The sequence below is a fragment of the Pseudomonas guariconensis genome (assembly GCF_900102675.1).
Lineage (GTDB): Bacteria > Pseudomonadota > Gammaproteobacteria > Pseudomonadales > Pseudomonadaceae > Aquipseudomonas > Aquipseudomonas guariconensis.
Genome location: NZ_FMYX01000008.1, coordinates 108,965 through 166,635, shown reverse-complemented (window position 1 = coordinate 166,635; position 57,671 = coordinate 108,965). Strand labels below are relative to the sequence as shown.

50 protein-coding genes and 2 tRNA genes (1 of these 52 cut by a window edge) are annotated in these 57,671 nt (G+C 61.5%); 10 read left to right on the top strand and 42 right to left on the bottom strand.

Translation table 11 applies throughout. The features are described 5' to 3' along the window. The 26 genes from BLS27_RS15105 to BLS27_RS14980 form a co-directional block, all read right to left on the bottom strand. A protein-coding gene (locus BLS27_RS15105; RefSeq protein WP_090345458.1) for a Gfo/Idh/MocA family protein crosses the window boundary here: on the bottom strand, window positions 1-116 show its beginning. Its footprint begins 943 nt before the window's first position; 116 of the gene's 1,059 nt are visible here — the first part of the coding sequence; its start codon is at window positions 114-116; its stop codon lies off the left edge, out of view. Between the two features lie 14 nt (window positions 117-130). Continuing rightward, a complete protein-coding gene (locus BLS27_RS15100) occupies window positions 131-1,000 on the bottom strand; it encodes a sugar phosphate isomerase/epimerase family protein (RefSeq protein WP_090345456.1) in 870 nt (289 codons plus the stop codon). Window positions 1,001-1,002: 2 nt separating this feature from the next. Next, window positions 1,003-2,793, bottom strand: a complete 1,791-nt coding sequence (locus BLS27_RS15095; protein ID WP_090345454.1) for a thiamine pyrophosphate-binding protein — start codon at window positions 2,791-2,793, stop codon at window positions 1,003-1,005. Window positions 2,794-2,797: 4 nt separating this feature from the next. Beyond that, window positions 2,798-4,006, bottom strand: coding sequence for an FkbM family methyltransferase (locus tag BLS27_RS15090; protein WP_090345452.1), 1,209 nt, complete (start codon window positions 4,004-4,006; stop codon window positions 2,798-2,800). Further along, window positions 3,999-5,915 (bottom strand): N-acetylneuraminate synthase family protein, encoded by a 1,917-nt coding sequence (locus BLS27_RS15085; protein WP_090345450.1) that lies wholly within the window; start codon window positions 5,913-5,915, stop codon window positions 3,999-4,001. The genes BLS27_RS15090 and BLS27_RS15085 overlap by 8 nt, the downstream gene beginning before the upstream one ends. Beyond that, window positions 5,912-7,276 (bottom strand): GHMP family kinase ATP-binding protein, encoded by a 1,365-nt coding sequence (locus BLS27_RS15080; RefSeq protein WP_090345448.1) that lies wholly within the window; start codon window positions 7,274-7,276, stop codon window positions 5,912-5,914. The genes BLS27_RS15085 and BLS27_RS15080 overlap by 4 nt, the downstream gene beginning before the upstream one ends. Further along, window positions 7,273-7,968 (bottom strand): sugar phosphate nucleotidyltransferase, encoded by a 696-nt coding sequence (locus BLS27_RS15075; protein ID WP_090345446.1) that lies wholly within the window; start codon window positions 7,966-7,968, stop codon window positions 7,273-7,275. Before BLS27_RS15075 ends, BLS27_RS15080 begins: the two co-directional genes overlap by 4 nt. Further along, window positions 7,968-9,290, bottom strand: a complete 1,323-nt coding sequence (rfbH, locus tag BLS27_RS15070) for a lipopolysaccharide biosynthesis protein RfbH (RefSeq protein ID WP_070092454.1) — start codon at window positions 9,288-9,290, stop codon at window positions 7,968-7,970. The genes BLS27_RS15075 and rfbH overlap by 1 nt, the downstream gene beginning before the upstream one ends. Beyond that, a complete protein-coding gene (rfbG, locus tag BLS27_RS15065) occupies window positions 9,287-10,360 on the bottom strand; it encodes a CDP-glucose 4,6-dehydratase (RefSeq protein WP_208599413.1) in 1,074 nt (357 codons plus the stop codon). The genes rfbH and rfbG overlap by 4 nt, the downstream gene beginning before the upstream one ends. Continuing rightward, a complete protein-coding gene (gene rfbF / locus BLS27_RS15060) occupies window positions 10,342-11,112 on the bottom strand; it encodes a glucose-1-phosphate cytidylyltransferase (protein ID WP_090345441.1) in 771 nt (256 codons plus the stop codon). Before rfbF ends, rfbG begins: the two co-directional genes overlap by 19 nt. A 175-nt stretch (window positions 11,113-11,287) precedes the next feature. Further along, the gene (locus BLS27_RS15055; protein WP_244155247.1) at window positions 11,288-14,029 is read right to left on the bottom strand and encodes a glycosyltransferase family 2 protein; all 2,742 of its coding nucleotides are present in this window, start codon (window positions 14,027-14,029) and stop codon (window positions 11,288-11,290) included. A 114-nt stretch (window positions 14,030-14,143) separates the two neighbouring features. Further along, window positions 14,144-17,722, bottom strand: coding sequence for a glycosyltransferase (locus BLS27_RS15050; RefSeq protein WP_090345437.1), 3,579 nt, complete (start codon window positions 17,720-17,722; stop codon window positions 14,144-14,146). 73 nt (window positions 17,723-17,795) lie between these two features. Next, on the bottom strand, window positions 17,796-19,364 hold the full coding sequence (locus tag BLS27_RS15045; RefSeq protein ID WP_090345435.1) for a flagellar hook-associated protein 3: 1,569 nt from the start codon (window positions 19,362-19,364) through the stop codon (window positions 17,796-17,798). A gap of 13 nt (window positions 19,365-19,377) precedes the next feature. After that, on the bottom strand, window positions 19,378-21,423 hold the full coding sequence (gene flgK / locus BLS27_RS15040) for a flagellar hook-associated protein FlgK (RefSeq protein WP_090345432.1): 2,046 nt from the start codon (window positions 21,421-21,423) through the stop codon (window positions 19,378-19,380). 12 nt (window positions 21,424-21,435) lie between these two features. Further along, window positions 21,436-22,596 carry a flagellar assembly peptidoglycan hydrolase FlgJ gene (gene flgJ, locus BLS27_RS15035; RefSeq protein WP_090345430.1) on the bottom strand — a complete coding sequence of 387 codons (1,161 nt, stop codon included), beginning with the start codon at window positions 22,594-22,596 and terminating at the stop codon, window positions 21,436-21,438. Between the two features lie 12 nt (window positions 22,597-22,608). Then, window positions 22,609-23,718 (bottom strand): flagellar basal body P-ring protein FlgI, encoded by a 1,110-nt coding sequence (locus BLS27_RS15030; protein WP_090345531.1) that lies wholly within the window; start codon window positions 23,716-23,718, stop codon window positions 22,609-22,611. 11 nt (window positions 23,719-23,729) lie between these two features. Next, entirely contained in the window at window positions 23,730-24,425 is a 696-nt protein-coding gene (gene flgH, locus BLS27_RS15025) for a flagellar basal body L-ring protein FlgH (RefSeq protein WP_090345428.1), read from the bottom strand. 32 nt (window positions 24,426-24,457) lie between these two features. Further along, entirely contained in the window at window positions 24,458-25,243 is a 786-nt protein-coding gene (gene flgG / locus BLS27_RS15020) for a flagellar basal-body rod protein FlgG (RefSeq protein WP_090345426.1), read from the bottom strand. 48 nt (window positions 25,244-25,291) lie between these two features. Continuing rightward, window positions 25,292-26,032, bottom strand: coding sequence for a flagellar basal-body rod protein FlgF (flgF, locus tag BLS27_RS15015; RefSeq protein ID WP_043210915.1), 741 nt, complete (start codon window positions 26,030-26,032; stop codon window positions 25,292-25,294). A gap of 179 nt (window positions 26,033-26,211) precedes the next feature. Next, window positions 26,212-26,397 (bottom strand): hypothetical protein, encoded by a 186-nt coding sequence (locus BLS27_RS15010; RefSeq protein WP_043210917.1) that lies wholly within the window; start codon window positions 26,395-26,397, stop codon window positions 26,212-26,214. Between the two features lie 73 nt (window positions 26,398-26,470). After that, the gene (gene flgE, locus BLS27_RS15005) at window positions 26,471-27,826 is read right to left on the bottom strand and encodes a flagellar hook protein FlgE (RefSeq protein ID WP_043210920.1); all 1,356 of its coding nucleotides are present in this window, start codon (window positions 27,824-27,826) and stop codon (window positions 26,471-26,473) included. Between the two features lie 31 nt (window positions 27,827-27,857). Continuing rightward, entirely contained in the window at window positions 27,858-28,562 is a 705-nt protein-coding gene (flgD, locus tag BLS27_RS15000) for a flagellar hook assembly protein FlgD (RefSeq protein WP_043210921.1), read from the bottom strand. 15 nt (window positions 28,563-28,577) lie between these two features. Continuing rightward, entirely contained in the window at window positions 28,578-29,021 is a 444-nt protein-coding gene (flgC, locus tag BLS27_RS14995) for a flagellar basal body rod protein FlgC (protein ID WP_043210925.1), read from the bottom strand. Between the two features lie 2 nt (window positions 29,022-29,023). Further along, window positions 29,024-29,431, bottom strand: a complete 408-nt coding sequence (gene flgB / locus BLS27_RS14990) for a flagellar basal body rod protein FlgB (RefSeq protein ID WP_043210926.1) — start codon at window positions 29,429-29,431, stop codon at window positions 29,024-29,026. A gap of 212 nt (window positions 29,432-29,643) precedes the next feature. Continuing rightward, entirely contained in the window at window positions 29,644-30,471 is an 828-nt protein-coding gene (gene cheR, locus BLS27_RS14985; RefSeq protein WP_043210928.1) for a protein-glutamate O-methyltransferase CheR, read from the bottom strand. Between the two features lie 51 nt (window positions 30,472-30,522). Beyond that, window positions 30,523-31,452 (bottom strand): chemotaxis protein CheV, encoded by a 930-nt coding sequence (locus BLS27_RS14980; protein ID WP_043210931.1) that lies wholly within the window; start codon window positions 31,450-31,452, stop codon window positions 30,523-30,525. 63 nt (window positions 31,453-31,515) lie between these two features. Between BLS27_RS14980 and flgA the strand changes: the two genes are divergently transcribed. The 4 genes from flgA (at window position 31,516) to BLS27_RS14960 (ending at window position 34,100) form a co-directional block, all read left to right on the top strand. Continuing rightward, window positions 31,516-32,268: a flagellar basal body P-ring formation chaperone FlgA gene (flgA, locus tag BLS27_RS14975; RefSeq protein WP_043210934.1), complete on the top strand. Its 753-nt coding sequence runs from the start codon at window positions 31,516-31,518 to the stop codon at window positions 32,266-32,268. A 185-nt stretch (window positions 32,269-32,453) separates the two neighbouring features. After that, window positions 32,454-32,762 (top strand): flagellar biosynthesis anti-sigma factor FlgM, encoded by a 309-nt coding sequence (gene flgM / locus BLS27_RS14970; RefSeq protein WP_043210935.1) that lies wholly within the window; start codon window positions 32,454-32,456, stop codon window positions 32,760-32,762. A gap of 46 nt (window positions 32,763-32,808) precedes the next feature. Beyond that, on the top strand, window positions 32,809-33,276 hold the full coding sequence (locus BLS27_RS14965; RefSeq protein ID WP_043210937.1) for a flagella synthesis protein FlgN: 468 nt from the start codon (window positions 32,809-32,811) through the stop codon (window positions 33,274-33,276). An 80-nt stretch (window positions 33,277-33,356) separates the two neighbouring features. Next, complete coding sequence (locus BLS27_RS14960) at window positions 33,357-34,100, top strand: flagellar brake protein (protein ID WP_090345424.1); 744 nt, start codon at window positions 33,357-33,359, stop codon at window positions 34,098-34,100. Between the two features lie 76 nt (window positions 34,101-34,176). On the opposite strand, the gene BLS27_RS14955 is transcribed toward BLS27_RS14960, so the two are convergent. The 3 genes from BLS27_RS14955 to bkdR all read right to left on the bottom strand — a co-directional run bounded on the left by BLS27_RS14955 (window position 34,177) and on the right by bkdR (window position 37,664). Further along, on the bottom strand, window positions 34,177-35,520 hold the full coding sequence (locus tag BLS27_RS14955) for an MFS transporter (protein WP_043210941.1): 1,344 nt from the start codon (window positions 35,518-35,520) through the stop codon (window positions 34,177-34,179). Between the two features lie 131 nt (window positions 35,521-35,651). After that, window positions 35,652-36,893 carry a glutamine synthetase family protein gene (locus tag BLS27_RS14950; RefSeq protein WP_180962691.1) on the bottom strand — a complete coding sequence of 414 codons (1,242 nt, stop codon included), beginning with the start codon at window positions 36,891-36,893 and terminating at the stop codon, window positions 35,652-35,654. A 285-nt stretch (window positions 36,894-37,178) separates the two neighbouring features. Further along, window positions 37,179-37,664, bottom strand: a complete 486-nt coding sequence (gene bkdR / locus BLS27_RS14945; protein WP_043210945.1) for a Bkd operon transcriptional regulator BkdR — start codon at window positions 37,662-37,664, stop codon at window positions 37,179-37,181. A 197-nt stretch (window positions 37,665-37,861) separates the two neighbouring features. Between bkdR and BLS27_RS14940 the strand changes: the two genes are divergently transcribed. From BLS27_RS14940 to lpdA, 4 genes are read left to right on the top strand one after another with little or no spacing between them, the layout of a single operon-like run. Beyond that, a complete protein-coding gene (locus BLS27_RS14940) occupies window positions 37,862-39,094 on the top strand; it encodes a 3-methyl-2-oxobutanoate dehydrogenase (2-methylpropanoyl-transferring) subunit alpha (protein ID WP_043210948.1) in 1,233 nt (410 codons plus the stop codon). A 1-nt stretch (window position 39,095) separates the two neighbouring features. After that, entirely contained in the window at window positions 39,096-40,154 is a 1,059-nt protein-coding gene (locus tag BLS27_RS14935; protein WP_043210951.1) for an alpha-ketoacid dehydrogenase subunit beta, read from the top strand. Then, on the top strand, window positions 40,155-41,432 hold the full coding sequence (locus tag BLS27_RS14930; RefSeq protein WP_090345420.1) for a dihydrolipoamide acetyltransferase family protein: 1,278 nt from the start codon (window positions 40,155-40,157) through the stop codon (window positions 41,430-41,432). 2 nt (window positions 41,433-41,434) lie between these two features. Then, entirely contained in the window at window positions 41,435-42,814 is a 1,380-nt protein-coding gene (gene lpdA / locus BLS27_RS14925) for a dihydrolipoyl dehydrogenase (protein WP_043210956.1), read from the top strand. A gap of 196 nt (window positions 42,815-43,010) precedes the next feature. Here the strand turns inward: lpdA and BLS27_RS14920 are convergent, their stop codons facing one another. Further along, entirely contained in the window at window positions 43,011-44,009 is a 999-nt protein-coding gene (locus tag BLS27_RS14920; RefSeq protein WP_043210958.1) for a diguanylate cyclase, read from the bottom strand. Between the two features lie 218 nt (window positions 44,010-44,227). Between BLS27_RS14920 and BLS27_RS14915 the strand changes: the two genes are divergently transcribed. Beyond that, window positions 44,228-44,713, top strand: a complete 486-nt coding sequence (locus BLS27_RS14915; RefSeq protein ID WP_232092049.1) for a hypothetical protein — start codon at window positions 44,228-44,230, stop codon at window positions 44,711-44,713. Window positions 44,714-44,800: 87 nt separating this feature from the next. Here BLS27_RS14915 and BLS27_RS14910 read toward each other — a convergent pair whose 3' ends face one another. The 10 genes from BLS27_RS14910 to phnN all read right to left on the bottom strand — a co-directional run bounded on the left by BLS27_RS14910 (window position 44,801) and on the right by phnN (window position 55,005). Next, window positions 44,801-46,114 carry a cytochrome c gene (locus BLS27_RS14910; RefSeq protein WP_090345418.1) on the bottom strand — a complete coding sequence of 438 codons (1,314 nt, stop codon included), beginning with the start codon at window positions 46,112-46,114 and terminating at the stop codon, window positions 44,801-44,803. 10 nt (window positions 46,115-46,124) lie between these two features. Beyond that, window positions 46,125-47,912: a GMC family oxidoreductase gene (locus BLS27_RS14905; protein WP_043210963.1), complete on the bottom strand. Its 1,788-nt coding sequence runs from the start codon at window positions 47,910-47,912 to the stop codon at window positions 46,125-46,127. A gap of 1 nt (window position 47,913) precedes the next feature. Further along, complete coding sequence (locus BLS27_RS14900; protein ID WP_043210965.1) at window positions 47,914-48,669, bottom strand: gluconate 2-dehydrogenase subunit 3 family protein; 756 nt, start codon at window positions 48,667-48,669, stop codon at window positions 47,914-47,916. Window positions 48,670-48,812: 143 nt separating this feature from the next. Continuing rightward, complete coding sequence (locus BLS27_RS14895; protein ID WP_090345416.1) at window positions 48,813-49,799, bottom strand: 2-hydroxyacid dehydrogenase; 987 nt, start codon at window positions 49,797-49,799, stop codon at window positions 48,813-48,815. A gap of 9 nt (window positions 49,800-49,808) precedes the next feature. Continuing rightward, window positions 49,809-51,086, bottom strand: a complete 1,278-nt coding sequence (locus tag BLS27_RS14890) for an MFS transporter (protein WP_043210970.1) — start codon at window positions 51,084-51,086, stop codon at window positions 49,809-49,811. A 65-nt stretch (window positions 51,087-51,151) separates the two neighbouring features. Beyond that, window positions 51,152-52,105, bottom strand: a complete 954-nt coding sequence (locus BLS27_RS14885; protein WP_090345415.1) for a sugar kinase — start codon at window positions 52,103-52,105, stop codon at window positions 51,152-51,154. Next, window positions 52,098-52,868, bottom strand: coding sequence for an AP endonuclease (locus tag BLS27_RS14880; protein ID WP_043210974.1), 771 nt, complete (start codon window positions 52,866-52,868; stop codon window positions 52,098-52,100). The genes BLS27_RS14885 and BLS27_RS14880 overlap by 8 nt, the downstream gene beginning before the upstream one ends. An 82-nt stretch (window positions 52,869-52,950) precedes the next feature. Continuing rightward, window positions 52,951-53,964, bottom strand: a complete 1,014-nt coding sequence (locus tag BLS27_RS14875) for a LacI family DNA-binding transcriptional regulator (RefSeq protein WP_043210991.1) — start codon at window positions 53,962-53,964, stop codon at window positions 52,951-52,953. Window positions 53,965-54,136: 172 nt separating this feature from the next. Next, window positions 54,137-54,211 (bottom strand) — tRNA-Arg (locus tag BLS27_RS14870). A 194-nt stretch (window positions 54,212-54,405) separates the two neighbouring features. Continuing rightward, window positions 54,406-55,005, bottom strand: coding sequence for a phosphonate metabolism protein/1,5-bisphosphokinase (PRPP-forming) PhnN (gene phnN, locus BLS27_RS14865; protein ID WP_043210976.1), 600 nt, complete (start codon window positions 55,003-55,005; stop codon window positions 54,406-54,408). Window positions 55,006-55,351: 346 nt separating this feature from the next. On the opposite strand from phnN, the gene BLS27_RS14855 reads away from it, so the two are divergent. After that, complete coding sequence (locus tag BLS27_RS14855) at window positions 55,352-55,678, top strand: Arc family DNA-binding protein (protein ID WP_003254499.1); 327 nt, start codon at window positions 55,352-55,354, stop codon at window positions 55,676-55,678. A 67-nt stretch (window positions 55,679-55,745) separates the two neighbouring features. Here the strand turns inward: BLS27_RS14855 and mgtE are convergent, their stop codons facing one another. Both mgtE and BLS27_RS14845 read right to left on the bottom strand, forming a co-directional pair. After that, a complete protein-coding gene (mgtE, locus tag BLS27_RS14850) occupies window positions 55,746-57,188 on the bottom strand; it encodes a magnesium transporter (RefSeq protein ID WP_043210979.1) in 1,443 nt (480 codons plus the stop codon). A gap of 401 nt (window positions 57,189-57,589) precedes the next feature. Continuing rightward, a tRNA-Arg gene (locus tag BLS27_RS14845) sits at window positions 57,590-57,666 on the bottom strand. Between the last annotated feature and the right edge of the window lie 5 nt (window positions 57,667-57,671).

Below are 57,671 nucleotides of genomic sequence, written 5' to 3'. Positions count from 1 at the left end.
CGCTGCCGACGCACGCGAAATGCATGAACTTCCAGTTCCTCGCCGAGCACACTACGCAAGTTACGTAGATGGCGTTGCCCAATACCACCCAGCCCACAAAAAAGAATTCGCACCATGCCCTTGCACTCACTTAAACCAGACGGTTACCACGCAACCACTCGGCTGCCAGCTCACTCATTTCCCGTAACCAGGCGGACTCCTCTCCCGCCACGCCCCGCGCAACCTGCAGCACAAAATCGCCGCGGTAATCGAAGCGAATCAACTGCTCCCGTAAGCTGGCAAAATCGGTATCGCCTTGTCCCAACGGCACGGTGCTGCTGCCCAAGCGCCGATCCTTGATATGAAAACTGCCAACCCGCTCACCGTAGGCTGCAAATTCATCAGCCGGTGCATAACCCAACGAAGCGCTGTTCCCGGCGTCATAGTTAACCTTGACCAACGGATGATCCAGATCTTGCAGCAGCTGGCGGAAGGACTCGGGAGCCAAGTCGGTTTCCAGATGCAATTCCACCGCGCAGTCTTGCGCCAACGGCAAGAGGTGACGCAGGTAGTCAATGACCTGCGTCTGCTCCTGAGCAGAGGTGATTCGCGAATGGTCCACAAAGGGCAGCACAATGCGCCCTACCCCCATCTGCGGACAGATGCCAATCAACCAGCGCAGTTTCTCAAGACGTTCCTGTAGTTCTTGCTCAGTGCAGCGCAGCAAAGGGAGGTCCATGAAATAATCGGCGCAGATCGACACAACCGATACTCCCCGGGCAGCCAAGCACCCCATCAACTCATGACGACCTTCAGGGGTTTCCAAGGGGTTGTCGCCCACGCCATACACATCGAAGATCCATTCGATGCCTCGCAGACCGATGGCCGCCGCCTGCTCGATTTCCTCGCGCCACTGACCGCGCGGAAATGACTGGAAGCGCCCGTCCTGCGGTGCGACCAAGCGCCCCTGCATGGTGTAGAGGCCCGCTTGCGCGTACTGCTTAAGGTAGTCTTCGGACATGCTCATTCATCCACCAGTGGAATCAACATATTGGCTTTGAGTTCTTCACGATCCAAGAATGGGAACAGGTCTTCCAACGGGCTGGAAACCATCTTTCCGTTTTCGCCAATACGAGAGGTGACTCGCGGCCCAATCGCTTGATCAGGCTCAACCATGACTTCACACAGCACTGGACCTGGTGTATCCAGGGCTTGTCGGATGACATTGGCCAGATCCGACTGCTCGCTGACACGCAATACAGGCAAGCCAAAGACTTCAGCCAAAGCGCCGATATCCGGCAACGTCAAGCCAGAGACCGGATCACAGCCAATGGTCTGCTTGAAGTAACCCGACTGGGACGCGCGGATAGACGCATATCCATTGTTATTGAGAATGAAATACTTGATCGGGAGTTGCAGGCGCCGAACCACTTCCAGCTCCTGGATATTCATGACGAAGCCACCATCGCCGTCCACGGAAATCGTGCGGCGCTTGCCCCCGCCAATGCAGCCGCCAATCGAGGCTGGCAACCCATAGCCCATAGCCCCCAAACCACCTGTGGCCACCGCTCTTTGTCCACGTTTGAGCTTGGCCGAGATCCAGAACGTATCTATCGACGCCCCAGAACTGCCAGGAATGATCATGTCATTCTCGTCCAAGGCCTCGCAGAGCATGTCAGTGAAGACATAGCTGTTCACAAAGCCCTGCTTTTTGCGGTACTCATCCAGTACTACCGGATAGCGGGTTTTCCACTCGGTACAGCGCTCGCGCCAAGCATTAAAGTCATAACGATGTGCCCGAGTCAGCTCAAGCAAGCCGACGATGAAATCCTTGGCGTCGCACACGAAGGATTGATCGGGCATATCCCCGAGCTTAGCGATTTCCGCCGGATCAATGTCCACCACGACGACTGTTGCAGCGCGTGCGAACTGACTACGGTCGAAGCCAGTAATGGAGAAGTCCATACGACAACCAATTGCAATTACCACGTCGGCATTCTGGACTGTGAAGTTGGCGCCGCGGGACGCCACGGTGCCGCAGCGACCAAAGTACAGCGGGTGATCGTACTCAAGCAGATCAGCTCCGATCCAGGTCGTCATCGTTGGTATGCCCAGGTGCTCGATCAGCTCGCGCATCGAGGCCTGCGCACCGGCACCATGTATACCGTTGCCGACCAACAGTACTGGACGCTGGGCGCCCTGCAGACGTTGAGCCAACTTTTCCAACGCCGAAGCCTGTGGCAATGCCGGCAGTACATGGTCGTCGGGGACATAGCCTTGCAACTGCTCTGGGTCGATTTCCGTCGCCTGGACATCCAGCGGGATATCGATCCAGACTGGCCCCTTACGGCCGTTGAGCATCAAGTACAGGGCTTTTTCCAGTTCATAGCGGACCTGCTGAGGATCCGACAGGCACACGGCATACTTGGTGACCGAAGAAACCATGCTGACGATGTCGAGCTCCTGGGTGCCGAGTTGACGTAACCCGGTCTCACCTTTCAGGTCCGCGCGCTTTACCTGGCCGGAGACAACCATCATCGGCGTCGACTCGAACCAGGCACCGGCCAAACCGGTAATGGCATTGGTGGCGCCAGGGCCGGAGGTCACCAGGCAGGCGCCAAAGCGTCCACTGGTACGCGCATATCCTTCAGCCGCAATGGCGGCTCCCTGTTCATGCAACATGCTCACCGCTTGCAGACGCGGTTGGCGCAACAGGGCATTGTTCAGATGCATGGCCCCGCCACCCGGCAGGAAGAACACGTGCTCAACACCCTGACGGGCAATGAACTCAAAAACGAAGTCGGCTACGCGCATGTGATTAGACCGTCTGAAGATTCAACGAATGGTGGGCGACACGATCAGCAGGTACGGCATAGAGCACCAAATCCCAACCCTCGGCCAAGTGCTGGCATAGACCGAAGCGATAGCCGTCGTAATAACTGTGCAGTTGCAGAAGGATGCTCCACAGGTGCGTCTGCTCGTGATAGACGCAAACGGCCAATACAGGGTGCCGCTGAGCGATCAACTGGCGCCCGCCTTCCAGGCACAGGGGTTCGAAGCCTTCGATATCGATCTTGATGAATGTCGCGGGCGCGATCTGCTTGCTCAGTTCGTCAATCGTGCTCATGCGCACAACTTCCTTACCTGCCCCTACCCGAGCAGCCGCACCGCAGTCTGACTCGACCAAGATCTCTCCAATTTGATCGCCCACGGCCAGCGCATGGGCGTAGAAACCTGCGGTCTGCCCTCCCAACTGGGCGAGTGTGGTCTCAAGCGCGCTGAAGTTCCGCCTGGCAGGTTCGAAGGAATGGATTTCCCGGTGTTTACGACCGCTTTGGATGTAGCCATGAATCGAATCGCCATTGAAGGCACCGATGTCGTAGAGCACCTCGTCATCCCGGCGATTGGCATAATGCTCGTTGAAATAGATCGCTCGGGACGAAGCCAAAGGCAACAAGTCATAATTGAGAAACAGCCGACACTCCACGTGATCGACGAACAAACGCTTGGATTCTTCATCCGTCAGCAGCTCGAACGCCTTTCGTACATCGACCGCCGCCTGAATAACGTGCTCCGGCAAGTCCAGGCTGTAGTAAGGGAGAAACTTTTCTGGCATGAGCCATGCCAGATGCCCGAACAAGGCAATGCGCTCAAAGCCTAAAGCCCGCAGAGGAGCCAAACGATCAGCCATGCGGTCACTGGCCTCACCACACCAGATGGTGGTGATAACGGCAGGCAAGCTGAAATGATCCCGCCTAGCCAATTGTGCAGGGCTCATCACCTCGATGCCCATGATCGATGTGCCCCACAGTGCAGGGTTGTTGTCGATGAACGCTACCGGTGCCTGCCCCAACTCCAGCAACACCGAAACGACCCTGCGCCCCAGATGGCCGGCGCCAAACAGGACAAACGGCTGATCGAAATCACCGATGATATCCAAGAGCGTCTGCTGCTGACGCTTGCGAACCGACTCCAGCGGCTCACTCAACAACCGCCCCAGCCGTTCGGATAACGAATGATCACCCATGGGACGCCTCCTTACTCAAAGCGCTCAAGAACTTCAGCGCCGACCAGAAACCTGCGCCATGATCCTTGTGGCCTTGCCATACCTCAGGAATGAAGCTCACCTGCGGATGGGCCTTGATCTTTGCCCACGCTTGCGGCCAGTCGATGTCTCCAGTGCCCATCAGCACGCCCTCGCCATTGGTACCCTTGGCATCGGCCACATGCAGATGTGCCGAGTACGGCAACAGCAGCGCCAACGCCTCCTGGAAGTCGAGGCCGAAGTGGAAACAGGTCATCTGCAGGTGTGAAAGGTCCAGGCACAAGCGCAGACCATGCTCACGGGCCTGGGCCGCCAATTCCTCGGGCATCATGAAGATGTTCTGATGGCGTTGACCGCCAAAGTGCCAAGGGAAAGGCGCCATGTTCTGTGGGATGAGTTCGGTGCCGCTGAAGTCGATCCGCGCACAGGACTCATAGAAGCGCTCGTACAGCTCCGGGCGCATGGCCAACGGGCGCGGTGCGTCGGCCGAGAAACCGCCGATGTTGGCGACGATCAGGCGAGCATCGGCATTGGGGAAGAACTCGCCCATCTGCAGTGTGGCGTCCACCACACGTTGCAGGTTGTCGATCGATCGTTGGCGGTAGGCCAGGTCATCGGCGACCAGATCCAGCAGCTCGCTGTTCTCGAACAGCTCCGGCGCATGCACCACCAGGCGCGAACATTCGACCGGTGCAAGGAACGGCTGCGGCTTCAGGCTCAGGTCACGGTAGGAGAGGTGGAACTCGAACAGGTCTGGCTGGATGCGTCGACGGTAATCCAGAAAATCGTGATAGCGCACCGGCACCCCCCAGCGGATCGGTAGCTGGAACGCCAGTTTTTCCTCGGCCTGCTGCGCTTCGAGGTCGCTTTCGAACAGGAAGTCGCCCTGGGCGATATCGCGCTGGGCCGGCTTGCCCAGCAACTCTGGCAGGCGGTACGGCGCCAAGCCCTGGCCAGGGCTGGCGATGCGCAGCATATCCTGCGTCAGGACACTGCCACGGGCGATGTCGCAAGAAGCAATCACGCTCTTGCCAAGATTCTCGCGGTTGAGCAACTCGCCTTGGCTGGCATGGCGGCCTGGCCCCTGCCAGGGCAAGGCCAGTTCCAGTTGACGAATGCCGTCGACCAACTGACGGAACTCGGTAGGTTCCAGGCTGGCCAGATGGTCCGGCCCTTCCATGTTGCGATCCAGGGTGATGTGGCGCTCGACCAGCTTGGCGCCCAGCGCGACAGCCCCAAGGGTGATGGCAATACCGCGCTCATGACCGGAGTAGCCCACCAGACTGTGCAACTCCTGCAGGCGGCGCAGATAGCCGAGTTGAATATCGCTCTCCGGAGCAGGATAGGCGCTGTTGCAATGCAACAGCGCGAAAGGTGTACCGAGAGCATTGAGCTGTTCGACGGCACGAATGATCTCGTGCTCGAACGACATGCCAGTAGAGAGGATCAACGGCTTGCCCAGGCTCGCGGCCTTGGCGATCAGGTAAGGGTTGCACAGGTCCGCCGAGGCGATTTTCAAGGCCGCCACATCGAACGAAGCCAGCGCATCGACACTGGGTTCGTCCCACGGCGTGCACAGGTAGGTGATACCCCTCTGCGCACAGTACTCACGCACCTGGCGGTGCTCGTCGAGACTCAGCTCGACTTTGTCCAGCAGGTCCTGGATATACTCCACGCCCAAGTCTTCGGCACGTGAGCCATCGGCCTTGCGGCGATAGAGTGCTTCGCGATTGCGCAGCTGGAACTTGACGCAGTCGGCACCCGACTCGATGGCCGCATCGACGAGCTGGCGGGCCAGCTCCAGAGAGCCGTTGTGGTTGTTGCCCACTTCGGCGATGACGTAGACGCGCTCACCGCCCAGGGGGATGCCGTCGAGATAAAGAGTGGTCATTGGATCTTTGCTCGCCATGAGGTTACGCCGCTGGATTCAAAGCGGAAATTCTGGGTCTGACAGCCAAGCTCGGACAGCACGCGTATCACGCGCTGACGCTGTTGTGGCTGGACGTAGAACAGGAAAAAGCCACCACCACCGGCGCCCAGCAGCTTGCCGCCGACGGCGCCGGCCGCGATGGCGGCGTCATAGATGTTGTCGAGCCGGCCATGGCTGATCGCCGAGGAGAACCGCTTCTTCAGGCGCCAGGCTTCATCCAGGCAGATACCGACCCCGCGCAACTCGCCGCGGATCAAATGCCGATGCATGCGTCGGCATAGCGCCACGCTGGCATGCAGCAGTTCGGTCTGGGAATCCTCGGCCGCGATCTCTTCACGCTGCAGTTCGTGCAGACGCCCAGAATCGTGGGAAATACCGGTATCGCAGAGCAGCAGGCACGACTCGAACTCGTTGCGAATCGCCTCTTCCAGACGGATCGGGTGGACCAGGTTGCGCTGGTTCTCGAACTCGATCAGGTTGAACCCGCCAAACGCCGAGGCGTATTGATCCTGCCAGCCGCCAGCGATGCCAAAGCACAGGCGCTCGGCCTGGAACGCCAACTCGGCGATCTCATAAGTGCTCCAGCGGTCCTGGCGCAGCTCATTGAACACTGCGATGGTCGCGGTAGTCGCCGCGGAGGAACCGCCCAGGCCGGAACCCACCGGGAAGTCCGAACGCAGGAACAGGTCGAAACCGTAGTTGGGCTTGATCACCGCGATGATCGTCGCCAGCAAGCTCTTGTCCTGGGCTGCCAGCAGGTCCGCCAGGGAGTCGAAGTGTTCTTCCCGGCCGAGGTCTTCGGCATGGATGCTGATCTGCTTGTCCTTGCGAGGTACCAGGGTGGCATGGGCGTACAGGCCAACCGTGCAGCTCAGCACGGCTGCCGGATGGTCGATGAAGAAGTACGTCAGGTCAGTGCCGCCGCCACAAAAGCTCATGCGCACCGGCGCCCGCGCCCGAGCCAGCACCGGCACCTCTGGGCTGGCCGCAAGCTGGCGGGTGTAGACCTCCACCAGCCGCTGCTCGGCGTCTACCCCAGGAATAGCGAGATAGCCTAGGTCGAAAAGCTTGAGCAACTCCTCACGTGCGGTGCCGACAGGCACGGCGCGGTACTGACGGTTCATGCAGGCGGTGACCGGCACGTCGGTTTTCCCACCTTGCAGCAAATGCCGACGCAGGTCGCCATTGGTCACCACCCCTACCAACCGCCCCAGTGCATCGACGACGAAGACGATTTGCAGGGCGCCGGCCTCGATGTGCTCGACGGCGTCAAGAATACTGCGCTGATCGCTGATACTCAGGGTCTGGACAAGTGAACTCATTGGGCAGTGTCCATGTGGAATTCAGTGGAGTAACGGGCGAAGGACTCTGGCGTGCCGATATCGATGAAACGGCCCAGGTACTCGCACACCTCGACCGGCCCACGCACCAGCAAATCCGGTAACAGGTCGCGCTCCAGGGAACAGGCCTGCACAGCCCGCCCCTCGAACGAGACGCTGTCGAATGCATAGACACCGGCATTGATCAGCCCCGGGCCATCCACGCCTTTCTCATCGATCGAACGCAACCCGTTCGCGTGGTCGACAGACAGGCTGCCATAGCGGCTGCGGTCCTCGACCTTGACGCCCACCACGGCATTACCGGCCGCCGCCACCGCCAAACGGTATGCAGGCGCATCGAGGTAGGTATCGGCGTTGAGCACCAGATAGCGCCCCTGGGCGGGCTGCTCGATCAAGGCGTTGAGCAGGGCTCCGCCAGTGCCGAGCGGCTCGGCCTCGACCACCAGGCACAACGCCAGTCCGCTGGCCTGGGCCAAGGCATCCAACTGCGCAGCCATCTGGTCAGCACGGTAGTGGGCACACAGCACCACATCGGTGATGCCAGCTTGTGCCAGTTGGCACAGCACGACCTGCAGGAACGGCGCACCATGCACAGTGACCAAGGCTTTCTGAGTGCCCTGGGTCACAGTCTGCAAACGCGTGCCGAAGCCGCCACACAGGACGTAGGCGCGCATCAGCGCAGCCTCCGCACATAGTCTTCAATATTGCGGGCGGCATGCTCGAGGTGTTCTTCGCCCAGGCCAGGCCACAGCCCGATCCAGAAGGTGTCCTTCATGACCTTGTCAGTCACACTCAGGTCGCTCGCCACCCGGTACTGCTGGTCTTTCATGTAAGGCTGGCGCGTCAGGTTGCCGGCGAACAGCAGGCGCGTGCCGATCTTCTGCGCATCCAGATGACGCAGCAGGTCCAGGCGCTCGACGCCACAGCCATCGCGCAGGGTCAGGGGGTAGCCAAACCAGGATGGATCGCTGTTGGCGGTGGCCTGCGGCAGGATCAACTGCTCGGCGCACCCGGCCAGGCGCTCGCTGAGCCAAGTGAAGTTGCGCTTGCGCGCGGCGATGAAGTCATCGACACGGTCCATCTGCGCCAATGCACAGGCGGCCTGCATGTCGGTGATCTTGAGGTTGTAGCCCAGGTGCGAGTAGGTGTACTTGTGATCGTACCCCTGCGGAAGGTCGCCCAACTGCCAGCAAAAACGCTTGCCGCAGGTGTCGTCCTCGCCTGGGCCGCAGTAGCAGTCGCGGCCCCAGTCACGGAAAGACTCCACGATGCGCTTGAGCAACGGAGAGTCGGTGAACACGGCGCCCCCTTCACCCATGGTGATGTGGTGCGCGGGATAGAAGCTCAGGGTGCCCAGGTCTCCGAAGCTGCCGACCTGGCGCCCATCGTAGGTGGAGCCCAGCGCGTCGCAGCAGTCCTCGATCAGCCACAGCCCATAGCGGTCGCACAGTTCACGTACCACCTTGAGGTTGAACGGGTTGCCCAGGGTATGCGCCAGCATGATGGCCTTGGTGCGCGGGCCGATTGCGGCCTCGATCAGGCTCGCATCGATGTTGTAGGTGCCCATCTCGATGTCGACGAACACCGGCACCGCACCGAACTGCAGGATCGGGTTGACGGTAGTGGGAAAGCCCGCCGCCACGCCGATGACTTCGTCGCCTTTGCCAATGGCACGGTCACCCAAACGCGGCGAGGTCAGCGCGGAAAAGGCCAGCAGGTTGGCCGATGACCCGGAGTTGGCGGTCAACACGCCACGACGCCCCAGATAGCGCGCCAGGCGCTTTTCGAAAGCCTGGTTGAAACGTCCGGTGGTCAGCCAGCCGTCCAGTACGGCTTCGGTCATGGCTTGCAGTTCCGGCGCGCCGATGACTTTGCCCGACGGTGGTACGGCATGCTGGCCGGGTACGAACCCGGGCGTGGCGAGCTCCAGCTCCGCGTAACGACCTACGAGTTCGGCAATTTGCTGGCGCAACTGCTGCGCCGTCTGATCAGTCATCGGTTTTCGCCTTCATGGTCCGCGATCTGCGCGCGGCAAAATTGCTGCATGTCCTGGCCTTCTCGCCAGGCGCAATGCCATTGGAGGGTTCGCTGCAAGGCCTGCTCCAGGCCCCAGCTCGGACGCCAGCCCAAGCGCTGGCGTGCCATGGAAGAGTCGAGGGTCAAAAGACCTGCCTCATGGGGCTGCGCAGATGGCTCGACCGCCCAGCGCGCCTCGCCAGGCCAAAGCCGGGCCATGGTCTCTACCACCTCGCCAACTGTTGCGGTGCCTTCGCTGTCGGGGCCGAAGTTCCAGGCCTGGCCAACCGCCTGCCCCTGCTCGATCAAAGCCTGGGCCAGCAACAGGTAGCCCTGCAGTGGGTCGAGCACGTGCTGCCAAGGACGCACCGCGCCCGGGTAGCGCAAGGTCAACGACTCGCCGGCATCCCAGGCACGCAGGATGTCCGGAAGCAAGCGATCGGCGGACCAGTCGCCACCGCCGATCACGTTGCCGGCCCTAGCAGTGGCCAACGCCACGTCTTGGTCTCTGAAGAAGGATTCGCGCCAGGACGCACAGAGCAACTCGACACATGCCTTGCTGCTGCTATAGGGGTCATGCCCACCCAGCGCATCCTGCTCGCGATAGGGCCAAAGCCATTCGCGGTTTTCGTAGCACTTGTCGGTGGTCACCACCAGGACCGCGCGAACCGAGTCACACTGGCGCACGGCCTCCAGCACATTCACCGTGCCCATGACATTGGTCGCATAGGTGTGTGCAGGGGTGCGATACGACTCGCGCACCAACGGCTGGGCCGCCAGGTGCAGGACGATCTCGGGGCGGAATGCCGACAGGCTGCCAGCAAGCTTTTCAGCATCGCGGATATCGGCGAACTCGCCTGACACCCGTTCGGCAAGGCGCACCTGGTCATGGAGCCCAGGCGAGGTGTTGGGCGCCAGCGAATAGCCGTATACCTCAGCACCCAGGTCGCTGAGCCACAATGCCAGCCAGCTGCCTTTAAAGCCGCTGTGACCGGTGAGAAAGACCCTGCGCCCCGACCAGAAGCTGCGGCTTACGACCATACTCGCCATTGCGCCTCTCCGGACTTCCAGCGCTCTTCCAAGTAGTTACGATCACGCAACGTATCCATGGCCTGCCAGAACCCGCGATGGGTATGGCTCATCAGTTGTCCGTCCTGTGCCAGGGCGCGCATGGGCTCGTACTCCCACGTCGTGCTGTCACCGTCGATGTAATCGAAGATGCCCGGCTCCAGAACGAAGAAACCACCATTGATCCAACCGCCATCGCCTAGGGGCTTTTCCTGGAAACCCTGGACCTGCTCACCACGCACATCGAGGGCGCCATAACGCCCTGGTGGCTGAACAGCGGTTACCGTGGAGAGCTTGCCGTGGTTTTTGTGGAAATCGACCAATGCGCCAACATCAACATCGGCTACGCCGTCGCCGTAGGTGAGACAGAAAGTGTCGTCGCCGACATAGTCACGAACGCGCTTGATGCGACCACCTGTGGCGGTATTTTCACCGGTATCCACCAACGTCACGCGCCAGGGTTCGGCATTGCGGTTGTGGATATGCATGCGGTTTTCCGACATGTCGAAGGTCACGTCGGACATGTGCAGGAAATAGTTGGCGAAGTACTCCTTGATCACGTAGCCCTTGTAGCCCAGGCAGATCACGAAATCGTTGATACCGTAATGGGAATAGATCTTCATGATGTGCCAGATGATCGGCTTGCCGCCAATCTCGATCATTGGCTTGGGCCGCAAGTGGGACTCTTCGCTGATACGCGTGCCCAGGCCACCGGCCAAAATGACTGTTTTCATTGAGTGCTTACCTTCAGAAGAGCAACGCCACATTCGCACCGACAAATTACTGACCAAAGCGGTGGCCTGGACGGACTCAAAGCAAAAACGCTGCCAACTTACCAGCACCCAGCTGTGGCGGCCTGCACAGACAAAAAAACCGGGCCTGGGCCCGGTTTTTTGTCTGTATCGACACTCAACTCAACGCGTGCAACCACTCCAATTGCACAACCTGCCCAGGCATAGCCGAACGCGAGTGATCGACACCGTCTGGCGCGTCTACCGCCACACGACGATTGAACGCCGCCGCCCAATGCGCCACCACGTGCGCACGCGCCTGATCACTTAACTCTGGGACGAACGGGCAGAGCACTTTCGCGTCCGGCGCAACGAGCACCAGCAAACCTGCTTGGGCGACCTGTTGGCACAGTTCGATATCGGCCCCTGCAGTCGACGCCAATCCACCGCACTGCTCGAACACTTCCCGACGCACCATCAAGGCATGGCTCGAAACTGCCTGGGCGCCGCGCACGACGTCGAGCCCCAGGGCTCGCTCCATTGCGTCCTCAGGCAAGCCAAGCCAGCTCGCATGGATACTCTGATCGCTCAACAACTCGTAACCGGCATGACTGATCGCACCCTCGATGTCGTACATCTGACAACCGACGATCCCGACCTCAGGACGCTGGGCCTGATTGAGCAACGAGCCAATCCATGCGGGGGTCATCACCTGGCAACGGCTGGCAAACGCCACCAGGTAGTCTCCCTGTGCATGCGTTGCCGCCAGATTGACCAGCGCCTCATACGACGCAGGCTGCTCACTCATCACCAAACGGACGCGCGTACCCACGCCCGAAACGGTGCCCAACTGCGCAACCAGTCGCTCACTGGCGTCAGCCTCACAGGCCACCAGCACTTCATAGCGTGGGTAGCGGGTACGCTGCACGATGCTTGCCAGAGACACCTTGAGCTGTTCAAGATCATCATCAGCCACCAGCAGGATACTGACCAACGGGGTTGACGCATGGCGGAAGTCGATATGCAATCGCCGGCCCGCCCCTTCGCTAATCGCTCCCTGATAACCCAGTTGGGTCATGTGGCGGTTGAGGGTCGCCTGGGCATCGGCCAGCATGGCCTCACTGCCCACCCGCCCGATCACCAGGTATTCGTCCAGATGCGCCAAGCAACCGAGCCCCTTCGCCTCGACCAGACGCAGCAACAGGTCGAACTCCAGCGAATGGCGGTAGGTCTCGCTGTACCCTCCTAGGGCCAGCACGGTTTCACGGCGCATCAGCCAGTGCCGCGACATCAGGTCCGGACGGCTGCGCAGCAGGTCAAGGTCCGCACCAGGGCGCACGATACTGATCAATCGCCCCTCAGTATCTCGCTGCACTTCGTTGCCACAGATTGCCTGGCAGTCTGGCGCCTCCGCCAGCTCTGTCCGCAAACGCAGCAAACCACCCGGAGTAACCTGATCACCCGCCTGCAACAGGAGCATCCATTCACTGGGCAGTTGACTCACGACCTGATTCAGGTGCGAAACAACATTCGTAGAAGTCACCTTGATGAAATGCAAGGTATCGCGTGCAGTAGTGATAGCGGGCAATGTGCCTGCCTTGAGCACGACCAAGCGGAAATCACGGACACCGCAATCAAGAATACTGTCGAAGGTCCGCTGCAACGCCGCGTTGTCGTCTTCCAGGTCGACCACGACCAGAGCCAATTGCGGCTCCTTCCTTTTAGCCAGATGCGCCAGGATACGCTTCCTGGCCGTCGCATCCGGGGTCGCGTCAGCAATGGCCTGCAGAACCTGCCCTGATGGGGTGGCGTCCAATTGGGCTTTCAGGTCTACCCCCTTGATACGCTCCAGACGTGCCAGCCAGTCGCTGAGCTCGTTTACCTGATCGTCCTGCTCCTCTCCCACTAGCGAGTCCGCGAGACGGCGGCACACGACCGGGTCGAACAGACTCAAGGCGAGCGCTTGCCAATAGCGTTCCTGAAGACTCTTCTCTGTGTCATTGGGGTGCACCTGCAGCAAGTCATGCTGACGGACCCACGTGCCTTCCAGTGCATCAATGTGCGCTCGTCCTACCGGCCAGGCATGGATGAGGAACTCCAAGCCCGACAGCTGACGGAACAGAGGACCGTTGTAATACGGCAGCTCGACGAACTGTTCGGGCTCGAAGCGACGCTCAGGATCGCCGACCACGCTGCGCCAATTGGAGGTGAACAGCAACGGTTGCTCGTCACCGCCATAGGTCGCGTGAATGAACTGTCGCAGGATCACAAACCCTTGGTCATCTTGCCATAGCGACTGCTGTTCATGGTCCCATTGGACCAGCACCTGCGTCACATAGGCCAATGCTTCCTCGCGCGCCGCCATCTCGATCGCACGCATCGGACACTCGCTCACGACCGCCGTCCGCTCCAGCACTTTGAACGCACCCTGCAGCAACAAGGCGCACGACAATCCAACCAGCCAACCCTCACCCGACAATTCGGCGGGTACGCTGCTCAGAGCCGCCCTGAGCGCCTCGACACGAACCACAGCGCGCCAGGCTTGCTGGCCGCACTCGGCGAAACGATAGATGCGCTGCAGCGCGCCATCGGTGACGTCACCCTGATAGGCATCGCCCACTTTGTAGTAGGTCACGACGCTATCGCCAGGCCTATAACCCAGCGTATACCCCAATGCTGCTTGTTCGCTCGAGTGCACCTGCAGCCAGTCGACCGCAGCCTTCAGTGCCTCGGGCAAAAGGAAATCACTGTCCTTGGCCAGGATCACGTAAGGCGTATCGATCTGCTCCAACACTCGCTGCACACCGCCCGACCAAGCCTGGTCAGGCGCCGTTTCAAACAATGGCCAGTCACACCCGAGCTCTGCGTAATACGACGCGGCGCGCGCTCGATAAGCAGGGTCGTTGCCGCCCAGCAACACAACGCTGACAGCGCGTTGCAACGACTCTTCCACTACTGCTTTTTCACTCATGGCGCACCCATCAATCCGGTTATTCTGTTCGCCCTGGCGGCACAGCTCGCCACCACCGGCCCATCAATCAGCCAACCAACCGCTGGCCCAATGTTGCAGGTTTTGCTCGGTCAGTACGTAATCACGCAATACTGCTTCACGCAACGCATCACCCTGTCGGTAGCTAGCCGCAGGGTCGGCCAGATGCGTGTGAATCGCCTCCAGCCACTCTTCGGTACTGTTGGTGACGACACGTGTACAAGGCAGATACCCCTGGTACGCCTTGGTGTCGGTACAAATGACCGGGAATCCGCAGGCACCGTATTCGAGCAAACGCAGGTTGCTTTTGCAGTCGTTGAACAGGTTGATCTCAAGTGGCGCCAAAGCCAGGTCCAGATCAAGGCTGGCCAGCTTCTGCGGATAGAGTGACAGTGCCACGCCTTTGTGGAACTCCTTGATATAGGGCCGCAGCACATCAGGGCACATACCGAAGAACACCCAATCGACTTTGTCCGCCAAGGCCTTGACGACATCGGCAATCAACTCCAGGTCACCGCGGTGACTGGTTCCCCCGGCCCAACCGACACGGGGCCGCACCGAGGTTTGCCGACGGCTGCGCAACCCACGCCAGAGTGAGGCGGCGAGCATGTTCGGCACGACACGGATATCGTCATGCATGCCCGCTAGCGCATCGGCCAGCGGCTGGGTGGATACCACCACTCGATCACAAAGATCGAGTGCACGCGCGACCAGTTCACGCATGTTGCTCGGCATGTTCCGCGCATGGGCATTGTTTTTCGGTACATCAAGGATGTAGTCATCCAGTTCGTAGACCCAGCGTGCATTCGAAAAACGCCTGATTCGCTCGAGTTCCTCGACGGTTCGAGTGGTGTAGCGGTACTGAACCACGACGACATCCGGTTTTTCCCGCTCCAGATCGATCACCCCTGGCGCCCCGTAGTTCAGCTTGCCCTGGATCCAGCCCAAGCGCTCTAGCTCGCTGAACGGCTGCGTTACTCGGTAGTGTCCTACAGCGGAAGTATTCAATGGCAACGCCAGAACCGACGGTAGAACGCGACTGACAAACGGGTCCCATCCGGTACGCATGCCAGGTTCAAGAATGAAACTGGCCCCCGTCAGACTCAGGTTGCGGTTGTACGCCGGATCCCAGGCAACCCGCGACAGCCATCGGGAATAAAAAGCGTCTTCGTCGTGTTCGAGGAACTGCACGGAGAGACTTGATACTTCCCCTGGGAACCGGACAAGCGAGGCGAACGGCGACCAGACCACCAGATACCCTTGCTCACGGGCACGCAGACAAAGATCGGCATCGAACAGGTTCGAGTGCAACAAGGCAGCGTCCAAGCCATCGAGTTCTTCGAAAACCGACCGGCGTACCAACAGGCAGTCCAGGCTGACGGCACTCCAGTTCTGCACCAGTTGCAAACGGCTCATGTAACCGTTGGTGGAAGCCCCGTGTCCAAGAAATGGGGAACCTGCTGGTCCATGCAATCCCAGCACCAGGCCTGCCGATAGAACGCCGCCCTCACTATTGACCAACCTTGGCCCAACGACTGCCACTTCTGGTCTCTGCGCCTGGCTCATCATTTCGTCGAGCCATTGCTTGTCGAACGCCATGCAATTGGCATCAAGCAGCAACAGGTAGTCACCATGCGCCAGAGCGCGAGCCTGGTTCAGACGCCCGCCCTTACTGCCCGCATCGCTCCAGACGACACGTAGCTGGGCGCTACCCAACTGCTGCATCGCCGCCAACCAGTTGCGCATCGCCGCAGGCGCTTCGTCAGTAGCGATAATCAGCACTTCGTAATTGCTATAGGCGGTGTGTTCGAAAACGGACTCGACACAACGGATCAAGGCCAGCAGATCCTGCCCTGCATCCACCAACATGGACACACCGGGCGCGCCCTCGTGCTGGTAATGCACCCTAGAGACCGGACTCCCCTCAATGGGTTGTACATACGCCGCAACACCCAAACGTTGCAGATGTGCTTCCAACACCCTCGGTGCCTGCGCGACGCAGACTGGGTCACGCATCCAGTGCTCGTAAGTGTGGCCACACTGCACCAGCAATTCAGCCACATGCTCGACCACATGCAGCCCCCTGACTTCGACCATACGCCAGAGCAGATCATGAGGCGCGAGCGATTCGAACGACTCGACAAACCCTCCCATCTCCACCAAAGCGGCGCACTTGAAGCCGAGCAAACGCCCTACATAGGGCAGGCTGCGCATCAAGTCGAGGTTGAAGTCCGGCTTGAACACCGGCACGCTCGACTCACGACCGTCATAAGCCCCTTCATCAACGTACAGGCACAGCCGATCGGCTTGAACCGCCATGCGCTCGGCCATAACGACCAAGGCATGAGGGTGTAGAAGGTCGCCTGGCTGCAGCAGAAAGATCCAGTCACCACCCTCTCCCACCGAGAGTCGCTGGTTGATCTGCTCAAATCCGTACCCCCGCAGCGTCTCACGCCGAACCTGCAGGCCCGCGACTTCAGGCACAGACTGCCCAGCCGCTGCGAATATCCAGATCTCCTCAGGCGCGTAAGACTGAACCGCCAGGCTGTCAAGAGTGGTGCGCAGAGCGCGCTCATCCGCATTGTGAGACAAAATCACTGGAACGATGCGTGGACGGTTCGACCAGCGCTCAATGCGCTTGGGCAGCATGCGCAACTGTCCAGACGACAGGCTACGGCACTCCAGCCACTCGGTGTACACGTCCGCAAAACTGAGGCTTCTGAGACCGACCCGTTGCTGGTAATTACTGATCTGGCTGACGTAGGCCAACTGCAGTTCGAACTCCTGCCAGACCCTGTCCTCGCCATCACGATAGTCGTCCAACGCAACGTATCGCACCCAGCCGGCAGCCGGGGCTGGCTCGGCTGCGCGCGCGTCCAGCATCTGGGACAACCAGTCGGTTTCACTCTTGTAAGCCAGTTGCATCGAAGCATGATGACTGAGCTGACCTGGATGGACACGCTCCAGACTCAGCACGTCCTTGAGACAGGCCAGGTGACCACGACGAAGCAGGCAGGCATACAGGGCCAGATCCAATCGAGCAGCAAACCCCTGCCCCTCCTGAACTAAGGCTGCGAGAAACTCCTCGACTTGCTCGCGCCGAAACATGGAATGGCTGATACCACCGAACAGGTTGGCGACATTGCTGGCAATTACCTCGAGGAGGTCGCTCGCACGCATGACCGCGTTGCCCGGTGAGACCACGCAATTGATTGCGCGAGAAGGCATCAGACACTCGTCTGCGTCGCACAACAACCGCTGGCTTGTCACCATGCTCACGTCACTGCACTCTGCCAGGACCTCGGCCTGACGACTGATGCAACCTGCAAGCAGTAAATCGTCATCGCACAGGAACTTGATGAACTGACCGGAGCATTGTTCAAGACATGTCTGAAGGTTACGGGCAAAGCCAAGGTGGCGGGCATTGCGCAGGTAACGCACCGGTGAACGGCACTCCTGAGCCAGCTGGTCCGTGATCGCTTTTATCTCCTCGCCCGAGCTGTCATCGCAAATGACGATTTCCAGGTTGGGATAATCCTGGCTGATCGTGCTGGCCAATGCGCTACGGAAAAACTCAGCACGATAAGCCGGGATGGCGATGCTGACGAGAGGCTGTTCGTTCACGGTGCAAACCTTGGAGAGGTCGCCAATGCGCCAGGTTTGCCTGGCGCATGCGCGCAAAAGCGGGAAAGGAGAATCAGATGTAGTTGACCAGCGACAAGCCGGCAATCTTCGCATAGGACTGCATCGATGCCTGCAGCATGTTCTTTTGCATTTCCAGGCGCAGCATCACTTCGGCCGGATCGCTTTCCCGGATCGAACTCTGGGTTTTCTTGTTTTCGGTGCTTAGCGCTTCGTTGGTCTCTGCCTGCACATCAAGTGCTTGCCCACGACCACCAATGGAGGCAATGGACGAGGTGACCTGATTGGTCGCGCTAGTGATGTTGCCAATCGCCGAATCCAAGGACGCCAGGAAGTTCTGCCGCGCCACCGGGTCGCTGTCCTGTGGCGTGGTCAGCGCCTTGCGCAGTTGCCCGATTGTATCGAGGATGTTCTGGGTCTGATGGGTATCGACCTTCACCGCAAAAGAGTCGCCGGCATTCGGCGTGCCAGAGAGCTCGAAGTCCACCCCGGCCGCTGTCGCTGTCGTACCACTCAGTGTGCCGGTGGACACTGGACGGCTATCGGCGGTCAAGGGCGCTGCGTACAGCTCGAAGTCCGTGGCGCTGGTGAACTTGAGCACGGCGCTGCCGCCTGGGAACGCCGCCTTGTAGAGTGTCGGGTCGCTGACGGTCGCGCCCGTGATCTGGCTCGCGGAAGTATTGCCCGGGCTACGGGTACCGGCGATGGAGTCGGCCTTGGAACTCAGGCTGAAGGTATGCCCGGCAATCGCTGCGTCCGGGTTAGCTTCATCACCTGGTTTGAGGGAAATCTTTAGACGCAAGTCAACACCGCGGAAGCTGATGGTGGTGTTGTCGCCCTTCGGATCAAAGGTGCCCCCCTGGCTGGCTTCCAAGGTCACATCCGTGCCACTGGCATCGAGAATCTTGAACTGAGTGCTGCTGGTGAACTCGATGCTGTACGGTTCGCCACTGCGGAAACGGTCATTGTAGGTAGCACTGCCGGAAACCTGGCCATTGGATAGGCTGATACGGCCATCATCGATCGGCGGATTCGTCAGGCGGGTCTCGCTGCGACTGGTGTTCAGGGCCTGTTCGAAGGCGCTGTGACCGGTCTCGTTGGCTGCCAGGCTGAGCATATCGCCTACCTGCAGCATCAGTTGCCCTTGGTCGCCCTGATAGCTGTAGGTGCCGTCGGCATTGCGCACATAGGGCGGGGTATCGCCCTTGGAGCCGGAGAACAGGTACTTGCCGTTCTCGTCTTTGCTGTTCATCAGGGTGAACAGTTGGTTCTCCAGTGAAGCCAGCTCATCGGCGTTGGCCTTGCGGTCGGTATCGGTAAAGCCACCGTTACCGGAACTCACCGCCAGCTCGTTGACGCGCTGCAGGATGGTACCAATGGCATTGAGCGTGCTCTCAGCAGTCCCCAACGCATTGCGCACGTTGACGATGTTGTCGCTGTACTGCTCCAGCATGTTCTGCTGCTGCTCGAGCTGCAGCAGGCGCGCGGCGCCCACCGGATCGTCGGCGGCGGTGCGGATGCGCAGGAAGTCGCTGGCCTCCTGGCTCGTCTTGTTGACGTTGGAGAAGGTGCGCTGGTAGTTGGCGCTGCTGGTGTTGTAGAACTGCGAAGTGGAGATGCGCACGGTCTACGGCTCCTTAAAGACTGTTGATCAAGGTGGCGAAGGTTTCCTGGGCCGCCTTGATGATCTGCGACGACGCGGTGTAGTACTGCTGGAACTTGACCAGGTTGCCGACCTCTTCGTCGACCGACACGCCCGACACCGAATTGCGGCCGTCCAGCGCGGACTGCTGCAGGGCGTTGGTGGCATTGCCGTCCATGGTGGCCTGGGCGGTCTTGCCGCCGACGTTGGATACCAGCTTGGCGTAAGCGTCGGTGAAGCTGATGCCCTTGCCGTCGGCGCCAACGCCCACGGTGCCCTTGGTCTGCAGTCCGAGCACCGACTGGGCATTGCGGTTGTCGGCAGAGCCCGCGCCGGTCAGCGACACGGTGAAGTTGTCACCGCTTTTCGGCGCACCGGAGACGCTCATCTCGAAAGTGAAGGTCTTCTGGGTGGCGCCGTCCATGATCGGGTTGCCGCTGCCATCGACCATCGGCACCGAGAGCTGCAGCTTGTTTTCCTGGCCCGGAATGATGGTGCCGCTGCCGATGGCGTTGCCCTTGGCGTCGTACATCGTGTAGGCCTGGGGCGAGGTGCTGTCGTCACCGAACACCAGCTTGACCGGGGTGGAATACTTCAGGCCTGTCTGCAGGTCGGCGCGCTGGGCTGCATCGTAGATGTCCAGCTCCGAGGTCAGGGTCGGCGGGGTGACCGCACCGGTGCCCTTGTTGCCGGCACCGTTGGTGCTGGTCAGCGGGGCGGCCATGGCCAGGCGATTGGGGTCGGTGAGCACCGACTCCATACCGGCGGCGGCATTGCGGGTCGGGGTGATCTTGAAGCTGTCACCGGCGCTCAACGCACCGCCCTTGAGCGACAGGGTGAAACCATCGATCACCGGAGCCGGGTCATCGGAAAGATCGAACGAGCCCATCTCGGTGCCTTCGGGCAGCTTGCGCACGGTGTAGGCGGTGGCGCTGGTGAAGGTCACTTGGTAGTCGCTGGTGCTGAGCTTGCCGGTGTCCTTGATGTTCACATCCAGATTGCCGGAGCCTGCGCTGTTGCCCAGCTTGGGCACGCTGCGCTCGCTCATGGCCTTGGCGCTGTTGATGTCGCCGAACAGGATCGCGCCGAACTCGCCGTTCTTGTCGATACCCTGGGCCAGTTGGCTGTTGATGGCATCGGCCACCACCAGCGCCACACGGCCCAGCTCGTTGAGCGCAGGGTCGAGGGTCTCACGGCGGTAACGCAGCAGGCCACCGAGCTCGCCGCCGGTGGTGCTGTTGGTGATGTCCATCTTGGTGGTGCCGCGATTGAGCACCAGGTTCATGCGGGTCGGATCGGTCTGGCTCGGCTCGACGCCCAAGGTCTGGGTGGTCTTGCCCAGCACCAGTGCCTGACCATTCTTCAGGTAGATGTCGTAGTTGCCTTCGCGCTCCACCACCTCGGCACCGATCAACGCGGTCAGCTCGCGCACGGCGCCATCGCGCTGATCGAGCAGGTCGTTGGGCTGGCCCTGTACCGCCGAGATCCGTGAGATCTGGTCGTTGTACTCGGCGATCGTCGAGGTGAGCTTGTTCACCTGGTCGGCGATCGAGGCCATGTTGGTGTTGATGTTGGTGTTCTGCTGGTTCAACTGCGCCGACAGGGTGTTGAAGCGCTTGGCCAAGGTCTGGGCGCTGGTCAGCAACAACTGGCGTGAGGCGTCCTCGTTGGGCTTGGCCGAGGCGTCCTGCATGGCGCCGAAGAAGCTCTTGAGCGCAGCGGTGATGCCGGTATCGGCGCTCGACAGGGCGGTGTCCAGCGGGGTGATCTGGTTCAGGTAGGAAGTGGCGTCGCTGGACAGCGACGTGGTGGTGCGCAGCTGGTTTTCCAGGAAGGCGTTGTACACCCGACGCACATCGGCCAGGGTGGTACCACTGCCGATGAAGACCTGGCCATACTGCTGCGAGCCCTTGGTCTTCTGCACGATCTGCTGGCGAGAATAACTGTCGACATCGGCGTTGGCGATGTTGTTACCCAGGGTGTACATCCCCGACTGCGCGGCGCCCAGCCCCGACATGCCAATATTGATCAAACTCGCCATGGTTCCAAACCCTTAAAGTTTCGTTGTGGTACCGAGCATCGCGTAGCTCTCGTACGACTTCATCTGTCTTGCGATCTGCGAGATCTTGCTGGCGTAGTTCGGGTCGGTGGCGTACCCGGCCTTCTGCAGCTCTCGCACGAACTGTTCCGGGTTATCGGCCGACTTCACCGCATCTTGATAGCGCGCGTTGTTCTGCAACAGGCTGACCAGGTCATGGAAGCTGTCCTGGTAGGAATCGTAGGAACGGAACGCCGCAGTCTCCTTGACGAACTGCCCGCCACGAAACTCACTGGTGATCGCCCTCGCCTGCCCACCTTGCCAGTTACCGGTGGCCTTGATGCCGAACAGGTTGTGGCTGCTGCTGCCATCGGCATTGCGCATGACCGACTTGCCCCAACCGGTTTCCAGGGCAGCCTGGGCTACCAGGTAACGGGGGTCGATACCGATACGCTTGGCGGCCTGCTCGGCCATCGGCAGCATGGTGGCGACGAACTGGTCGCTGTCGGTGAAGGCCTTCTTCGGCGCCAGCGGTGGCTGAGCCACGGCGCGGCCAAGAATGCGCGTCCCATCCGGCGCAGCGAAGGCGCGGGCGGCGCTGGCCACCTGCTGTCCTTCGCGGGCCGGCACGGCAGCGGTATTGGTGGTGCTCGCCGACGGCACGATGCCGGCCAGCAAACGATCCGTCAGCTTGCCCGGCAGGGCCAGGCGCCGCGAGTTGAGCGCAGCCACGTCGTTGCGGGTGCCGGCCGTTTCACTGAAATGCATGGGTTCGGCCACTTTGCTGCCCCACAGCGCCGGGGCATGCCCTTCGATACGCGGGAACGGGCTGGTGTTGACCGGCGCAGGCTTGTTCTTGGACAGCTGACGCACCAGCACATCCTGCAGGCCGATACCGCCGCCTTCGCGGGACATGCTCACGGCCAACTGCTGGTCGTACATGTCGCGGTACTGCTTGACCGTCTCGCTGTTCATCGGGTTGTCGTCGGCCAGCACGTCACTGGCCTTGCGCGAGGCCTTGAGCATCTCGCTGATGAACAACGACTCGAACTCCTGGGCCACCTTGCGCACGTTGGCATCGCTGTCGCGATCACCGTGCTTGAGCGAGCTTAAGCGGTTGAGGTCGGTGTAGGCACCGCTGTCGGCGTGTCCGGAAACCAGGCTCTTGGAATTCATGGGCTGGCGTCCTCAGATCACGATCAGGTCGGCTTGCAAGGCGCCGGCCTGCTTCAGGGCTTCGAGGATCGCCATCAGGTCGCTGGGCGCCGCGCCCACCTGGTTCACCGCACGCACGATCTCGTCCAGGGTGGTGCCCGGGCCGAACTTGAACATTGGCTTGGCTTCCTGCTGGGCGTTGACCTTCGAGCGCGGCACTACAGCGGTCTGGCCATTGGAGAACGGTCCAGGCTGGCTGACGATCGGGTCTTCGGTGATGGTCACGGTCAGGCTGCCATGGGTGACTGCCGCCGGCGAGACCTTGACGTTCTGGCCAATGACGATGGTGCCGGTGCGCGAGTTGATGATGACCTTGGCCACGGCCTGGCCTGGGTCGATCTCCAGGTTCTCGAGGATCGACAGGTAGTCCACACGCTGGCTCGGGTCCATGGGCGCAGTGACACGCACCGAGCCGCCATCGACGGCCTGGGCCACACCTGGGCCGAGCATGTCGTTGATCTTGTCGACAATGTGCTTGGCGGTGGTGAAATCCGGGCGATTGAGGTTCAGCGTCAGGCTGTTGCCCTGGTTGAAGCCGCTCGGCACGGCGCGCTCGACGGTGGCCCCACCTGGGATACGACCAGCCGACGGAACGTTGACGGTGATCTTGGAGCCGTCTCGCCCCTCTGCGTCAAAGCCACCCACTACCAGGTTGCCCTGGGCGATGGCATAGACGTTGCCATCAATCCCCTTGAGCGGGGTCATCAGCAGGCTGCCGCCGCGCAGGCTCTTGGAGTTGCCGATCGACGAAACGGTGATGTCCACCACTTGGCCGGGCTTGGCGAAGGCCGGCAGATCAGCGTGCACCGATACCGCGGCGACGTTCTTGAGCTGCACGTTGCCCGACCCCGGCGGCACCTTGATGCCGAACTGGGACAGCATGTTGTTGAAGGTCTGCAGGGTGAACGGGGTTTGGGTGGTCTGGTCACCCGTACCGTTCAACCCCACCACCAGGCCATAGCCGATCAACTGGTTGGTACGCACGCCAGAAATGCTGGCGATGTCCTTCAGGCGTTCGGCGTGAGCACCGAACGCGCAGGACAGGAGCAGGGTCGCGGCAATCAGCTGCCTTACGTTGAACATGGTCATCCGACTCAGAAGGGCCAAAGCGGGCTCGTGAAGAAGCGGTCCAGCCAACCAGGCTGGCTGGCATCGGCGAAGGAACCTGTGCCCGAATAGGTAATACGTGCATCGGCCACGCGGGTGGATGGCACGGTGTTGTCGGTAGCGATGTCATCGGCACGGACAAGACCTGCGATGCGCACCAGCTCTTCGCCGGTGTTCAGGGTCATCCACTTTTCACCGCGCACGGCGATGATGCCGTTTGGCAACACTTCAGCTACGGTGACGGTGATCGAACCTGTCAGGGTGTTGCCCTGGGTAGCCTTGCTGTCACCCTTGGTGGCGCGATCGCCGCTGTACCCCGCCTCCAGCGTGAGGTCGCCACTGCCGAACGGGTTGTTGGTGTTCGGCACCGTACCGAACAGTGAACTCAGGCCGATGTTGGCTTTGCTGTTCTTCTGGATCTGGGAACCTGCGTTCTTGCTCGCTGAGGTGCGCTCGTTGAGCGTGATGGTGATGATGTCACCCACGCGGAACGCTTTGCGATCGGTGTACAGGTTCTGCTCGAAGCCAGCCTGATAGATCGAGCCATTGGCCGCCGACGCCGGCAGCGGGGTACGCGGCACGACCGGCGCATAGTACGGGTCGTTTGGCTTTGGCGTCGGCCCGACGCAACCGGCCAACAACACCGCGCCCCCCAGGGCGAAGACGGACAACAGACGATTCATGACGCTTACCTCACGTGTAACGGGCTTGGGTCTTACAGCTGCTGGGTGACGAACGACAGCATCTGGTCGGCGGTGGAGATGACCTTGGAGTTCATCTCGTAGGCGCGCTGGGTGGTGATCATGTTCACCAACTCTTCCACGGTGCTGACGTTGGAGTTTTCCAGAGTCTGCTGCAGGGTGGTGCCGAAGCCGTTCAGGCCCGGGGTGCCGATCTGTGGCGCACCGCTGGCTGCAGTCTCGAGGAACAGGTTATTGCCGACGGCTTGCAGGCCTGCCGGGTTGATGAAGTCGGCGGTCTGGATGTTGCCGATGATCTGCGCGGCCGGGTTGCCGGCGGTGGTGATCGACACGGTGCCGTCCTGGCCAACGGTGAAGGTCTGGGCATCCGGCGGCACGACGATCGCAGGCTCAAGGGCAAAACCGTTGGCGGTGACGATCTGGCCGTCGGAGTTCAGGTGGAAGGTGCCGTCACGGGTGTACGAAACAGTGCCATCAGGCTGCAGCACCTGGAAGAAACCGCGACCGTTGACGGCCATGTCCAGCGGGTTTTCGGTGGTCTGCAGGCTGCCGGTCTGGAAGTTCTTCTGAGTACCGACAATGCGCACACCGGTACCGACCTGCAGGCCCGAAGGCAGCTCGCTGTCCTGGGTCGACTGAGCACCCGGCTGACGCTTGATCTGGTACAAAAGGTCCTGGAACTCGGCGCGATCACGCTTGAAGCCGGTGGTCGAGACGTTCGCCAGGTTGTTGGAGATGACGGTCAGGTTGGTGTCCTGGGCGGACAGGCCGGTCTTAGCGACCCAAAGAGCCGGAAGCATTTAGTGTTCTCCTCGTGCGCCTGTTTTACGGCACCCGTTCAAAAGTGATTAGCCGATTTGCAAAACACGCGCCATGGCTTCATCGCCTTCCTTGGCCGCGTTCATCATCTTGACGTGCAGTTCGAATTGACGGGACAGCGCCAGCACCGAGGTCATTTCCTCGACGGCATTGACGTTGCTCGACTCCAAAAAGCCCGACGCCACCCGCACGTTGACGTCGGCATCGGCGGGCTGGCCGTTCTTGGTGTGGATCATGCCGTCCAGGCCCTTGGTCAGGTTCTTGGTGTCCGGATTGACCAGCTTGATGCGGTCGACCTCGGCCATGACCCGCGGGTCCTCGCCCATGGCGCGAATGCTGATGGTGCCGTCTTCACCGATCTCCACCTTCTGCTCAGGCGGAATCGCGATCGGGCCACCGTTGCCCATCACCGGCATGCCGTTGCCGGCACGCAGCACGCCCAGGGCATCGATGTTCAGGCTGCCGGTGCGCACATAGGCTTCGCTGCCGTCCGGCGCCTGCACGGCAATGAAGCCATCGCCGGTGACTGCCACGTCCAGTTCGCGACCGGTCTCGACCATTGCGCCAGCAGTGAAATCCGTGGCCGGGCGTTCGCTCATGGCGAAGGCGCGCGCCGGAAAGCTGTCACCGAACACCGGCATCGAACGCGCCTGCTCCAGGTCGCGCTGAAAACCGTTGGTGGAAACGTTCGCCAGGTTGTTGGCGTGGGCCCGCTGGGCCAGCGCGTTCTGGCTGGCACCGGTCATGGCCACGTAAAGCATTTTGTCCACAGTCATTCTCCACTGCACTGACGAGCGATTGCCGCCGACGTTGCTGTGCAGGCACTAAAGCAAGTTCCGAACCAACTTTTGAAAAGCATGAAAAAGCCCGTGAATACGGGCTTTGAGGGAAGCCTTTGGAACGAGCAACGCCGGATATCCGGCGCCATCTTGCCGCTGACGGCAATCGGCTACAGCTCGCGGCAACCGGCGTTGTTGTACGGGCCGGCGAAGCGCTTCCACCCCTCCCCCGGCGACCACTGCGAACACACCAGGCGCCCGTCGGCCTGGCTCTCCCAGCGCCACCACGGCGCCGCAGCCGCCTGGACCTGGAGCAGGCACAGCGCTGCGGCGAGCGTCACAATCCATTTCTTCATGAGCCTTACCTCGAAAACGACGAACCCCTTTATCGGGAAAGGGGTTCGTGCGCACTCGACCGACCAGCGACCATCAGGTCATCTGGATGATGGTCTGCATGATGGTGCTTTCGGTGGAGATGGTCTTGGCGTTGGCCTGGTAGTTGCTCTGCGCCTTGATCAGCTCGACCAACTCCTGGGTCAGGTTGACGTTGGAGGCTTCCAGCGAGTTGGACTCCACGCTACCCAAGGTACCGGTCTTGGGTGCGTCGATGCCTGGAATGCCGGAGGAGAAGGTTTCGGTCCAGCGGGTGCCACCGATCTGCTGCAGGCCCTGCTCGTTGGCGAAGCTGGCAACGGCCACCTGACCGATCGCACGGGACTGCTGGTTGCTGAAGCTGGCGAACATCACACCGGTGGAATCGATGCTCAGGCTCGACAGAATACCGGTGGCGTAACCGTCCTGGGACTGCGACATACGCGCGGTCTCGGTGTTGTACGAGGTGGTGCTGTTCATCGACAGACGCATGCCACCAGCATTGCCCGCCGCGCCATTGGCAGCCCAGTTACCCGAAGCATCCTTGGACGCCGGAATCCAGCCAGTCATGGTGAAGGTGTTGTTGTTCACGGTGAACGACGAACCAGGCGGCAGGCCGGTGTTGTTGGCCGTCATCGCATTGACCGAACCGTCGCTGTTGAAGCTGATGGTGCCGCTCAGCGGCGTGGTGCTGGCCGGGTCGAACGGATTGCGTCCATCGACCAGGGTGTACATGGTCCACTGGTTGGTGCCGGTCTTGCGATAGAACTGCTCCATGGTGTGCTCGTTGCCCTGACTGTCGTACACCTTGGTCGGGAACGACTTGGTGTAGGTGGTTTCGTCAGAGGGATCGAACGGCTTGTTCGGCACCATGGTACCGGTACCGTCGTCGACCATCAGCGGAATGTCGGTGGCCGAGGAATTCAGGTTGATGCCCTGGTCGATCAGGGACGTGGCCTTGGGGGCCAGAGCGGAGGTGTCGATCTTCAGATCGGTCAGCACGCCCTTCTGGATCTTGCCGGTCGAGTCGGCGGCATAGCCTTGCAGGCGCAGGCCGTCCGAGGTGACCACATAGTTGTCTTTGTTGGTCTGGAAGGCACCGGCACGGGTATAGACCATCGAGCCGTTGTCCGACAGCACGAAGAAGCCCTGCCCCTGGATACCCATGTCCAGTACGTTGCCGGTGTTGTTGATGTCACCCTGGCTGAATTGCTGGGAGACGGCCGCCAGACGCACACCGTTGCCCACTTGGTTCTTGCCGACACCCAGGCGGTTGGCACCTGCGTAGACGTCCGCGAACTCGGCGCGCGACGACTTGAAACCAACGGTATTGACGTTGGCGATGTTGTTACCGGTGACATCCAGCTGCTTGTTGGCAGCGTACAGACCACTAAGACCGATGTTGAAAGACATGAATTCGCTCCTTGTGCCGCTCTAGCCGGCCTTAGATACCAATGGTTTGCACGCTGGACAGAGAAACTTTCCCGAGCCCTGCAAGGTTGAGCATCATCTCGCCATTGGGGTTGATGCTGACGCTGGTGACCTTGGCTGGCAGCAGGGTGTACATCTGCGTCGACTTGCCATCGACCATGGTGGTGGCCGAGAAGCTATAGGTGCCCGGGTCGACCTTTTCACCCTTGTCATTGGTGCCATCCCAGATGAAGTCGGCGTAACCGGCTTTCTGCTGGCCCAACTCGATGGTCTTGATGGTGTTGCCGTCTTTATCCTTGATGGTGATCTTCGCCTCGCTGATACCTTGCGGGACGATGAACTGGCCATTGAAACTCTGGGTGGTGTCGACCACCGCTTTATCGTTCTGCACGATCACCGAACGACCCACCAACGACGAAGCCTGCAGGGCCTGGGACGAACCCATGGCACCGGCAATGGAATTGACCGTGCTGTTGAGCGTGGTGATGCCTTCCAGACTGCTGAACTGCGCCAGCTGGGCGACGAACTCGCTGTTATCCTGAGGATCGAGCGGGTTCTGGTGCTGCATCTGGGTGACCAGCAACTGCAGGAACGCATCCTTGCCCAGGGCGTTCTTGTCAGTGTTCTCGGGTGCGGGCTTCTTGGTGGTGCCAGTGCTGACGCCCGACGCCGCGAGGACGTCGTTGAGGTTCACACCGCCGGTGCTGTTGACTGCCATGATCCTGACTCCTTATCACTGACCGAGGGTCAGCACCTTCTGCATCATGGTCTTGGCGGTGTTCATCAGCTCGGCGTTGGTCTGGAACGCACGGCTGGCGGAGATCATGTCAGCCATCTCCTCCACCACATTGACATTGGGGTAGTAGACGTAGCCGTCCTTGTTCGCCGCCGGATGATTGGGCTCGTAGCGCGCCTCAAGGTTGCTCTGATCCTCGACGATGCCCATCACCTGCACACCCTGCCCCGCTTCGCCCTGATCCTGGAACAGCGACTGGCCAGCGCCGTTCTGGGCTTGCTGGAAGGTAGTGGCGAACACCGGATGACGCGCGCGGTAGGTCTGGTCGATGCTCGAGGAAACAGTCTCGGCGTTGGCGATGTTGGAAGCGACGGTATTGAGGCGGGTGTTCTGCGCGCTCATGCCGCTACCGGCAATATTGAAGACACTGGCAAGGGACATGGTCACTCTCCACGCAGGGCCGAAACCAGCCCTTTGAATTTGCTGTTGAGCAGGGTGAAGCTGGCCTGGAAGCCGATGGCGTTCTCTGCGTAGTTGGACTGCTCGATCTGGGCGTCTACGGTGTTCTGGTCGATCGACGGCTGCATCGGCGTGCGGTACTTGAGGGTATCGTCCCCCATGGCCAGGCCTTCGGCCTCGATGTGGCGGTTATTGGTGCGATCCAGGGCAATGCGCCCTTTCTGCTGCTTGTCGGCTTCAGCGGCGAGCACCGCCGAGAAATCCATGTCACGCGCCTTGTAGTTAGGCGTGTCGGCGTTGGCGATGTTGTTGGCCAGAACCTCGGCGCGCTGGGCGCGGAAGCTCAATGCCTGCTCATGGATGCCGAGCGCCTTGTCGAAGCTGATGCTCATGTCTGGGAAACCTTCGAAGGTTGACCGGAAGAATCGTGAGCAAGCTAGAGCAAGGTTTGTGCCAAGCGATAAAGCCCCAGTAAAACCGGGCACTGAGGCCCTGCTTGCCGGCGGCAATGCCAGAAAAGCGGCAATGGATTACCGCTTGGCGTCAGCAAAGCGGTAATGGGCACCGGCAAAAAAAGGGGCCGCGATGCGGCCCCTATCTGGGTTTATTTTGCCTGGTAGATGATCCCCGGGCTGCACTGGACCATCTGGTAGTGATCCGGCAACCCGTTGAGCGCCTCGGACGCCCCCAGGAACAGATACCCGCCCGGCTTGAGCGTGCTGTGGATGCGCATGAGGATGTCCTTCTTGACCTGGGCCGAGAAGTAGATCAGCACGTTGCGGCAGAACACGATGTCGAACTTGCCCAGCGCCGCATAGCTGTCGAGCAGGTTGAAGGAACGGAACTCGACCCGGCTGCGGATCGGCGCTTTGACCGCCCAACGACCCGGCCCCTTGGTGTCGAAGTAGCGCTGCAGGCGCTCCTGGGACAAGCCGCGACCAATGGCCAGGCTGTCGTATTCACCGGTCTTGCAGTTGGTCAGCATCGACCCGGACAAGTCGGTGGCAACGATCTGCGCACCCATCTTCAGTTGCCCCAGGTTGCTGCGCTCGAACTCGTCGATGGCCATGGAGATCGAATACGGCTCTTGCCCCGAGGAGCATGCCGCCGACCAGATCCGCAGGCGCTGGCCCGGGTTGTTCTTGATGAACTCCGGAATCACCTTGTTCTTGAGCACCTCGAACGGATAGGTGTCACGGAACCACAGGGTTTCATTGGTCGTCATCGCATCGACCACCTGCTCACGCAACCCGCTGCGCGGCTGGCTCTGAATTCGCTGCACCAGCTCACCGAGCGACTTGATGCCCTGCTGCTCCATTAGCTTGTTGAGACGGCTGGAGACCAGGTATTGCTTATTCTCGCCCAGCAAGATGCCACAGGCTTTCTCCAGGAAGACCCGGAACTGTTCAAAATCCAAATTACCCGTAGACAATGCTGCCGCCTCTTTCAAATCCCTGGTGCCAGGGGTTGCCCCCCGGCCGTTTCAATGCGTCGCCTTGATCCGATCGACCACCCGCTGGGCGAGGTCGTCCGGCTTGAACTTGGCCAGGAAGTCGTCGGCGCCGACCTTCTTGACCATGGCCTGGTTGAAGACCCCGGACAGCGAAGTATGCAGGAGGATGTGCAGCTTTTGCATGCGCGGATCGCTGCGAATCTCCGCCGTCAGGGTGTAGCCATCCATCTCCGGCATTTCGATGTCGGAGATCATCATCAGGAATTCTTCTTCCGGACGCTTGCCCTCTTCCACCAACTTGTTCAGGTAGTCCAAGGCCTGGCGACCATCGTTGAGGGCTACCACCTCCACCCCTACCGACTGCAGGCAACGGCTGACCTGCTTGCGCGCCACCGACGAATCATCGACGGTCAGCACGCGCAGCATCATCGCCTTGTCTTGCACCTCGGCATCGACCACCCCCACGGACACGTCCTCGGACGATGGCGACACTTCGGCAAGAACTTTCTCTACGTCGATGACCTCCACCATCCGCCCGTCCACACGAGTGACAGCGGTCAGGTAGTGGTCACGTCCGGTCCCCTTGGGTGGCGGATGGATCTCCTCCCAGTTCATGTTGACGATGCGCTCGACCGAATGCACCAGGAAACCTTGGGTCTTGGTGTTGTACTCGGTGATGATCACGAAACTGTTGCGCGTCTCTTCCTGCAGCCCCGGCAAGCCGGTCGCCATCGACAGGTCGAGGATGGGGATGGTCGCGCCGCGAATGTTGGCCACCCCACGCACCACCGGGTGGGACTTGGGCAACAACGTCAGCTCCGGGCACTGCAACACCTCCCGGACCTTGAACACGTTAATGCCATAGAGCTGCTCGCCATTGAGGCGGAACAGCAACAGCTCCAGACGATTCTGCCCCACCAGTTGCGTGCGCTGGTTGACCGAATCCATGACTCCAGCCATGCCAGACTCCTCTAGTTTTGGCCCATTTACCGACTCGGCACGGGCTTTGCTTTTTTGAGCGCCATGTACACGAAAACGACATTTTACCGACGCCTGACGCGCCTGATGACCGGCTTGATAATGGCGCTATGCCTGCTGGCACCCGGCACACGCGCGCTGGCCGATGCGGTTACCTTGCCTGAACAACTTATCGGCGTCACCCAGGGGTTTCTTGAATTCACCGTGGAGGATTATCTGGCCACCACCCAGACCACTGGTCGCTACGAGATCCAGGTCAACCCGCTCGACCCGCGCCTACGCATGCCGCTGTGCAGTCAGCAACTGGACGCTTCGCTTGAAAGTCCAGCACAGCCGCTGGGCAGGGTCACGGTGCGGGTACGCTGCAACGGCAGCGCCCCCTGGACCGTGTTCGTCCCGGCCCAGGTGAAGCTATTTCGCGAGGTGGTGGTGATGACCCGCCCGCTCAGGCGCGAGAGCGTGATTGGCGAAGGCGATGTCAGCCTGCGTGAGCGCGACGTGGGCACGCTCAATCAAGGCTTTCTCACAAGCCTGGAACAGGCCGTGGGCATGAAGCTGCTGCGCCCGACGGTGCTCGACCAGGTCCTGACGCCCCAGCATCTGGAGCAGGCCGAGGTGGTACGCAAGGGCGATCATGTGGTGATCACGGCCCGCAGTGGCAGCCTTAGCGTGCGCATGCCTGGCGAGGCCTTGAGCAAAGGCGGGCTGTCTGAGCAGATTCGCGTGCGCAACCTGAACTCCAAGCGCGTGGTCAAGGCACGGGTGATTGGGCCTGGACAGGTAGAAGTGGCCATGTAAGGCATTTGCGGCGCCCGCGAGGCGGGACAGGATAAAAACTAGCGACGGGGAACGGGTTTTCCTAAACTGTGTCAGAAAACGGGTCATGCGCGCTTGCCGACAGGTGGCGATACATTCGTGCCTAAAGTTTTTTTCGGGTTGGCCGAAAACAGGGCAAGCGTCCAAATTCCCAGAGGTTTCTGATCATGGTCATCGACTTCAGTCGTTTGAATAATTCTCCGGCCGTCACGGGCGGGGTTCGCAGCAATACCGCGACCGGTAGCGCCCCGAAAGCCGGCGAAACCAGCGAAGCGCCACAGACTGCCAGCGGAGAAGCGGTACACCTCAGCCAAGAGGCCCAGCAGTTGCAGAAGATCAGCGACAAGCTGCGCGACCAGCCAGAAGTCAACAGCGCCCGCGTGGCCCAGTTGAAACAGGCGATCGCCGACGGCAGCTATCAGGTCGATGCCGGCCGGGTCGCCAGCAAACTGCTTGATTTCGAAGCCCAGCGCTAACCCTCCGGGGCGCTGACTTCAAGGACGCAAAAGCCAAGAGCCAGCCATGCACGACACCACTTTGCTGCAACTGATCGAAGACGACATCGCGCCAACGCAGGAACTGCTCGAACTGCTTCAGAAAGAAGCCGTCGCCCTGCATGGCCGGGACATGCAGGTGCTGGAGAACATCCTGGCACGCAAGCAGTCCCTGATCGTCCTGCTCGAGCAGCAAGGCATGCGGCGCAACCAACTGCTGGTCGGCCTGGGCTTATCCGCCGACCGGGCCGGTGTGCAGGCCCTGGCCGCGCAATCCTCCCTGGGCGAGGTCATGCTGCAACAACTCGACGTACTCACCCAATTGATGGATGCCTGCCAAAAGGTCAACGAGACCAACGGCCGGATCATCCAACTGCAGCAACACGCCACGGCCAATCAGATCAGAATCCTCATGGGTGGCGATTCTCCGTCGCTCTATGACAGCCGCGGCGCCACCTCGCCCATGGCTAAGGCCCGCGCCATCAGCCAAGTGTGATTATTTCTATCAAGGCACGGAACATACTGGCAAAATGCCGTTACTTGCGTGTGTCGTTTTTGCCTGGAGATTGATTACCCGTGTTCAATGCATCCGATGCTCCCCAGCCGCCCAAGGTGCTCACCACACCCTTGGAAATCGCAGCCAACCTGCGTCAATTGCTGGATAGCCACGATCCGCTGATCATCACCTTCCCTGAGCGCAGCCAGCGGTTCCAGAGTTACGTCGTGCATGTGGACCGTGACGCCAATACCCTGGCGCTGGACGAAATGATCCCTCGCGACGGTGAAAAGTACATCGAGAATGGCGAACCCTTCCGCATCGAAGGTTTCCATGATGGCGTGCGCATCGCCTGGGAATGCAACACCGCGACCACCATCACCGAGATCGATGGCCATCGCTGCTACCGTGCCCCCCTGCCGACCGAGATGACCTACCACCAGCGCCGCAACGCCTTCCGCGCCGCGCTCAAGCTGTCGCAGCTGGTCGATATCGTGCTCGACGGTGAACGACTCAAGGGCAAGGGCGCCCTGCGTGGCAAGTTGCTGGACATATCCGCCACAGGCTGCAAGCTGCGCTTTGAAGGCAACATCGAAGAGCGCCTGCAACTGGGTGAGGTGTATGAGCGCTTCGCCGCCAGCAATCCGCTGGGCATGTCGCAGGCGATGGTAGAACTGCGTCACCTGCACTTCGAAGAGCGCCTGAACACCACCTTCGCTGGCGTGCGCTTTCACAACCTCAATGGCCAGATGCAGCGCAAAGTCGAGAGTTTCGTCTACCAGTTGCAGCGCGAGGCACGACGCTTCGACAAAGACGACTATTGAGTGTCGAATGTCCCATGAAAAACGCCACCCATCGGGTGGCGTTTTTCATTGCTTTGCAGCCTGCCTGAAGACCGGCTCACACCGACTTGTCGACCTCGGCCTGGGGTGCACCCGCCTCTTCCCGGGGCTTTTGCTCCTCGGCTTCGGTGTCTTCGGCCGCCACCGGCGCTTGCATCACGTCCTGCACGGTCTGCTCATCGACCCGAGGGTCCAGCGCTGCCGACAAGGGTGAGCCCGCCGCTGGCATGGCCACGTGGCCCAGCGGCGCGTCCTGCACCTGATGCAGGCCGGTGACGGCCTTCGGCCGGATCCGCCACACCAGCACCAAGGCGAAGAACAGGAAGAAGGCATAGAGCATTTGCGGCCCCAGGACCTTCATCAGCACACCCGCCGCCAGCGGACCGATACAGGCCCCCACGCCGTAGGTCACCAGCAACATGGCCGTCAGCGAGACACGGCGCTCGCTTTCGACATGGTCGTTGGAAAACGCGACCGCCAGCGGATAGAGGCAAAATTGCAACAGCGAAATCACGAAACCGACGGCGAACAGCAACTCCAGCGGCACGCTGGGCAGCACCGCCAGCGGCAATGCAGCCAGCGCCAGACCGATCGAGACGCTACGGATCAGCACCGCACGATCATAGCGGTCCGACAGCCAACCCAGCGGCCACTGCACCACCAAGCCCGCGAAGATGCAGCTACCCATGAACAGACCGATCTGCTCGGTGGTAAGCCCCTGCTTGGCCGCATACAGCGGCGCCAGACCATAGAAAGAACCTACGATCAGGCCCGAACCCAGCACCGTCGACAACGACTGCGGTACCCGTTTGAGGAAGAACTTCGGCTCCATCGGCGCCGGGCGCAACGGTGCCGGGTGGATGCGCCGGGTCATCGCCACCGGCACCAGGCACAGGGCAAAGCACATGGCGACCAGCATCAGCAGTTCAGGGCCGAGCTCCGGATGCACCACCAGGATCAATTGGCCGAGTACCAAACCCAGGTAGGAGGCGATCATGTATCCACTGAACACCGCCCCGCGGTGCTTCACATCGGCCTGCTCGTTGAGCCAGCTTTCGATGACCATGTACTGGCACATCATCCCCAGGCCCACGATCATCCGCAGCCCTACCCACACCGGGAGCCAATTGGTCATGCCATGGCCGAGCACCGCCGCGCAGACGATGCCCGCGCACGTGGCGTAGGCGCGGATGTGCCCGACCCGGCCGATCAGCCGGTGGCCGACCTTGCCGCCCACGGCCAGGCCAAAATAGTTGGCGGCCATCAGGGCACCGACCCAAAGGCTGTCCACATGGTCGGCGGCCAGGCGCAAGGCCAGGTAGGTACTGAGCAGGCCCGAGCCGATCAGCATCATCAAGGCAGCGAAATACAGCGACTGAAACGGCTTCCAGATGTTTCGCATACGTCCCGTCGGGCTCCCTGGTCAGGTGGCGTTAGCTTGCAGGCAAGCATAAAAGCAAATTCGCCGCAGCGCAGGCCCCCATCGGCTAAATAGCCAGCCGGGGGGCGTGTCCAGTGTCGGTTGTGTCGCGATCAGGCCTGTGCGGCTAGCACCCGCCGCTCCCAAGGGGTGATTTCGTCGAGGAAATCCGTCAGCTCCAAGGTCTTGGTTGCGACATACCCATCGATGAATTCGTTCCCGAACATCTGACGCGCCAATGCGCTGCGCTTGAGGCGTTCCAATGCGCCATGCAGGGTGCAAGGCAGGTTCAGGTGCTCCGGCACTTCGAACTCGCCCTGGATCGCGGCCGTAGGTTCCAGGCGCTGCTCGATGCCGTGCAGACCAGCGGCCAAGCTCGCAGCGATGGCCAGGTACGGGTTGGCGTCGGCCCCAGGTAGCCGGTTCTCGACCCGTCGAGCCACAGGCGAACTGGCCGGGATGCGCAAGCCGGCGGCTCGGTTGTCATGGGACCAACAGGCATTGTTGGGCGAGGCGTATGGGTGGCACAGGCGTTGGTAGGAGTTGACGTTGGGCGCGAACAACGCGGTGAAGTCAGCCATGCAGGCCTGCAGGCCGCCGATGAAGTGATGGAAGGTATCGGTCGGCTGCCCGGCCTCATCGCTGAAGACGTTGCGGCCACTGTCGATGCGCACCAGGCTCTGGTGGATATGCATCGAGCTGCCCGGTGTTCTGGCCAAGGGCTTGGCCATGCACACCACGGTCAGGCCATGCTTGAGTGCGACTTCCTTGAGCAGGTGCTTGAACAGGAAAGTCTGGTCGGCCAGCAGCAACGGATCGCCGTGAAGCAAATTGATCTCGAACTGGCTGACGCCCATCTCGTGCATGAAGGTGTCACGGGGCAAGCCTAGGGCGGCCATGCACTGATACACCTCGCTGAAAAATGGCCGCAGGCCATTGTTGGAACTGACGCTGAACGCCGAGTGCCCCAACTCGCGACGGCCATCCTTGCCCACCGGCGGCAAGAACGGCTGGTGCGGATCGGTATTCGGTGCAAAGACGAAGAACTCCAGCTCCGTGGCCACCACCGGCGCAAGGCCAAGCGCGGCATAGCGCGCGATCACGGCCTTGAGCTGGCCCCGGGTGGAAAGTCCGGACGCCACACCGTCGAGCTCGACTGCATCGCAGATGGCCAGCGCCCGCGGCTCGTCGCTCCAGGGCAGGCGATGGATCTGGGCAGGTTCGGCCACCAGGGCCAGGTCGCCATCATCGCTGCCATAGAAACGGGCTGGCGGGTAACCGCCCATGATGCATTGCAGCAATACACCCCGAGCCATCTGCAAGCGGCGCCCTTCCAGAAAGCCCTCGGCAGTCATCACCTTGCCGCGGGGTACACCATTGAGGTCGGGGGTGACGCATTCGATCTCGTCGATGCCGGTCAGACGTTCGCTGAGGGAACGCGGGGCTTCGGTCGTCATGACGCTGTCCTTCTTGTTGTTTTGCAGGCCGGAAATGGCGTTAGGCACAACATAGGCGTCCGCTGTTGAAAATATCAAGCGAGGATGGGCGGCAGTGTGGAAATTTATTAACACCCGCGGTCGCGCCGCTGTATTCGCCACCGGATTGGCGCAACCTCGGGCTCCCATCAGCCCGATACGACGCTATTCGCGCAAGGTCATGCCATTGGCCGGCAACGGCAGCGCGGTCTTGTAGCGCACCTGCTTGAGGGCAAAACTCGAACGGATGTTAGCCACTCCGGGCAAGCGAGTCAGGTAGTCGAGAAAGCGCTCCAGCGCCTGGATGCTGGGCAACAGTACGCGCAGCAGGTAGTCCGGATCGCCGGTCATCAAATAGCACTCCATCACCTCAGGCCGCTCGGCGATTTCCTCCTCGAAGCGGTGCAACGCCTGCTCCACCTGTTTCTCCAGGCTGACGTGGATGAACACGTTGACGTCCAGCCCCAGCACCTCGGGTGCGAGCAAGGTCACCTGCTGACGGATGACGCCCAGCTCTTCCATTGCCTTGACCCGGTTGAAACAGGGCGTAGGCGACAGGTTCACCGAGCGGGCCAGCTCTGCGTTGGTGATGCGGGCATTTTCCTGAAGGCTGTTGAGAATGCCGATATCGGTGCGATCGAGTTTGCGCATGAGACAAATTCACCGGTTTTTTGTGTTTATGCGGAATGTTTATCTGCGCCGTCAGGCAAAGGCAATCAACTTGAGAGAAAAATTCTTCAGCGGTCCCCCTATGATGTAGTTAGCGCTGACCTACCAGTCACAAGCCGGTACTCAGCGGCGACCGCTTCAAAGCTCACAAAAACAACATTCGAGCGAGCGTAAAAAGCATGAACGAGTACGCCCCCCTGCGTCTGCATGTGCCCGAGCCTACCGGCCGGCCAGGCTGCCAGACCGATTTCTCCTACCTGCGTCTGAACGACGCCGGCCTAGTCCGTAAACCCCCGATCGATGTAGAACCCGCCGACACTGCGGATCTGTCCTACAGCCTCATCCGTGTGCTGGACGAACAAGGCAATGCCGTCGGTCCATGGGCCGAGGACATCGACCCGCAGGTCCTGCGCCAGGGCATGCGCGCCATGCTCAAGACGCGGATCTTCGACAACCGCATGGTCGTTGCCCAGCGCCAGAAGAAGATGTCCTTCTACATGCAGAGCCTGGGCGAGGAAGCCATCGGCAGCGCCCAGGCGCTGGCCTTGCAATACACCGACATGTGCTTCCCGACCTACCGCCAGCAGAGCATCCTGATGGCCCGGGACGTGTCCCTGGTCGAGATGATCTGCCAGTTGCTGTCCAACGAGCGCGATCCGCTCAAGGGGCGCCAACTGCCGATCATGTACTCGGTGCGCGAGGCAGGCTTCTTCACTATCAGCGGCAACCTGGCCACTCAGTTCGTCCAGGCCGTCGGCTGGGCCATGGCCTCGGCCATCAAGGGCGATACCAAGATCGCCTCGGCCTGGATCGGCGACGGCGCCACGGCCGAGTCCGACTTCCATACCGCCCTGACCTTCGCCCACGTCTACCGCGCCCCGGTAATCCTCAACGTGGTCAACAACCAGTGGGCGATCTCGACCTTCCAGGCCATCGCCGGCGGTGAGTCCACCACCTTCGCAGGCCGTGGCGTGGGCTGCGGCATCGCCTCCCTGCGGGTCGACGGCAACGACTTCATCGCGGTCTACGCCGCCTCGCGCTGGGCCGCCGAACGTGCCCGCCGCGGCATGGGCCCGACCTTGATCGAATGGGTCACCTACCGCGCAGGCCCACACTCCACCTCGGACGATCCATCCAAGTACCGCCCGGCCGATGACTGGAGCCACTTCCCGCTGGGCGATCCGATCGCTCGCCTCAAGCAGCACCTGATCGCTATCGGCCACTGGTCCGAAGAAGAACACCAGGCCGTCACCGCCGAGCTCGAGGCCGAGATCATCAAGGCGCAGAAAGAAGCCGAGCAGTACGGCACCCTGGGCAATGGCCACATCCCTAGCGCCGCCTCGATGTTCGAGGACGTGTACAAGGAAATGCCCGACCACCTGCGCCGCCAGCGCCAGGAACTGGGGGTCTGAGATGAACGATCACAACAACAGCATCCATCTGGAATCCGCCATGTCCACCACCACAATGACCATGATCCAGGCCCTGCGCTCGGCCATGGACATCATGCTCGAGCGCGACGACAACGTGGTGATCTACGGCCAGGACGTCGGTTACTTCGGCGGCGTGTTCCGTTGCACCGAAGGCCTGCAGAACAAATACGGCAAGTCCCGCGTGTTCGACGCACCGATCTCCGAAAGCGGCATCGTCGGCACTGCCGTGGGCATGGGCGCCTATGGTCTGCGTCCGGTGGTGGAGATCCAGTTCGCCGACTACTTCTACCCCGCCTCCGACCAGATCGTCTCGGAAATGGCCCGCCTGCGCTATCGCTCGGCCGGCCAGTTCATCTCTCCACTGACCCTGCGTATGCCGTGCGGCGGTGGCATCTATGGCGGCCAGACCCACAGCCAGAGCCCCGAGGCGATGTTCACCCAGGTGTGCGGCCTGCGCACCGTGATGCCCTCGAACCCCTATGACGCCAAAGGCCTGCTGATCGCCTCGATCGAGTGCGACGACCCAGTGATCTTCCTCGAGCCCAAGCGCCTGTACAACGGCCCGTTCGACGGCCACCACGACCGCCCGGTAACGCCGTGGTCCAAGCATCCGCAAAGTGCAGTGCCCGATGGTTACTACCAGGTACCGCTGGACAAAGCCGCCATCGTCCGCCCAGGTAACGATGTCACCGTACTGACCTATGGCACCACGGTGTATGTGTCCCAAGTGGCCGCCGAAGAGACCGGCGTCGATGCCGAAGTCATCGACCTGCGCAGCCTGTGGCCATTGGACCTGGAAACCATCGTCGAATCGGTGAAGAAGACCGGCCGCTGCGTGGTGGTCCATGAGGCGACCCGCACCTGCGGCTTCGGCGCCGAACTGGTGTCGCTGGTGCAGGAGCACTGCTTCCATCACCTCGAAGCGCCGATCGAGCGCGTCACCGGTTGGGACACCCCCTATCCCCATGCACAGGAATGGGCTTACTTCCCAGGACCTTCGCGGGTAGGTGCGGCATTGAAACGGGTCATGGAGGTCTGAATGGGCACGCACGTCATCAAGATGCCGGACATCGGCGAAGGCATCGCACAAGTCGAGTTGGTGGAGTGGTTCGTCAAGGTCGGCGATGTGATCGCCGAAGACCAGGTGGTAGCCGATGTCATGACCGACAAAGCCACCGTGGAGATCCCCTCGCCGGTCAGCGGCAAGGTATTGGCCCTGGGCGGCCAGCCCGGTGAGGTGATGGCGGTCGGCAGCGAGCTGATCCGTATCGAAGTCGAAGGCAGCGGCAACCACGTGGACGAACCCCACGCCAAGCCGGTCGAAACCGTCGCGCCAGCCGCACCCGCCCCGGTTGCTGCCGCACCGCGCCTCGAACCGCAGCCGACCGCCAGCCCCGTGTCCAGCGCCAGCGTCGCCGCGCCGATCGTGCCACGCCAGGCGGGCGAAAAACCCCTGGCCTCCCCAGCGGTGCGCAAGCGCGCGCTGGATGCCGGTATCGAGCTGCGCTACGTGCACGGCAGCGGCCCGGCCGGGCGCATCCTGCACGAAGACCTCGACGCCTTCATCAGCAAGCCGCACAGCACGGCCGGCCAGGCGCCAAGTGGCTATGGCAAGCGCACCGACAGCGAGCAGATTCCAGTGATCGGCCTGCGCCGCAAGATCGCCCAGCGCATGCAGGATGCCAAGCGTCGCGTCGCGCACTTCAGCTATGTCGAAGAAATTGACGTCACGGCCCTCGAGGCCCTGCGCCAGCAACTGAACGCCAAGCACGGCCAAGACCGCGGCAAATTGACCTTGCTGCCGTTCATCGTGCGCGCCATGGTCGTGGCCCTGCGCGACTTCCCGCAGATCAACGCCACCTATGACGACGAAGCCCAGGTCATCACCCGCCACGGCGCGGTGCACGTGGGTATCGCCACCCAAGGCGACAACGGCCTGATGGTGCCGGTGTTGCGCCATGCCGAAGCCGGCAGCCTGTGGAGCAACGCCAGCGAGATCGCTCGCCTGGCCAATGCCGCGCGCAGCAACAAGGCCAGCCGCGAGGAACTCTCCGGCTCGACCATCACCCTGACCAGCCTCGGCGCACTGGGCGGCATTGCCAGCACGCCGGTGGTCAACACACCGGAAGTGGCCATCGTGGGCGTCAACCGCATGGTCGAACGGCCGGTCGTGGTCGATGGCCAGATCGCCGTGCGCAAGATGATGAACCTGTCCAGCTCCTTCGACCACCGGGTGGTCGATGGCATGGATGCCGCCTTGTTCATTCAGGCCGTGCGCGGCCTGCTGGAACAACCTGCCTGCCTGTTCGTGGAGTAAGCATGCAACCGATCCTCAACACGACCCTGCTGATCATCGGTGGCGGCCCTGGCGGTTACATCGCCGCCATTCGCGCCGGCCAACTGGGCATCCCTACGGTACTGGTCGAAGGCCAGGCCCTTGGCGGCACTTGCCTGAACATCGGCTGCATTCCGTCCAAAGCACTGATCCATGTGGCCGAGCAGTTCCACCAGGCCTGTCACCACGATGAGCAATCGGCGCTGGGCATCAGCGTATCTTCGCCGCGCCTGGACATCACCCGCAGCATCGCCTGGAAGGACGGCATCGTCGATCGCCTGACCTCCGGCGTTGCCGCCTTGCTCAAGAAGAACGGGGTCAAGGTGATCCATGGCTGGGCGAAGATCCTAGACGGCAAGAGCGTCGAGGTCGACGGCCAGAAAATCCAATGCGAGCACTTGCTGCTGGCAACCGGCTCCACCAGCGTGGAATTGCCCATGCTGCCGCTGGGCGGCGCGGTGATTTCCTCCACCGAGGCCCTGGCCCCGAAAGCCCTGCCCCGTCATCTGGTGGTGGTCGGCGGTGGCTACATTGGCCTGGAGCTCGGCATTGCGTACCGCAAACTGGGCGTCCAAGTCAGCGTGGTGGAAGCGCGCGAGCGCATCCTGCCGACCTATGACGGCGAACTGACCCAGCCGGTGGCCGACTCGGTGAAGAAACTGGGCATCGCCCTGTACCTGGGCCACAGCGTCGAAGGCTATGAGAACGGTTGCCTGCTCGCCAACGACGGCCAGGGCGGCCAACTGCGCCTGGAGGCCGATCAGGTGCTGGTCGCTGTGGGCCGTCGACCACGCACCCAGGGCTTCAACCTCGAGTGCCTGGACCTGAAGATGAACGGCGCGGCCGTGGCCATCGACGAGCGCTGCCAGACCAGCATGCGCAACGTCTGGGCCATCGGCGATGTGGCGGGCGAACCGATGCTGGCCCACCGGGCCATGGCCCAGGGCGAGATGGTCGCGGAAATTATCGCGGGCAAGTCACGGCGCTTCGAGCCTAGCGCCATCGCGGCGGTGTGCTTCACCGACCCGGAAGTGGTGGTGGTCGGCAAGACGCCCGAGCAAGCCAGCCAGCAAGGCCTGGATTGCATCGTCGCGCAGTTCCCCTTCGCCGCCAACGGCCGGGCCATGACCCTGGAATCGAAAAGTGGCTTCGTGCGGGTGGTCGCCCGCCGTGACAACCACCTGATCCTCGGCTGGCAGGCCGTAGGGGTGGCGGTCTCGGAACTGTCCACCGCCTTTGCCCAATCCCTGGAAATGGGTGCCCGCCTGGAAGACATCGCCGGCACAATCCACGCCCACCCGACCCTGGGCGAGACAGTCCAGGAAGCGGCATTGCGAGCCCTGGGCCACGCACTGCATATCTGACACTGAAGCGGCGACAGCCGATTTGGCCCGCTGTGCCCTAGGCGCGGCGGGCATTTTTTTGTCCTCATTCCCCGGATTTCGCCGATGTCTGTAGAAGCGGGTTTACCCGCGACTAGGGCAGCGCACTCACCGACGCATTCGCGGGTAATCCCGCTCCCACAAGGTGCGCACGACGCTCAAGAACAGGGGGTGGCCCTCACTCGAAGATGGTGTTCTTGCCCGCAGCCTTGGCCCGGTACAGCGCTTGGTCAGCGCGCGCCAACAGACCATGCTGGTCCTCATCGTCCTGCCAGCGCACCACGCCAAAACTCATGGACAGGCGACAATCGCCGATCGGCTCCATGTCGTCCAGCGCCTGGCGGATCTGCGTGGCCAGCTCCACCGCTTGCTCCACCGGGGTCTGGGGCAAGACGGCGACAAATTCGTCGCCTCCCCAGCGCGCCAGCAGGTCCTGCTTGCGCAAACACGCCCGGACGCGCTCCACCGCCTCGACCAGCGCTGCATCGCCTCGGGCATGGCCGTAGCGGTCGTTGATCGGCTTGAAATCGTCCACATCCATGACGATCAGCGACAACGGCTGGCGGAAGCGCCGGGCACGCTCGCACTCCTGGCGTAGGGTCTTTTCCAGCCGATAACGATTGGCGGTGCGGGTCAGGGCGTCGCGCTCGGCGAGCTCGAGATTCTCGTCAAGCTGGCGCTGCAGTTGCTGATTGACCCAGGACAGCTCGCGGGTACGCTCGGCTACCTGGGTTTCCAGCGACTGGTTCCTCTGCTGCAGTTCGATCACCAAGCGCTTGCCCGCGTCGATGTTGCGGTGGGCGCCGAGCATGCGCGCCACCGAGCCATCTTCGTTGCGGGCGATAATGTGGCCGCTGTCTTCGATCCACAGATAGCTGCCATCCTGGCAGCGGCAGCGGTATTCGATGCGGTAGCGCTCGTTGCGCTGGTTGATGTAAGCCTCGAAGTGGGCCATCACCCGTGGGTAGTCCTCGGGGTGGATCACGCTCTCCCAGGTCAGCACGGTGTTGGCCATCGAGTGGCTCTCGTAGCCGAGCATGGCGTACCAGCCAGGGTTGCGGTACACGTACCCGGAGTTGGCATCCCAATCCCAGATGCCGTCGCTGATCAGGTCGAACAAGGTATGCAGTTGCTGCTCGCTGAAGCCGGCAGGCATCGGCCTGGACTGCTGACTCATGGACGCTCTCTCCTGGTGTCCAGCAACTGCGCCTTTCTGGGCTGCTGATGGTCATGGTGATTGCCGCCGAGCGGCAAACCTGTGCCTCTGAATGGCAAGCTTAGCGCCAAACTCGATTGGTTCCAGATAGCCGATGCGGCCGCTTTCATGCCTTTTTAAGCCGCTGGCACAGGTTTTGCCCCTTCGGTGGCGTCATTGATTCGCAAGGAGCAAACCTGATGATCACCCTTAATGGCCTGGGCTGGCAGACTGCCGTTCAGCAGTACAACCGCACCGGCGCCGAGCAGCCGTTGGCCGCAGTGCTGCCGATGCGCCTGCCCGTCGCCCCTGCCACCGCCACGCCACAGCAGAACGGCCAGAGCAGCACCTCCGGGCAGAACGCCGAGGATGCACGCAAGGAAGCCTTCGCCAAACTCATGGTAATGCTGCAGAACCCGGACGTCGCCGCGCGCCAGCAGGCCAGCGTCAACGAGCAGGACACCAGCGGTGCCCTGGAGGCGTTCCGCGACTACATGGCCAAATCACCGGAAGAGAAGATCAAGGAGAAGTACCTCGCCGAGCTGGGCCTGAGCGAGGAGGAATACAACGCCTTGCCGCCTGAGCAGAAGGAAAAGATCGACCAGCAGATCGCCCAGCGAATGCAAGAAGACGTAGAGCTCAAGACCCAGGCGAAGATGGCCGGGCGCCAGGACGTGGAGCTGTAAGCGCGCAGCCACCTCCCACAAGGCTAGCGCTGCGCTTGTGGGAGCTGGCCACGCCTGGGATGGGCCGCAACGCGGCCCCCTGTCACCTCACGGCTCCTTCACTCCTGTGGTATCGCCGATCAGCGACTGCGCCTTCAGTGCAGGCCGAGGCGCGGTGCGCAAATCAGCCACCTGGCTGGCCGTCACCGACGCTGCCTGGTTACCCCAACTGCTGCGAATGAAGTTGACCACATCGGCTACCTCCTGGTCCGTCATGCGCCAGGCGAAACCCGGCATGGTGAACGTCGATGGCGCAGTTGCCGTGGCCGGCAGGGTATAGCCGTCGAGCACGATGTGGATCAACGAGGTGGCATCAGCGCTCTGCAACACCGGGTTGCCCGCCAACGCCGGGAACACCCTCGCATAGCCCTTGCCATCGGTGCGATGACAGGCAGCGCAGTTGTCCACGTAGAGAGCCGCGCCGGGCTTGGTATCGTCCCCTTTCCACAATGCCTCGGCGACCTGGCGATCTTCCTGGAATGGCTTGTCGTCCGGATTCACCGGCGGCAAGGACTTCAGGTAGCGGGCAATGGCAGTCAGGTCGGCCTCGGTCATGTACTGCATGCTGTGCTCGACCACATCGCTCATGCCACCGAACACCGCGGTACGCTCGTTTCGCCCGGTCTTGAGGAAGGCGACGATTTGCGCCTCGCTCCAACTGCCCAGGCCATCCTTGTGATCCCCTCGCAGGTTCTTGGCGATCCAGCCTTCCAGCGGCGCGCTGCCGGAGAGGTAGGCATCCCCACCGGCAGCATCCAGGGCTTTTTCCTGCATGGTCAAAGCCCGGGGCGTATGGCAGGCGCCGCAGTGGCCAAGGCCTTCGACCAGGTAGGCGCCACGGGCCAGTACCGGGTCACGTCCTGCTGCGTCGAACGGTTTGACCTCAGGTGCGAACAAACCACGCCAGAACGCCAGCGGCCAGCGCATGCTCAGCGGCCAGGGGATATCGCTCTCTTTGTTTGCCTGCTCAACCGGCTGCACGCCGTGCATGAAATAGGCATACAAGGCCTTGATGTCGTCATCGCTGACCCGCGCATAGGACGGATAGGGCATGGCCGGATACAACGTGCTGCCGTTCAGCCCGATGCCCTGGCGCACGGCACGCTCGAAGTCTTCGAGGCTGTAGTCGCCAATGCCGGTCGGATCCGGGGTGATGTTGGTCGAATAGATCGTGCCGATGGGCGTCTGCATGGGCAGCCCACCGGCGAAGGGCTTGCCCCCCTTGGCGGTGTGGCAGGCCACGCAATCCCCAGCCCGGGCGAGGTATTCGCCCTGCTTGATCAAGGCCGGGTCGCTCATCTGGGCTGCGTGCAACAGGGTGCTGGCGCCCAGGCTCAGGGCGGCGATCAGAATACGTTTCATGGTCGGCCTCCTATGCCTGCACCAGCGGGCCGGGATTTTTCAGGTACTGCTCGCGAATGGCCCGCGCCGACCAGTACGTCAGCGCCGCTACCAGACCGGTGGGGTTGTAGCCCAGCCCTTGTGGGAAGGCCGAAGCGCCTGGCACGAACACGTTGTGGACATCCCAGCTTTGCAGGTACCGATTGATCGCGCTGGTCTTCGGATCGGTGCCCATGATCGCCCCGCCATTCAAATGAGTGGTCTGGTACACCGTGGCGTCGAAATGCTGACCGAACGCCTTCATCGACGCGGTGATCGCCTTGGGCCCCATGGCCTCGGCGATCTTGCGCATGCGCTCGACCATGAAGCGATTCATCTTCACGTCGTTGTCCTTCCAGTCGAAGGTCATGCGCAACAGCGGCTGGCCGTAGGCGTCCTTGTACACCGGGTCCAGATCCAGGTAGTTGTCGCGATAGGACTGATGCGCACCATGGGCATCCATCGACAGCATGTGGCTGTAGCTATCGGCCACTGCGGCTTTCCAGGCGCTGCCCCATTTGGGCGTGCCCGGCGGCACCTTGGTACCGGAGATGGGTTTGGTCCCGGCCTGGTTGACCCAGAACGGCGAGCCGCCCACGAACCCTTCGGGGCCGTGGTCGAAGTTGTCGGCATTGAAATCGTCCACCGCCACGCCATTGCCCCCGGCGCCGATGAACGGGTTGGTGTGGTGGCTGTTCTTGTCGAAGAACGCCGTCACGGTGGAGAGGTTCTGGAAGGCGAAGTTGCGGCCCACGACGCCTTCATTGCTGATCGGATCGTACGGCTTGCCGATGCCCGAGAGCAGCATCAGGCGCACATTGTTGAACTGGAACGCACCGAGGATCACCAGGTCCGCCGGTTGCTCCACTTCACGGCCCTGGGCATCGACGTAGGTCACGCCGGTGGCGAGGTTCTTCTCGGCATTGAGGTTCACCCGCAGCACATGGGCATTGTTGCGCAGCTCGAAGTTCGACACCTGGCGCAGGGCCGGAAGAATGTTCACATTGGGCGATGCCTTGGAATACATGTAGCAGGCGTAGCCACTGCAGAATCCGCAGAAATTGCACGGCCCCATCTGCGCGCCGTAAGGGTTGGTGTAAGGCCCGGAGGTATTGGCCGAAGGCAGGTTGTAGGGGTGGTAGCCCACTTCCCGGGCAGCCTTCTCGAACAGCTGCGCCGAAACGGTGTTCTTTTGCGCCGGCAGCGGGAAGTCATCGGAGCGGTCCGCAGCGAACGGGTTGCCACCTTTGTCGCGGCCCACCACCTGCCCCTTGATCGTCCAGGCGGTGCCGGAGGTGCCAAAGACTTTTTCGGCGAAATCGAAGTACGGCTCGAGCTCTTCGTAGCTGACACCAAAGTCTTGGATGGTCATGCCCTCAGGGATGAAAGCCTTGCCATAACGTTCCTCGTAATGGCTGCGCATGCGCAGTTCCATCGGGTCGACCCGAAAGTGCACGCCTGACCAGTGCAGCCCTGCCCCACCGGTGCCTGTGCCAGGCAGGAAAGCGCCGAACTGGCGGTACGGGACGGCAAGGTCGTTCACGCTGTGGCGCAAGGTCACGGTTTCGCGAGAGATGTCCATGAACAGCTTCTTGCGCGAGTTGTAGGTCAGCTCGTCCATGGTCTGCGGATAGACCCCGTCCGGGTAGGTGTCACGGGCAGGGCCTCGCTCCAGCGCCACCACTTGCAAGCCTGCCTCGGTCAGCTCCTTGGCCATGATCGCGCCGGTCCAGCCGAACCCGACGATGACTGCATCGACTTTCTTCATCACTTGGGCCATCTCAACCTCGCTCGCCACTGATCGATACCGGCGGGAAGGGGTAACGCTCATCGCGCTCCACCCAATCCATGAAATCGGCGCGCGCGCCAGGGAAGCCAATCAGCTTCCAGCCGGCCAGCCCTTGGTTGCCACCGTGCAGTGGGTCACTGAAAAAGCCTTCGCGGGTATTGAGCCAGAGCATGGCGAAGAAGGTCACCGCCGGTACCGAGGCAAGTGCTGCCTGGCCGCTGTCCAACGCTTCCAGGGCTTGCTGCTGTTGGGCCGGGCCCAGCTCGGCGAACGGTTTGCCCCATTGCGCCTGGCACCAGGCATCGGTCTCCTGGATGCCCAGGCGGTAGATCTCCTGTGGGCTGAGCTTGAGCTGGTAGCCCAATTCGGCCGGGGCATCCGGGCGGAACGGCCCCTGCATGTACCACAGGCCGCCGCTGCCATAGCGCGTATTGAGCTGACGGTCGATGAACTCCGGCACGCCGGCTTCGGCGGCGCCCGGGCCGAGTGCGTCGGATGGAATCAGCACGGCCACGGCGGCGCTGATGAAGGCCCACTCCTCGGCAGTGAAAAAGGTCGGCTGATAGGCACGCGCCCTTCCCTGTTCAGGAGCAGCGGCAGGTGAGGGATCGGCAGGCTTGGCGGTTTCAGCGAGCACCACGCTACCCATGCCGGTGCTGGCGAGGGTCGCCACCGGGATGAGCGTCAGGGATTTTCGCAAGAACTCGCGCCGCGCCGGTTGTGCGAAGGCAGGTTCGTCGTTGGACATGGCTCAGGTCTCTTCTTCAATAGGTCAATCAGGTCGTGCAAGGCATACGCTCCGTTGGTCGGGGCTGTTGTTTTGGTAAAGCATAGACATCGGGGTTGTAGCGACGCCCTCGCAGGCAAGCCTGCGAGGGGGGGAACGCGGGATTACCCTGCCCGGCGCTCCCAGGCCTGGGGGTTGACCAGGTTCGCCGGACGCTCGCCTGCCAATGCCGCGAGCAGGTTGTCCACCGCACAGCGCGCCATGGCTTCACGGGTCTCTTCGGTGGCCGAGCCGATGTGCGGGGTCACCACCAGGTTGTCCAGTTGCAACAGCGGCGAGTTCGCCGGCAACGGCTCCTGCACGAAGACATCCAGCCCGGCACCGTGAATGCGCCGCTCACGCAAGGCCTGCAACACGGCAGGCTCGTCCAGCACGCGACCACGGGAGATGTTCACCAAGATCGCCGAAGGCTTCATCAAGGCCAGCTCAGGGGCACCGATGAGGTTCTCGGTTTGCGCGCTCAGGGGCACGCACAGGCAGACGAAATCCGACTCGGCCAACAAGGCCTGAAGACTTCGATGGCGTGCCCCGTAACGCGCCTCCACCTCGGGGCGCGGCTGGCGGGTGTGATACAGCACCTGCATGCCAAAACCAGCGTTGGCCCTGCGCGCCAAGGCCTCACCGATACGACCCATGCCGACGATACCGAGGGTCTTGCCATGCACGTCGCAACCAAACTGCGCAGGGCCTATCCCGGCGCGCCAATGGCCGTCGCGGATCCAGCCGTCCAGCTCCACGACCCGCCTTGCGCAGGCCAGCAGCAGGGCGAACCCGGTGTCGGCTGTGGTCTCGGTGAGCACGTCGGGGGTGTTGGTCAGCAAGACACCGCGCCGGTCCAGCTCAGCGATGTCGTAGTTGTCCACCCCCACCGAAACGCTGGAGACCACCTCCAGTTCCGGCGCCAGGTCGAGCAGTTCGTCGCCCAGGCGCAGGCTCGCACCCAGCAGGCCGTGGGCGCCTGGCAGTGCCGCGCGCAGGCGGGCCAGACCGTCGGCCGCGGGCGCCTCGACCAGCGTCACTTCGGTGTGGGCCTGCAAACGCTGCATGAGCTGATCGGACAGGCGTTTGTAGAGAACGATGCGTTTCTTCATGGTCGGATCCTATTGACTGGGCGCCAGGCGCGGGCGCTGCACCTGTTGCGAAGGGTTGAGAACGGCGGTCAGGGCCACAGCCACCAGCAGCGCGCCGCACATGAACAGGTAGGAGGCACCTGGGCCACCCGTGGCGCCATTGAGGTAGCCCACCAACCACGAGCCGGAAAACGAGCCCAAGGCCCCCATGCTGTTGATCAGGGCCATGGCACCGCCGGCGACATTGCTCGGCAGCAGCTCCGGGACGATGGCGAAGAACGGGCCATAGGGGGCGTACATGCAGGCACCGGCAATCACCAGCAACGTGTAGGACCACCAGAAGTGCTCGGTGCCCAGAACATAGGAGCCATAGAACGCCAATGCGGCGATCAGCAATGGCGGCCAGACGAAGCGTTTGCGCTTTTGCATCCGGTCCGAGGCCCAGGACACGCCCAGCATGGCCAGCACCGCCCCCAGGTAGGGGACCGCCGACAGCCAGCCAGCGGTAACGATGTCCAGCGCGGCAGCCTGCTTGAGAATCGATGGCAGCCAGAGCACGAAGCCGTAGACCCCAATGCTCCAGCAGAAGTATTGCAACGACAGGATGATCACCTTGGGCGAGCGGAAGGCTTCGCGGTAGTTCTTCACCGGCTTGATGCCCTGCTGCTCTGCGGCCAGAGCCTCGCGCAGCGCTGCCTTGTCTTGCGCGGCCAGCCACTTGGCCTGTTCTGGGCGGTCATCCACCAGGCGCCACCAGATGAAGGCCCAGAGCACGGCAGGCAACCCTTCGATGATGAACATCCAGCGCCAGTCGAAGTGCTTGACCAGGTAGCCGGAAACCACCGACATCCAGAGGATGGTCACCGGGTTGCCGAGGATCAGGAAGGTATTGGCCCGCGAGCGCTCGGCCCGGGTGAACCAGTGGCACAGGTAGATCAGCATGGCCGGCATCACCGCCGCCTCGACCACACCCAACAAAAAGCGGATGCCGATCAACAGGTAGACGTCCTGGACCATGCCCGTGAGCGTCGCCAGCCCACCCCAAAGGATCAGGCTGACGAAAATGAGTTTCTTCACGCTGCGCTTTTCGGCATAGATGGCGCCGGGAACTTGGAAGAAGAAATAACCGAGAAAGAACAGCGCCCCCAGCAGCGAGGACAGGGCCGGGGTGATGTGCAAGTCATCGGCCATGCCTGAGGCCGCCGCGAAACCGTAGTTGGCACGGTCGAGGTAAGCGAGGCTGTAGGTGATGAAGACGATCGGCATGATGTACCACCAACGCCGTGGAGCAATTCGGTCGATCTGCATGGTGTGTCTCCTGAGCTTTTTGTTCTTGTTGCAACAGGTCCCGGCCAGGCCGGCAGGTTCGGTCGTCATGCGCTCGCGCGCATCTCGAAATGGTCCAGCTCAAAGCGTTGCGGCAGCCCTTCCATGTCTCCGCGCGATTGCACAGCCCGGCTGCCACACCAGTTGCCGCGCGTCACGGCGCGACGCAGGTCGTGGCCTTCGAGCAAGGCGCTGATCACGCCGACGGCAAAGGCATCGCCCGCCCCCACCGTATCCACCACCTGGGCCACCGGCTGCGGCGCTACCATGCCCTCGGCGCCCGCGGTATTGCGGTAGTACGCGCCTTGTGCCCCAAGCTTGATTGCCACCTGCTGCACACCACGCTCCAAGTAGAAGCCGGCGATGGCCTCGGGTGACTGCCTGCCGGTCAGCAGACGCCCCTCCTCCAGGCCCGGTAGCACCCAGTCGGCCTTGATCGCCAGGGCATTGATTTCCTGCACCATGGTCTGCAAGTTCGGCCACAGCGACGGGCGTAGGTTCGGGTCGAAGGACACACTCCGCCCACAGGCACGCATGGCATCCAGCAAACTGTGGGAAAGTTCACGGCAAGATGCCGACAAGGCTGGTGGGATACCCGTGGCATGGAGGTGTCGCGCTTTGAGCAGGCTTGGCCGTAGCACAGCGGATGACAGGTGACTGGCCGCAGAGCCACGACGAAAATACTCGACCTGCGGATCTCGCCCGTCGTCGCAGCGGGCCTTGAGTTGAAAACCTGTCGGATGTTCAGGGTCGATTTCGACGTCGTCACAGCTCAGCCCCTCACGGCGCAGGCTGGCGAGCACGAAGGCGCCGAGAGAGTCGGCGCCCACCCGGCTCAGCCAGTTCACTTTCAGACCCAGGCGGGCCAGGCCGATGGCCACATTGCTGTCGGCTCCGGCGATGCGCTTGGCGAATCCCTCGACCTGGGCCAGATCGCCACACTGCTCGGCCACGAACATGGCCATGGTTTCGCCGAAGCAGAGCACGTCCCAGTCAGCCATGGCACACCTCCGCCTCGAGCGCGGCCAACTGCACAACCTGCTCACGCGTGAACGTCAATAGATCGTCACTCACCAGGGGGTACTCGATTGCCCGCGGCACGCCTGGGGCAAAACAGGCCATCAGCTCACGCCAATCGGCCAAATCGCTCGCTTGCGGCGGGATCGCCGCCCTGCGGCCATCGGTGCGGCGCTCGACGGCCTTGCAGTGCACGTAACGCACCCAGGGTCCCAAGGCCCGCGCGGCCTGCAGGGGACACTCGTCCTGCCAGTACCAGTTACCGATATCGAAGGTCATGCCCGGTGCCAGGCCTAGGTTCGCAGCACGCTGGAAGAAGCTCAGCAACGGCTGCAGACGCCCGCCTTGAACGGTCTGGTCGTTCTCCACGTAGAGGGCTGTCCCCTGCCCCAGCAATGGGCGCAAGGCCTGAAGGTCGCAACTCTCGCGATAGTGGCCGAGGGAGACCTTCAAGGCTACAGCGCCAACCTCGTTGGCCAATTGCAACCGTCCCGCCACGTGCGGCTCCAAACTGCCATCCTCGCGCCACAGTTCCAGCGGTGTGGAGAACAGGCTTTCCAGGCCCAGCGCCGCACTGGCACTGGCAAGTTCGGCGGCGTCAGGCCATGCCTCGAACAACTCCTCGCGCCACTCCACGCGACACGCACCGGCCGCAGCCAGCAGAGGCAGGTAAGCGAGCTGACCATGGTGGCGTACGGTATCGGCGCCGAAGCTCGACAGGCTGATGGAAACAGGGTTCGCGTGCATCGTTGTAGTCCTTGTTCTTGTCGAATGAAACCGGTTTCATTTCCAGGTAAAAAACAGCGCGACACGCAGGCCGCGCTGTTTTTCAGTCAATGGGTCGGCTGGAACCTCGAACGATGAGTTCAGCACGAAGGTCCAGGCGCCGGGCGGGCAATCGACTGCCTTGCATACGCTCCAGCAGGCACTGGAACGCGGCCGCGCCGATGCGCTCAGTGGGTTGTGCCAGGGCAGTGATGCCGCCCCCGACCAACGGGTACCAATCCAGATCATCGAGGGCGACCAGGCCCAGATTATGGAACGGATGCTCGGCACGTCGGTGCAGATGCCGCATGACTTCAAGGGTAGCCACACCGTTGCAGCTGAACAGCGCCTGCGGACCATAACCTGCGCCCGCCAAAAATCCTGCCAACTGCTCCGGCAGGCGACTGCTCACTTCCAGGACTTGACCGCGCATGCCGGGCCTGCGTGCGATGGACGCCTGGAACGCAGACACCCGCTCCTGACGCGAACTGGTGCCATCGAGGGGCTCGGTGACCGCCAGGATGTCGCGATAACCTTGCCGCTGCAGGTGCTCCAATGCTTGTTCGACGGCGTCGGTGTTGTCTAGCCCCACCAGGTCGGTCTGCAGCTCGGCCAGTTGTCGGTCCACCAGCACCATCGGCAGCTCGCGGCCCAAGCTGGCCAACTCACCCGCATGGTGGCCAAGGGTGTTCACGATCAGACCATCGACGTTGTACGACTGCAGCGCCTGCAAGTGCAGGCACTCCTGTTCGTCATCGCAGTCGGTGTTGCACACCACCAAGCTGTAGCCATGCTGGCGGCAAGCCAGCTCGACGCCATGCATCACCGCCACGGAATAAGGGTTTCGGATATCGGCCAGCAGCATGCCGATCAGGCCGGTACGGCCTCGCTTGAGCGCGCTGGCCATGCGATTGGGGCGATAACCGAGCCGTTCGATCACCGCCTCGATACGTTGGGCAGTGGCATCGGCAAGCAATTGCCGGTCGCCGCCGATGTAGCGCGAAACCGTAGCCTTGGAAACGCCGGCAGCCTGGGCTACCTCGCTGATGGTGACCCGCCCGCGGGCAGGCGCATGCATCTTGTTCACCCTATGACCTTCTTGTCTGTACTTATGGGCAGGGTTATGAAAACGGTTTCAATAAATCAGGGATACGGAATTCCGTCAATTGAAAATCCCAAGGGGGACTGATTGCTTGATGATCGGTGATGGGGGATGGAGGACGAAAAGGTAATGCAGCATTACCGAAAGATGGCGTCCCCGGCAGGAATCGAACCTGCATCAAGGCCTTAGGAGGGCCCCGTTCTATCCATTAAACTACGAGGACGGATAGCTGGACTCCCACACGGGGAGCTCCATTCAAGATGCTTCGCAGCAGCCAGACTGGTGTGCGAAGGCGGCGAGCATCTTAACCAGCGTTCAACCGTTTGTCATGCCTGAATCGGCTTTTTAGCCGTAGCCCTTTTCAGCAAAGCAAGACTGCTCAGGCCCGCAGGAACGGCACCTCCAAGCGGGTCATGCCTAGACAGCCGGCTGCGCGATCACGCCCTCCTCGACCAGCAAGCGCAGCAAGGCCTTGACGGTATCGGCCAGGGAAGTCGAGTTGTCCAGCACATGCACATCAGGGTCATCTCCGGCCTGCAACAGGGCACTGCGCGCCAGGCGCTGCTCGACCTGCTCCACTGACTCCCGCCCCCTGGTCAACAGCCGCTCACGAAGCACCTGGGGCGCCACTTCCAAGCGAATGGCCAGCAGGTTTGGATACCGCCGGCGCGCTTCTGGCAAATAACCACGAGACCCATTGACCAAGACATGGCGACCACTGGACAGCCATTCATTCACCTGCACCGGAATCCCATACTGCAGGCCGTTGGCCTGCCAGTGCATGGCAAATTCCCCGTCCTCGCACATCTGCTCGAACACCTCGGGGCTGACGCTAAGGGCAGCCTCCCCCCTGGACTCGGCCGATCGGGTAATGACGCGTCTGGCGACTTCGACGCCGTTTTCGAGTAAATGCACGCGCGCAGCATCAATAAGGGAATCTTTTCCCGATCCAGACGGTCCTATCAGAAATATCAGGCGACCTCCCAGCCGGGACGTCCCGCTTGCGTCATGTCGCATAGCCACTATGCTCAAATGAGGGAACCTGCATATTTTAAGGATTTTCTATAGCCATTGCTGATTTTTGACAGATTTTGGCGGCAATAAACTGACAGCCTCACGAGTCGAAAAAAGCAAAACTTTTCAAACCAGTACTCATTTCTGATAATTGGTACTGGCAAAAAGCCTTTATTCGGATCACTATTTGTCACAGAATTGACGCCAATGAAACGGCGGCCATAGGGCAAGATGAGCACCCAGATTTGAGAACACGGTTGAACATTTTGTCACCGCCACGGTCGTAGCCACCACCGTGCGGCCAATTTGAGAACCGCTTCCCCTGAACCAGAAAAACCGGTCAATGTATATGCGCCCAATGAAACAGGCTATCTATTCAAGCCGCACCGCTGACAAGTTCGTCGTCCGCCTGCCAGACGGAATGCGTGAGCGCATTGCCGAGGTAGCGCGCAACCACCACCGCAGCATGAACTCCGAGATCATCGCACGCCTGGAACAAAGCCTTATCCAGGAAGGTGCGCTGGGCGACGAGCTCAGCATGCGCCTGGACAGTCCCGAGCTGAGTCTGCATGAGCGCGAGCTGCTGCAGCGCTTCCGCCAACTCTCCCACCGCCAGCAGAACGCGCTGGTCGCCCTCATCGCTCACGATGTGGAAATGGCTGCAGACGCTTCCTGAGTTTTGCACCATCCATAAAAAAGCCAGCTCAATGCTGGCTTTTTTATTGCAGATCTGGTCCGGATGCTCAGAGCAGGAACAAGGTGGCCAACCCTAAAAAGATGAAGAAACCACCACTGTCGGTCACGGCAGTGATCATGACACTCGACCCCATCGCTGGGTCGCGCCCCAGACGGGTCAGGGTCATCGGAATGAGTACCCCCATCAACGCAGCCAGCAACAGGTTCAGCGTCATCGCGCCGGTCATCACCAGCCCCAGCGACCAACTGCCATAAAGCCAGAAGGCCACTGCACCTATCACCCCACCCCAGATCAGGCCATTGAGCAGCGAAACCGCCAGCTCCTTGCGCATCAGACGACCGGTATTACCCGGCGAGACTTGGTCCAGTGCCATGGCACGTACGATCATGGTGATCGTCTGGTTACCAGAGTTGCCACCAATACCCGCAACGATCGGCATCAAGGCGGCCAGGGCGACCAGCTTCTCGATGGAGCCTTCGAACAGGCCAATGACCCGCGAAGCCACGAAGGCGGTGATCAGGTTAATGGCCAGCCATGCCCAGCGGTTACGCAGCGAACGCCAGACCGAAGCGAAGATGTCTTCTTCTTCGCGCAGACCCGCCATGTTGAGCACTTCGCTCTCACTCTCCTCGCGGATGAGGTCGACCATTTCATCGATGGTCAGACGACCGATCAAACGGTCACTTTTGTCCACGACTGGCGCGGAAATCAAATCGTATCGTTCGAAGGCCTGGGCGGCATCATAGGCATCTTCCTCGGGATGGAAGGTCACCGGGTCATTGGCCATGACCTCCGCGACTTTCTTTTCCGGGTCGTTGACCAGCAGACGCTTGATCGGCAGCACGCCTTTGAGGATGCCGTCGTAGTCGACCACGAACAGTTTGTCGGTATGGCCAGGCAGCTCCTTGAGCCGGCGCAAGTAACGCAACACCACTTCCAGGCTGACGTCTTCGCGGATGGTCACCATCTCGAAGTCCATCAGCGCACCGACCTGCTCCTCGTCGTAGCTCAGGGCCGAGCGTACGCGCTCACGCTGCTGCGCATCGAGGCTTTCCATTAGCTCATGGACAACATCTCGCGGCAATTCCGGCGCCAAGTCGGCCAGTTCGTCCGCATCCATCTCCTTGGCGGCCGCGAGCAACTCGTGATCGTCCATGTCGGCGATCAAGGTCTGGCGTACGGCGTCGGAGACTTCGAGCAAGATGTCGCCGTCACGCTCGGAGCGCACCAACTGCCATACCGTCAGACGGTCTTCCAGCGGAAGAGCTTCAAGAATATAGGCGATGTCGGCGGGGTGCAGGTCGTCGAGCTTGCGCTGCAGCTCGACCAGGTTCTGACGGTGGACAAGGTTTTCCACCAGATCGTGGTGGTGACCTTCCTGACGGTGCGTCAGGTCCTCGACCACCCGCTGGCGCTGCAACAGTTCGATCACCTGGGCCAGGCGATCCTGCAGGCTCTCTTGGGCTTTCTTTACTTCTACTTCGGTCATAGGCGAACTCCACTCCCAGCAGCGGAGCACGCCGGGAGAATCAATCGGTCAGATCTAGCTTGGTAAATCGTGTTATCGAGTAACTACTGGGTAAGTCCATGGTGGTATTCCACTAGCCCCGGCGGGGCTGACGGGCGCAATCATACACTGCATCAGCTGTCAGATCGCTTAAAATTTTGGCCAGAACAATCGTTTGCGCGATAAAGCTACGACAACGCTCGAAACCAACAGTGCGACGGCGGCAAAAAAGAAAAAAGCACATACGACAGAATGTGTCAGACCTGTGCAACACCTGTTCTTGAGGGCATCGCACCTGGAATGAGCTTAGTTCGACATTGCTGACAATTCAGCGACACGGAAAAACAAAAAGCCCGCTCTAATCGAGCGGGCTTCTTGGTGTGTGGCGGACTCAGGAGGATTCGAACCTCCGACCGCTCGGTTCGTAGCCGAGTACTCTATCCAGCTGAGCTATGAGTCCGTAGG

Coding starts and splice junctions, on each gene's coding strand:
- flgG (WP_090345426.1), bottom strand. CDS start 25,243: ATGCTTCCGGCTCTTTGGGTCGCTAAGACCGGCCTGTCCGCCCAGGAC.
- bkdR (WP_043210945.1), bottom strand. CDS start 37,664: ATGCGCAAACTCGATCGCACCGATATCGGCATTCTCAACAGCCTTCAG.
- BLS27_RS14940 (WP_043210948.1), top strand. CDS start 37,862: ATGAACGAGTACGCCCCCCTGCGTCTGCATGTGCCCGAGCCTACCGGC.
- BLS27_RS15095 (WP_090345454.1), bottom strand. CDS start 2,793: ATGCGCGTAGCCGACTTCGTTTTTGAGTTCATTGCCCGTCAGGGTGTT.
- BLS27_RS15090 (WP_090345452.1), bottom strand. CDS start 4,006: ATGGGTGATCATTCGTTATCCGAACGGCTGGGGCGGTTGTTGAGTGAG.
- phnN (WP_043210976.1), bottom strand. CDS start 55,005: ATGCGACATGACGCAAGCGGGACGTCCCGGCTGGGAGGTCGCCTGATA.
- BLS27_RS14900 (WP_043210965.1), bottom strand. CDS start 48,669: ATGTCCAACGACGAACCTGCCTTCGCACAACCGGCGCGGCGCGAGTTC.
- mgtE (WP_043210979.1), bottom strand. CDS start 57,188: ATGACCGAAGTAGAAGTAAAGAAAGCCCAAGAGAGCCTGCAGGATCGC.
- BLS27_RS14950 (WP_180962691.1), bottom strand. CDS start 36,893: ATGACTGCCGAGGGCTTTCTGGAAGGGCGCCGCTTGCAGATGGCTCGG.
- BLS27_RS14890 (WP_043210970.1), bottom strand. CDS start 51,086: ATGCAGATCGACCGAATTGCTCCACGGCGTTGGTGGTACATCATGCCG.
- BLS27_RS15100 (WP_090345456.1), bottom strand. CDS start 1,000: ATGTCCGAAGACTACCTTAAGCAGTACGCGCAAGCGGGCCTCTACACC.
- BLS27_RS14920 (WP_043210958.1), bottom strand. CDS start 44,009: ATGAGTCAGCAGTCCAGGCCGATGCCTGCCGGCTTCAGCGAGCAGCAA.
- lpdA (WP_043210956.1), top strand. CDS start 41,435: ATGCAACCGATCCTCAACACGACCCTGCTGATCATCGGTGGCGGCCCT.
- BLS27_RS14895 (WP_090345416.1), bottom strand. CDS start 49,799: ATGAAGAAACGCATCGTTCTCTACAAACGCCTGTCCGATCAGCTCATG.
- BLS27_RS14880 (WP_043210974.1), bottom strand. CDS start 52,868: ATGCACGCGAACCCTGTTTCCATCAGCCTGTCGAGCTTCGGCGCCGAT.
- flgA (WP_043210934.1), top strand. CDS start 31,516: ATGTACACGAAAACGACATTTTACCGACGCCTGACGCGCCTGATGACC.
- BLS27_RS14875 (WP_043210991.1), bottom strand. CDS start 53,964: ATGCATGCGCCTGCCCGCGGGCGGGTCACCATCAGCGAGGTAGCCCAG.
- flgJ (WP_090345430.1), bottom strand. CDS start 22,596: ATGAATTCCAAGAGCCTGGTTTCCGGACACGCCGACAGCGGTGCCTAC.
- flgH (WP_090345428.1), bottom strand. CDS start 24,425: ATGAATCGTCTGTTGTCCGTCTTCGCCCTGGGGGGCGCGGTGTTGTTG.
- BLS27_RS14915 (WP_232092049.1), top strand. CDS start 44,228: ATGATCACCCTTAATGGCCTGGGCTGGCAGACTGCCGTTCAGCAGTAC.
- BLS27_RS14935 (WP_043210951.1), top strand. CDS start 39,096: ATGAACGATCACAACAACAGCATCCATCTGGAATCCGCCATGTCCACC.
- flgK (WP_090345432.1), bottom strand. CDS start 21,423: ATGGCGAGTTTGATCAATATTGGCATGTCGGGGCTGGGCGCCGCGCAG.
- BLS27_RS15030 (WP_090345531.1), bottom strand. CDS start 23,718: ATGTTCAACGTAAGGCAGCTGATTGCCGCGACCCTGCTCCTGTCCTGC.
- flgB (WP_043210926.1), bottom strand. CDS start 29,431: ATGAGCATCAGCTTCGACAAGGCGCTCGGCATCCATGAGCAGGCATTG.
- flgM (WP_043210935.1), top strand. CDS start 32,454: ATGGTCATCGACTTCAGTCGTTTGAATAATTCTCCGGCCGTCACGGGC.
- flgE (WP_043210920.1), bottom strand. CDS start 27,826: ATGTCTTTCAACATCGGTCTTAGTGGTCTGTACGCTGCCAACAAGCAG.
- BLS27_RS15075 (WP_090345446.1), bottom strand. CDS start 7,968: ATGCGCGCCTACGTCCTGTGTGGCGGCTTCGGCACGCGTTTGCAGACT.
- BLS27_RS15080 (WP_090345448.1), bottom strand. CDS start 7,276: ATGAGTTCACTTGTCCAGACCCTGAGTATCAGCGATCAGCGCAGTATT.
- flgD (WP_043210921.1), bottom strand. CDS start 28,562: ATGGCAGTCAACAGCACCGGCGGTGTGAACCTCAACGACGTCCTCGCG.
- BLS27_RS15085 (WP_090345450.1), bottom strand. CDS start 5,915: ATGACCACTCTTTATCTCGACGGCATCCCCCTGGGCGGTGAGCGCGTC.
- BLS27_RS15010 (WP_043210917.1), bottom strand. CDS start 26,397: ATGAAGAAATGGATTGTGACGCTCGCCGCAGCGCTGTGCCTGCTCCAG.
- rfbG (WP_208599413.1), bottom strand. CDS start 10,360: ATGGCGAGTATGGTCGTAAGCCGCAGCTTCTGGTCGGGGCGCAGGGTC.
- BLS27_RS14910 (WP_090345418.1), bottom strand. CDS start 46,114: ATGAAACGTATTCTGATCGCCGCCCTGAGCCTGGGCGCCAGCACCCTG.
- BLS27_RS14885 (WP_090345415.1), bottom strand. CDS start 52,105: ATGGCTGACTGGGACGTGCTCTGCTTCGGCGAAACCATGGCCATGTTC.
- BLS27_RS14855 (WP_003254499.1), top strand. CDS start 55,352: ATGCGCCCAATGAAACAGGCTATCTATTCAAGCCGCACCGCTGACAAG.
- BLS27_RS14955 (WP_043210941.1), bottom strand. CDS start 35,520: ATGCGAAACATCTGGAAGCCGTTTCAGTCGCTGTATTTCGCTGCCTTG.
- rfbH (WP_070092454.1), bottom strand. CDS start 9,290: ATGACTGATCAGACGGCGCAGCAGTTGCGCCAGCAAATTGCCGAACTC.
- BLS27_RS14980 (WP_043210931.1), bottom strand. CDS start 31,452: ATGGCTGGAGTCATGGATTCGGTCAACCAGCGCACGCAACTGGTGGGG.
- rfbF (WP_090345441.1), bottom strand. CDS start 11,112: ATGAAAACAGTCATTTTGGCCGGTGGCCTGGGCACGCGTATCAGCGAA.
- BLS27_RS14930 (WP_090345420.1), top strand. CDS start 40,155: ATGGGCACGCACGTCATCAAGATGCCGGACATCGGCGAAGGCATCGCA.
- BLS27_RS14905 (WP_043210963.1), bottom strand. CDS start 47,912: ATGGCCCAAGTGATGAAGAAAGTCGATGCAGTCATCGTCGGGTTCGGC.
- flgC (WP_043210925.1), bottom strand. CDS start 29,021: ATGTCCCTTGCCAGTGTCTTCAATATTGCCGGTAGCGGCATGAGCGCG.
- BLS27_RS14965 (WP_043210937.1), top strand. CDS start 32,809: ATGCACGACACCACTTTGCTGCAACTGATCGAAGACGACATCGCGCCA.